This is a genomic window from Streptomyces sp. CB02923 (genome assembly GCF_001905005.1).
Classification (GTDB): domain Bacteria; phylum Actinomycetota; class Actinomycetes; order Streptomycetales; family Streptomycetaceae; genus Streptomyces.
The window spans coordinates 1-55,012 of sequence record NZ_LWKZ01000023.1 but is presented as its reverse complement, the minus strand read 5'-3'; the positions used below and the strand labels follow the sequence as shown (position 1 = coordinate 55,012).

Sequence of the window (55,012 nt, the reverse complement as noted above, 5' to 3'; positions counted from 1 at the left end):
CCGCTGCCCGTGGTGATCGACGTCAGCGGGCTGGGTACGTCCGGCTACCGGGCCGCCGACTGGCTGCGCGCGCACCGCTCCGTCGACGCCCACCTCGCCGACCACCGGCGGATCAGCGCCCAGCTGACCCACGCCGACGACGACACCACCGCCGGGGTGCTGCTCGACGCCCTGCGCGACCTGTCGCGGCACGCGGCGGACCTGCGCCCGGCCCCCGCGGCCGAGGTGCCGACGCCCGGCGAACTGCGGCTGGAGCAGGTGTGCCTGCCGCGCGACGCGTACTTCGGGCAGGTCGAGGACGTACCGGCGAGCGCCGCGGCGGGCCGGATCGTGGCGGAGATGCTGACGCCCTACCCGCCGGGCATCCCGGCCGCGCTGCCCGGCGAACGGCTCGAAGAGCCCGTGGTGCGCTACCTGACGAGCGGGGTGCGGGCCGGGATGAACGTGCCCGACGCGGCCGATCCGGAGCTGACGACCATCCGGGTGCTCGTCGAAGGGGACGGCTGACATGCGTACGGCGCTCATCGTGATCGACATGATCAACTCGTACGACCACGCGGACGCCGAGCAGTTGCTGCCGTCGGTGCGCGACGCGCTGCCCGGCATGCTGCGTGCCCTGGAGCGGGCCCGCGCGGCGGGCTCGGACGTCGAAGTCATCTACGTCAACGACAACTTCGGCCGGTGGCGCTCGCACCACGACGAGCTCCTGCGTACGGCGCTGGACGGGCCGTACGCCGGCCTGGTGGAGCCCGTCCGGCCCGACGACGCCTCGCTGTTCGTGGTCAAGGCCCGGCACTCGATCTTCTACGAGACGCCGCTGGAGTACCTGCTCGGCCAGCACGGCATCCAGCGCATCGTGCTCGTCGGCCAGGTGACCGAGCAGTGCGTCCTGTACTCGGCCCTCGACGCGCACATCCGCCACCTGGACGTCACGGTCCCGCGCGACGCGGTGGCCCACATCCACCCCGACCTCGCCGACGCCGCTCTGCGGATGATGGAGCGGAACATGGGCGCGGACGTGACGGATTCGACGGCGGAGAAGCTCTTCGGGTGAAGAGGGCGTCCGGAGCCTGCCCGTGGACCGTCCGCGGGAGCGGCCCACTGATGCCGGGCACGGAGCAGCGGGCCGGGCGCCGGGCGCGCGGCATCAGTGCCCCCGGCCGGGGACGCTGTCCACGGGCCCCGGCGCGTGCCAGGTGGTCCCGGATTCCGCCGGTGCGGGCGGGGCCGTGCCGTCCCGGGGCGCGGTGTGTTGCAGCTCCAGGTAGCGGGCCGCGGCCTTGGCCGTCGGGGTGAGCGGTCCTCCCGCCGCCGTGAGCCGTCCGAGCAGCGCCGTGAGCACGTCGAGCCGGTAGTCCTTGACGGCCAGTGCGAGCGCGGCGTCCGCGGCCACGTCGTCGGGCGCGGCGTGGGCGTGCGGCCGGGGAGGCCGGCCGAGCGCGTCGTAGAGCACCGCGCAGAGGATCCCGGCGACGAACATCGTGTGGTAGGTGTGCTGGAAGGAGTAGGCGGGGCGGGCCGCGGGCGCCAGTTCCCCGTACTCGGACGTCGAGAACCGCGGGCTCGGCAGATAGCCGAGCCGCTCCCACACGCCGGTCAGCAGGTCCCAGCCCGCGCGGGTGTACGCGCAGGTGGTGCCGGGGCGCAGCATCGCGGCGGAGAAGAGCAGTTCGCCGGTCAGGTCGAGGTTCTCGCTGCCGAGCTGGAGGGCCAGGCAGGAGTCGAGGGTGGCCAGCACGGCGTCGGTCCCGACCCGCGGATCGGCCGCGCGCCGCCCGAGGTCGGTGCCGAACATGATCGCGTGGGTGAGGGCGTAGACGTCGTTGGGGTGCATCTCGACCGCCGTCGTCTGCGCGTACAGGACGGATCCGGGCGGCGCCTCGATCGCGTACCGGCTGCGGCCCCCCGGGGCGAGCGAGGCGAGCCATTGCTGTTCCATGTAGCGGTAGGGCAGCCGTTCGGGCACGCGGGGGTTCGCCGCGGCGACGGCCGCCGCGTGGAGCGCTTCGTAGCGCGCGTCGGGGAGTCCCATGCGGTCGAGGAGCAGGTGCGAGGTGCCGATCGAGGCGGCGGACTGCGGGATGCGCGCCAGCAGGTCCGCGTTCCGCGCGCTCCTGGCGTACGGCAGCAGGACGTCCGCGAGTTCCCGGACGGCGGCCGCGATCCGCGGCTCCGCGTGGCTCACCCGGTGGCAGGCGAAGGCGAGCAGGGCCGCTTCGACCACGATCTTCTCGTTCATCGAGACGACGGGGTCCTGCTTTCCCTTCCAGTGCTTCTCGTAGGAAAGGAGCCGCGGTATGTGGCGCGCGGCGAATTCGAGGACCTCGCACATCCGGCCGCCGAGATACGTTCCGTCCGCGGCGGTGCCCGCCGGCGAACCGGCGGGCACCTGATCCTGGCTAGGCAAGGTCACTCCGCACGCTCTCCGCGACCGCACCGGACTCCTCGGTGGGCTGCGGCATCCCCTGGGTGACGAGGAAGTACTCGTTGCAGCACAGGATGTGGAGGTCCGGGTCCGCGGGCCCGTCGTCCGACGTCGTCGCCTGCGACTCCACCAGCTTCCCGAGGGTCAGGCCCCCGTCGACCACGCCCGCCCTGATGAGTCCCGAGACCATCTTGGTGACCTCGCTGTGCGTCAGGCTCTCTTTCATGTTTCTCCTCTTTCTTCGGTGTTCTCCTTCCTTCTTCGGCGGCCCTGGCGCCGGTGGATTGCACGGGTACTTGAATGCCGTGCGTTGTGACAAACTCCGCAAGCGGAGCCGCGTTCTCGGCGTAACTCCTGTTTCCCGGAGGGAATCCCGGTACGCGGGGTGCCGCTTCCGTACCCGATCGTTCCGCTCCGGGCCGCTCGCGCGTAGCCGGACCGGTCAGCGGCGACGACCCCCGAATGGTCCGTACCAGGGCCGGCTGCGCATACGGGCGACTACGGGGCGGGCGACGGGCGGACGGGCCCGCCCCTACGCGACACCCCGTCAACTCGGCATCAAGCGGCGGGTGTTCCGGCACCGCAACAGCGTGCCGACGCGATGCCGGAACGCCCGCCGCCGACAGAGGCAGCCGCCTGCTCTCGACAGCGCGGCACCCACCCCACCCCCGGACACCCCCCACCTCCCGGCACCTCCCTCTCCCCCCCCAATGGTCGATATGTCGATTAAGGAGTACTTTGGGAGGTGGCATCGGGGGCATCACCGGACCTTGGTGATGACGTCTCTTCGAGGGAGCGAATGATGCTTGCCCAGACTCTCCAGCCCACTGGCCTCACACTCGACAAGGAAGCACTGGGGTGGGTCGCGGCCCAGCCCGAAGCCCCGCTGAGCGACGCGCCGGTCCCCGCACCGCACGGAGCCGCGTGGGGCGTTCTGCTCCTGGGCCTCCTGATCTCGCCCAAGGAGCCGAAGGAAACGAAGCGCCGGTGATCTCCGAGCGCTCACGGACCGCGCACAGCGAATCGGCCGACCAGTTGGCCCGTCGCGCCCTCGATGCCCTCCAAGGCACCGGGGGCGCCGCCGTGGCCGCGGCCCACGTGGAGGCAGCGGCGGAGTCCGGCGGCGACCCGGCGGTGGCACTGGGCGCCGTCCGCATCCTGGGGGCGGACGTCCTCGCCCCGTATGTACTGACCGGTCAGACCCCTACCGCCGGTGAGACCGCCGCGATCGGCCTGGCACTGAGTGCGCTGCCGCCCGCCGGGACGCCCCCTCCGGTGCCGCCCGCCGGTCCCGAGGAGGCCTGGATCATGGCCTGGATCGACTGGGGCCTGGCCACCGTGCTGGCCCGCCTCGACCCCGCCAATTCCCCGGTACGGGCAGCGCCCCTCCCCCAGGGCCCTCCACTGTGCGACGACTCCGCCCCCCGCGGTCTGCCGCCGACGGCCGGCCCGGACGGCGGCGACCGCACGGGCGGCCCCGGCGCCCCCGTGGAGGAAGGCTGGGTGTCCTGGTCCGTACGGATGGGAAAGCTGGCCTCACTGGCCCTGCCGGGACTGGACGGCCCGGTGCACACCGCCGCCCGGTCCGGCGCCCTGGGCCTGGCCCGCGGCGCCACCCGCGCCACGCTGCGGCGGGACCACCCCACCGCCGCCCGGATCACCCGCTGGCTGGCCTGGCTCCGCGCGGACGGAACCGGACTGCCGCTGGATCCCGCACCACTGACCGAACACATCGGGCTGCTCGGCGGCGGCGACCGCCCCGCTCTGGACACCGCCGTCGCCCGCCGCCTGCTCGGCCTGGAGGACGTATGAGCCCGGCCCCGGCGCAGACCGCGCACACCATCGGTTCCCGGGCCCTGGCCTGGCTGCACGCCAACCGCGAGTACGGCAAGCTCTCCGACTGCCCGCGGGCCGACCTCGTCGACGACGCCGACACGTACAAGGGCCTGGGCGAAGCGGCCCTCGCGGCCTCCCTGGTCCTGCGCAGCGGCGTCGCCGGGACGGCCGAACTGGCCCTGGCGCGCGAGCTGCTGGAGTTCTGCTGGCAGCAGGTGGAGAGCGGTGCGCTGCTGTACGAACGGCTGCTGCGCCACCCCCTCAAGACCGACCCGCTGGAGACCTACGCCCACTTCGTCCGCGGCGGCTACCGGCACCCGCAGCTGGACCGGCTGCTCGCCCACACGGTCACGCTGCGTTCGACGCACGCCGTGGAACACGTACCGAACCGGCGGCTCGCGGTCGCCAACTCCGCGCGGGTCCTCGACCTCGACCAGGGCCCGGCGGCCTACGACTGGCCCTCGCTGACCCGGGCCACCTGGCTCGGCGCCACGCCCGAGCCCTGGCACATCGACTGGCTGACCGGGTACGGCGTCACCCACGCCGCCTTCCACCTCACCGACTGGGGCCGCCTGCCCGCCGGGCTCCCCGACGGCCTCGTCGACTACCTCGACCGGTGGCTGCCGGTGTGGACCGACATCTGGGCGGAGTGCGGCCAGTGGGACCTGATGGCCGAGCTGATGATCGTCGGCGCCTGTCTGCCCGTGCCGTGGGCGGAGACCGGCGACTGGCAGCGGCTGGCGGACATCCAGCACGAGAACGGGCTCGTGCCCCGCGACGACGAGCCCGTCGAAGGCGACCCGGCCGAACTCTTCGACGCCCACCAGCACCCCACCGTCGTGGCCGTCGTCGCGGGCACCATCGCCCTCACCCGGGCGCTGGGCGACACGGGGCAGCCCGGCCCATGACGCCCGGAGCGCCGGCCGCGGCAGCGCGCGACCTGTCCGAAGACCTGCCGCCGCGGGACCTGCCGGAGGCGCTGCTGTCCGCCGCCCCGGGCGCGAGTGCCGTCGCCGTCGGCCTGTATCGGCATGGGCAGCGCTCCTTCTTCGTCCGGGGCAGCACCGCGTTCGAGGGCGGCGTACCGGTGGAGCCGTCCACCCGTTTCGAAGTCGGCTCGCTCACCAAGACGTTCACCGCGCTGCTGTTCGCCGAGCACGCCGCCCGGGGCGAGGTGGGCCACCACGATCCCGTCGCCCGCCATCTGCCTCCGGGCACCTGCGTCCCCGTACGCGGTACGGACATCACCCTCACCCATCTGGCCACCCACACGTCGGGCCTGCCCCGCCTGCCTCCGGGGCTGCTGCGCTCCGCAGGCCGCCGTCTGCCGGTCAACCCCTACGCGGGCTTCACGCGCGCGGACGTCCTGCGTGCCCTGGCCCGTACCCGGTTGCGGTCCCGGCCGGGCACCCGGGTGCGGTACTCCAACTTCGGTGCCGGCCTCCTCGGTCACGCCCTGTGCGGCGCGTCCGGCGGACTCCCGTACGACGAACTGCTCGCGGCCCACGTCCTGCGGCCCCTCGGCCTGCACGACACGAGCGCCACAGCGGCCCCGCCTCCCGGCACCACCCAGGTCACCGGGTACCGGCACCGCCGCCCCCGGCCGCCGTTCAGCATCCCGGGTCTGCCCGCCGCCGGGGCCGTACGCTCCAGCGCGCGCGACCTGCTGACGCTCGCCGAGGCGCTGGTCGGCCCGGGGACCGCGGACGTCACCGGCGTACCGTCGGCGCCCCTGCGGACCGCCCTGGAGGACGTCACCCGCCCACGGCTCGTCCACTCCCGCGGCGCCTCCCGGCTCGCCCTGATCTGGAACATCCGGCCCCGGCCCGACGGCGCGGGGCTCTACCACCACTCGGGCGGCACCCCCGGCTGCACGGCCTTCGCCGGTTTCAGCCCGCGGCACGGCACCGCGCTGGTCGCCCTGGCCAACTGCGCGCCGGGCCTCGGCGCCCCGTTCGTCCAGCAGGCGTACGACACCCTGTCGGACCTGCTCCGCACTCCCGCCTGACCCCGGGCATCGTCCCCGTAACTGTCCCCGTGGCCGTCCCGATGACCGTCCGTGGCCCTCCCGGAGCGGCCTCCTACCCGTACGCCTCGCCGCCCAGCTCCAGGGCCGCCGTGCCCGCCGTCGCGTCGGCCAGCCAGGCGCGGAAGCCGTCCAGGTCGGATTCCGGCAGCCCGATCTCGAAACGTACGTCGGCCCCGTACGTCACCTCGCGCACGGCCCGGCCCGTGGTCCGCAGATCGTTCTCCACGCGTCCCGCGCGCTGGTGGTCGACGGTGACGGTGACCAGGCGGAAGCGCTGCCGGGTGACCGTGCCGAGCGCGTCCAGGGCCTCGCCCACGACGCCCCCGTACGCGCGGATCAGGCCACCGGCCCCCAGCTTGACGCCACCGAAGTAGCGGGTGACCACCGCGACGGCGTACCTGACCTCGCGGCGCACCAGCATCTGGAGCATCGGCACCCCCGCGGTCCCGCCCGGCTCGCCGTCGTCGCTGGCCTTCTGCACTCCGCCGTCGGCCCCGAGGACGTACGCGAAGCAGTGGTGCCGCGCGGCGGGGTGCTCCTTGCGGATACGCGCGATGAAGTCCTGGGCCTCGGTCTCGGTCGCCACGGGGGCGAGCGCGCAGATGAAGCGGGACTTGTTGATCTCGATCTCGTGAACACCCTCGCGCGCGAGAGTCCGGTACTGCTCCTGCATCAGGCCACTCTATGTTCCACCGGGAGTGCCCGGCGCCCACGGGAATCTTCGCCCCCTCCCGCACGTTGGCCGGTGCAGACGGCCGCCGATGTGCGGCCACGGCCGACGGGCCCCGGCCCGACCCACGGGAGGCAGCTGTGTACGGCGATCCGGCGACGATCCGCAGGATCCTTCGGGAGACCGGCGACACCTGGGCCGTCGTGGGCCTGTCCGCGAACGAGAACCGCGCGGCGTACGGCGTCGCCGGCGTGCTCCAGCGCTACGGCAAGCGCATCGTCCCGGTCCATCCCAAGGCCGAGACCGTCCACGGCGAGCAGGGCTACCCGACCCTGGCCGCGATCCCGTTCCCGGTCGACGTGGTGGACGTCTTCGTCAACAGCGGCCTGGCGGGCGGCGTCGCCGACGAGGCCGTGGGGATCGGCGCCAAGGCGCTCTGGTTCCAGCTCGGCGTGATCGACGAAGCGGCGTACGACGCGGTACGGGCCGCGGGCCTGGACATGGTGATGGACCGCTGCCCGGCCATCGAGATACCCCGCCTGGGCTGAGGCGGATCAGCGTGCGGACGCGGGGTCGATGAGGAAGGTCTGGTTCTCGCGGCCGGTGCACCGTTGCAGTGTCAGCTCGACGCCGCTGTCCGTACGGGCGTCCCGCACTCCGAGGCACTGCCCGCCGTCCGCGCGGAAGACGTACCGGCCGGACGCCTCGCCGTTCGCCGTCGCCTTGCCGCTCGTCCGGGAGGATTCGGGGTCGGGTTTGGATCCGGGGTCGGGTTTGGATCCGAGGTCGGCTTCGGGTTCAGGGTCGGCTTCGGGTTCGATGCGGAAGCTGCTGGCACGGGCGCAGGCTTCCCACGGCTCCAGCAGACCGTCCGCCGCACCGCCCGACAGGGCCTTCAGGCAGCCCTTTCCGAGGTCGGGGTGCACCCACGCGATGCGATAGCTGTCCGTACCCACCGGTTCGAGTGCGGTGCGCTGCGGCGCCACGCCTCCGCACGGCCGCTGCACGGCCACGAGGGAGGGGTAGCGCTGGTCCTGGACGCGTCCGTCGGTCACGCACAGGGCGGGTGCCGCGGCCGGGCGGATCCGTATCCAGCCCGCGGGGACTCCGGCGCCCCGGCCCCGCGCGCCGGACCGCGCGCCTTCCGGTGTGCCTTCCGATGCGCTGTGTCCGGTCTGCCGGTCGGTCCGCGCACTGCTTCCGGGACCCGCCGTGGAGGAGGAAGCGTCGGAGGCCAGCATCCATGCGGTGGTGGCGGCGAGGACGACGGCGACGGCCGACGCGATCAGCACCGGTGTCCGGCGGGCCCAGACCGGGAGCGGCAGACGCCGGGAGCGGTTCCCGGCCATGTCCGGTGTGACCGACACATCCGGTGTGACCGATGTATCCGGTATGTCTGGTGCATCCGGTGTGGTCCGGGCCGCCGCCCGTTCCGCCGCGGCCGCTTCCGCCGTCGCCGTACGGGCCCGGGTGGCGACGTCCTCGCGGGCGTCGAGCCAGGCCGTGACCCGTTCATCGCCCTCGCCGCAGGCGCGCAGGAAGACGGCCAGGACTTCCGGGCGGGGCAGGCGTCTGCCACTGAGAACGTCCGCGAGCGTACTGCGCGCCAGCACCTCCCCCTGCTCGGCGGCGCGCTGTTCGAGCTGCCGGTAGGTCAGCCCGCGGCGCTCCTTGAGCTCCCGCAGCATCGCGAGGAATGCGGTCACGTCACGGGCCTCGGCCGGGTCCGTGCTCCCCCTGGTGTCCATGGCGCGAATGATCGGGGCACGCACCCCCGTACGGCTATTGGAGAATCCGCCAAGGCTGCGCGCGGGAGGACGCCGACCGGACAGCGGACGGACACGCCCGGAATGCTCCGGACAGGGGCGCTCATCAGCCCGGACACCCGGCGTCATGCTCCGGACATCCGGCATCACGCTCCGGACGCGCCGGACGGAGCGCGGGCGCGGCTGTTCCGGAGGGTGGTTTTCGGACAGCGGGACGGGCGGCGCGCCCTACTCCCCCGGCACCGTCGCCAGTCCGTCGAGGACCGTCGCGCCCGGCAGTTCGGCCAGCGCCTTGCCCGGCACGATGAGCTTGCCGCGGCGGCTGCCGCTGCCGATCAGCACGTACGGGGTGTCCGCCACGGCGGCGTCCACGAACAGCGGCCAGGCCGCGGGCAGTCCGATCGGGGTGATGCCGCCGTACTCCATGCCGCTCTCGCTGACGGCGGTGTCCATGGAGGCGAAGGACGCCTTGCGGGCACCGAGCCGGCGCCGTACGGCTCCGTTCACGTCGGCTCGGGTGTGCGAGAGGACCACGCAGGCGGCGAGGGTGACGGCGCCGCCGCGCTTGCCCGCCACGACGACGCAGTTCGCCGACTGTTCCAGGAGCCACGCGCCGTGGTGCTCGACGAGGACGGCGGTGTCCGCGATGGCCGGGTCGGTGTCCACGAAGCGGAACTGTTCGACGGGCACGGTGCCCCGCCAGCCGCGGATGGCGGTGGCGACCGGCCCGGTCAGCAGGTCCAGGCAGTCGGTGGCGGCGTGTACCTCGTCGAAGGCGTCCATGGGCTCGGGCATGGCGCCCAAACTAACAGTTCGGCCGGTCCGTGCCCCGTGCCGTCTCAGCGGGCGGGCGGAATGAGCACGGCCATCGTCATCACCAGCGGCCGGTCGCCGTCGTTGCGGTAGCCGTGCGCCGCCTTGGCTTCGAACGTCGCCGAGCCGCCCTCCGGCACGGTGTGCTCCGCGCCGTCCACGACGAGGGTCAGCCGCCCCTCGGAGACGTGCAGCAGTTCCACCGTGCCGGGCGGGTGCGGGTCGGACGTGCTCTGTTCGCCGGGCATCAGCCGCCACTGCCACAGTTCGAAGGGGCCGGGCGCCTCTCCGCCCACCAGGAGGGAGGTGTAGCTGCCTGCCTCGGTGGACCACAGGCGCACCGCGTCCCCCGGCGCCACGACCCGCACGTCGGGGCCCTGCTCGTAGTCGAGCAGGGTGGTGATGCTGACGCCCAGCGCATCGGCGATCTTGACGGTGGTCCCCACGCTCGGGTTGGTCCGGGCCTGCTCGATCTGGATGATCATGCCGCGGCTGACTCCGGCGCGGGTGGCCAGCGCGTCGAGCGTGTAGCCGCGCTCGGCCCGCCAGTGCTTGAGGTTGCGGGCCAGCGACTGGGTGAGCTGGTCGAGATCGGTCACGGTCCGGTCCGTCCAAGGGCGAGGGCGCGGCCCGCGCGGGCGTTCTCCGGGCGCGGGGCTACGGTGGTGCACTTCAGCGTTCAGCACACTGTACTGCGCCGGGGCGGTCGGGCGGCGCTGCCTCAAGGGGCCTCGGCGGTGCCTCAGCGGTGCCGCTCGATGAGCATGCGGGCCATGTCCTGCGCCCGCCGGGCGGCCTCGGTGTCGCCCTCGGCCGCCGAGATGATCGACCCCTTCATGAGGATGTGCCAGGAGCGGGCGAAGTCGTCGGTGTCCCGGAGCCCGGCCTCCTCGGCCAGGGAACGCACGATGGCGCGGATGTTCTCCAGGTAGCCGATGCTCGCCTGCCCCAGCGGGTGGTCCCGGCCCATCTCCAGCAGCACGTTGACGAAGGCGCAGGCGTCGAAGTCGGGGTGGCGGAACCACTCGTCGAACACGTCGAAGACGGCGAGGAGCCGCTCCTCCGGGTCGGCGCCCCGCTGCCGCGCGCCGGCCTCCACGAAACCCAGGGTCCAGCGCTGCTCGCGGCGCTGGAGGAACGCCAGAACCAACGCGTCCTTCGAAGGGAAGTTGCGGTAGAGCGTGGCCTTGGCCACCTGGGAGCGGGCGATCACCTCGTCGACGCCGACCGCGCGGATACCGCGCCGGGAGAACAGCTCGTAGGCCGTCTCCAGGATGCGCTCGCGCGCCTGGGCGGGCGGACGGACCGCCGGCACCGCGGCATCGGTGGCCGTCGCGTCCCGTGGAGCCATCGTGTCCCCCTGACAACGTGGTGGTGATTGTGGACAGGCTCGTCCGACCCTGACACGGTAAGGGCATGGCCCCTGAGACAGAACTGTCTGGCCCGGACCGCGTGAACATTTTGACGGTCCGCACCCACCTGCACGGCGACCGGGCCGTGCTCAGCCCCAGAGGAGAGATCGACTGCGCTTCCGTACCCCTTCTCGACCAGGCCCTGAACGGGCTGCCCACCGTGACGAGCAGCGTGACCCTGGACATCGCGGAGGTCACCTTCATGGACTCGGCGGGCCTGCACTTCGTGGAACGCCTGCACGCCTTCGGCCACCGGCGCCGCATCCTGGCCCGTACCCGTAACTGGGGCAGCCAGCCGAGCCGGCTTCGGGAAGTCGCCCGCCGTCCCTGACGTCCCGCGGCAGCCGCGGTGCGCATCCGCCGGGCAAGCACAGCACGCGACGGCCCTCCTTCTCCTGGTCGGCCTGCCCCGAGCAGCCCGCCCCTCCGCCGCCGATCCGTACGGCGCCGGGGTGGTCGCACCGGGGCATCGGCGGCTAGCTTCCGTACATGGAAGGAGCCGAGGCAGTCTTCGATCCCTGGTCGCCGGATTTCGTCGACGACCCGTACCCCGCCTACGCCGAGCTGCGCGCCCGCGGCCGTGTGCACCACTTCGGGCCCTCGGACCAGTGGCTCGTCCCGCACCACGCGGACGTCTCGGCGCTGCTCCGGGACCGCCGGCTGGGCCGCACCTACCGGCACCGCTTCACCCACGAGGAGTTCCGGCGCACCGCGCCGCCGCCGGAGCACGAGCCGTTCCACGTCCTCAACGACAACGGGATGCTCGACCTGGAGGCGCCCGACCACACCCGTATCCGCCGCCTGGTCGCGAAGGCGTTCACTCCCCGCACGGTCGAGCGGCTGCGGCCGTACGTCGAGGACCTGGCGGACCGGCTGGTACGGGATCTGGTCGCGGACGGCGGCGGGGACCTCGCGGCGCGGGTCGCGGAACCGCTGCCGGTCGCGGTGATCGCCGAGATGCTCGGCGTCCCGGAGGGCGACCGGCACCTGCTCCGGCCGTGGTCGGCCGCGATCTGCGGCATGTACGAGCTGAATCCGTCCGCCGGTACGGCACGGCGGGCGGTCGCCGCTTCCCGTGAGTTCTCCGGCTACCTGCGGGAGTTGATCGCCGCTCGGCGGGCGGCGCCCGGTGACGACCTGGTCTCCGGGCTCATCGCCGCGTACGACGAGGGCGAGTCGCTGAGCGAGCAGGAGATGGTCTCCACCTGTGCCCTGCTGCTGAACGCGGGGCACGAGGCGACGGTGAACGCCACGGTCAACGGCTGGTACGCGCTCTTCCGCCACCCGGCGCAGCTGGCGGCCCTGCGCGCGGACCCGGCCGGGCTGCTGCCCACGGCGGTGGAGGAACTGCTGCGCCACGACACACCGCTCCAGCTCTTCGAACGCTGGGTGCTGGACGACATCGAGATCGACGGCACGGTCGTGCCGCGCGGCAGCGAGGTGGCGCTGCTCTTCGGCTCGGCCAACCACGACCCCGCGGTCTTCGACCGCCCGGAAGAGCTGGACCTCGCCCGCGCGGACCATCCGCACCTCTCCTTCAGCGCCGGTACCCACTACTGCATCGGCGCTCCGCTGGCCCGCCTCGAACTGGCCGCCTCGCTGGGGGCGTTGCTGCGCAGGGCTCCGTCGCTGCGCCTGGCCGCCGTCCCGGAACGCAAGCCGAACTTCGTGATCCGGGGGCTGCGCGGGCTGGTGGTCGAGGTGTGACGCAAGAACGCCGGTGGGTGCTGGTCAGTGGTCCGGATGGGGCGGCAGGGGCTTGTGCGGCCAGGGAGTCGGATCGTTCACCCAGCGGGCCAGCACTCCGTCGAGGGCGGCCAGGCTCAGCGGCTTGGCCAGGTGGGCGTCGAAGCCGGAGCGTGCCGACCCCGCGCGGTCGGCTTCCTGGCTGAAGCCGGAGACGGCGATCAGCCGGGTACGGCCGGGCGGCAGCGTCTCGCGCAGCCTGCGGGCCACCTGGTGTCCGTGCACGTCGGGCAGGGCCAGATCGCTCAGGACCAGGTCATAGGGTGCGGCGACGGCGGCGGCCAGGCCGTCGCGGCCGGTGCGGCAGACCGTCACCCGGTCGCCGTGTCGTTCCAGCAGGGTGCGGTAGGTGGTGGCGAGGTCGGTGTTGTCCTCGATCACCAGGATGCGCAGGGGCGGACGCGGCAGGTCCGGGTCCGGTTCGTCCGCCGTACGGCCGCGATCCTCGGCGCGCGGCGCGACCGGGAGCCGGACGCAGAAACGCGCGCCTCTGCCGGGGCCGTCGCTGTGCGCCCGTACCATACCGCCGTGCAGTTCGGCGATGCCGCGGACGATCGGCAGCCCCAGGCCGAGCCCGCCCGCCCCGGCGCCGACGGCCCCGGCAGCGCGCACGAAGGCTTCGAAGAGGGTGTCGGCGGTGGCCGGGTCGAACCCGATGCCGTCGTCGCTGACCGTCGTCACGGCGTGGCCGCCGCCGTCCGGCGCGGCCGCCGTGTCCAGCACGATGGTCACCGTCCCGCCGCACCGGGTGTACTTGCAGCCGTTGTTGAGCAGATTGGCGGTCATCTGGGCCAGCCGGACGCGGTCGCCCACGACGGGCACCGGCCGGGGCGGGAGGGAGACCCGCAGTACGCGGCCGGTGCGGGCGTATTCGGGCCGGATGTCGTGGACGGCGGTGGCGATGACGGCACGCAGGTCGAGCCGCTCCCGGACCAGTTGCAGACGGCCGGTCAGCGCCTTGGCCGCGTCCAGCAGGTCGTCGGTCATCCGGGTCATCTGGGTGAGCTGCCGTTGCAGTACGGCCAGGGCCGGGTGCCCGGCCGGGCTGTCGAGGGCGAGCAGTTCGCCGGCGGCCTGGAGTGCGGCCAAGGGGTTGCGCAGTTCGTGCGAGAGGGTGGCGATGAAGCGGTCCTTGGCCTGCTGCTGGGCGCGCAGCGCCGCGCCCGCGGCGGTCAGCGCCTCGTTGGCGCGCAGCAGCCGCTGGTTGGCCTCCTGGACCTCGCGGCTGCGGGCGAACAGTTCGCCCTCCATCCGTTCGGCCCGCTGCCGCCGGCCCGCGGCGTCCCGCTGCGGGCGCCGCCCGGGGCGGTGCATGAGGACGAAGGCGGTGACGTCCTCGACCCGGTGGATGATGTGGGTGACCGCGCCGTTCCCGTCCAGCACCGGGGCGTTGACCGGGCTCCAGTACCGCTCCTCGAACCTTCCGTCGGGGCCGGTCAGGATGTCGTACCGCTGGAGCGCCATGACGTCGGGACGGCCGGTGGCCAGGACGTTGCGCAGTGAACGGCCCAGGTTGCGCACGCCGTCCGCGGCGGCGTCGGACGGGTTGTCGGGGAAGGCGTCGAATATCGGGCGGCCGAGGAGGGTCCGGCGGTCGGTGCGGGTGGCGGCGAGATAGGCCCGGTTGACCTCGATGATCCGCAGCTCGGCATCGAGGACCAGGCAGGGCGAGGGGGTGGCGTCGAACAGTGCGCGGTAGTCGGGGCGGGCGGCGGCAGGGCACTCGACGGCCGGTCCGGGGCCTGGGCTTGGTCCTGGTCCTGGTCCCGGGCCTGGGCCTGGTCCTGGTCCTGGTCCTGGGGTCATGCGCGTCCCGCCTCGTCCCGTCCGCCCGGCGCTCAGGGGGCCTGCGCGGCGTTGTCGAGCCGGTAGCCGAAGCCGCGTACGGTCGTGATCCGCGGCGTGCGGACACCGGCGGCCGACAGCTTGCGCCGTACCCGGTAGACGTGTTCGGCGACCGTGGCCGGTGTCTGCCAGCCGTCCCGGTCCCATACCCGGTCCAGCAGCTGGGCGGCGGAGAAGGCCTGCCCGGGGGCGGTCGAGAGGAACTCCACCAGGGCGTACTCGCGCGGTGTGAAGGCGATCGGCCCGCAGGGGGCCCGGACCTGCCGGGCGCCGGTGTCGACGGTCAGTTCCCCCAGCCTGCGCACCGGCCCCGGCCCGGCCGCCCGCCCCGCGCCGGGCCCGGCCGCCGTCCGGCGCAGCACCGCCCGGATGCGCGCGGCCAGCTCCCGCTGCGAGAACGGTTTGACCAGGTAGTCGTCGGCGCCCAGTTCCAGCCCGAGGACCCGGTCGGTCTCCTCGCCGCGCCCGGTGACGATGATCACCGGTGGTCCGTCGGCGTGCCGCACACCGCGCAGCAGGTCCAGACCGTTGCCGTCCGGCAGCCCCAGGTCCAGCACCACCAGGTCGACCGGCTCGGAACGCAGTACGGCCCGTCCCGCCCCGGCGTCGAGGGCCTCCCGTACGCTGAAGCCCTCACGTTCCAGGCAGGCTCGCGACATCGCGACCAGATCGCTCTCGTCGTCGATCAGCGCGATCACCGGGCGTGCCACCGGCCGCACGCCGGCCGGAGCGGCACCCGCCCGGTCGTCGCCATGCAGCGGTTCGAAGAATGACGGCAACGATGGTCCAACGGTGTTCGGCAACGTTGATGCAGCGTTGATCCGGCGTCGATGAAACGGCCAACGGGCCCCGCTTCACTGGGAGTCGGACCTGCGCTGCTCCGTGACGAAGCATCTCACGCCGCACGAGGGGGCACCATGAAAAGCTCCGACGCACACCCGTGCCGGTTCCAGCGCCGCTTCGCGGACCTGGCGGGCGGCGCCCGGCACACCCGGGCCGATGCCGCCGACTTCCTCGACACCCTCAGCTGCGTCTGCCAGGAGCTGCTGGAAGCGGCCGGGTGCGGCATGCTGCTGACCGACGACACCGGCAGCCTGAACCTGGTCTCGGCCTCCACCGAACCGGCGCGTCTTCTGCAACGGCTCCAGCTGAGCCGCTCCGAAGGCCCCTGCCTGGACGCGTTCCACACCGGCCGCAGCACCCAGTGCCCCGACCTGGCGCACGCGCACACCTGGTGGCCGTCCTTCGCGCCGGCGGCCCGGGACGCCGGGTTCGCGGCGGTGCACACCGCCGCGATGCGGCTGCGGGGCGAGACGATCGGCACCCTCGGTGTCTACCGCACCGAGCCCGGCGCCCCGGAGCCGGCCATCACCGTGCTGGCCCAGGCACTGGCCGACGTGGCCGCGGCCGCCGTCCGGCACCAGCGCCTGCTGAGCCGCGGGGCCGCCGCCGGACGCGCCCGCCCCCGTTCTGCCGGTACGGAAGCGGACGCGGCACCGGCCGGGCGCGGCACCGGTGAGCCGTCCGAAGCCACGCCCGGCGCTCCTGGGGCCCAGAACCCTACGACTGGCCCGGGGCGACCCATGAAAGAAGGTAGGGATGCCTGAGACCATCGGTTCCCCGTCCGGCGATCCTTCGTCCGGCGAGGAGGACATCGCCCTCGGCGCGGCTCTGTCGGACCTGACCGACGTCCGCACGGTGGACACCCCCGCCACGCTCACCCGGCGCCTGGTCACGCACTGCGTCGACCTGCTGCCCGTCGACGCCGCCGGTGTCATGCTGCTGAATTCGGCCGCCCCCGGCACCCGCACGGCGGGAGCCCCGGGCGCCCGCACGGCCGGAGCGGGCGCCCGGCCCGCCGCCCACCGCGTCGAAGTGTCCGCGAGCTCCGACGCGGCGCTGCACGAGGTGGAGCTGTACGAGGCCGGTACCGCGCGGGGCCCGTGCGTCGACGCCCTGTTCACCGGCCGCTCGTGCGGCGTCGCGGATTTCACCGCCGTCGGCACCCGCTGGCCCGAACTCACCCTGCGGGCGGTGGCCGCGGGTTACCTGGCGATGTGGGCCCAGCCGATGCGCCATCTCGACCACTCCGTCGGCGTCGTCAACCTCTACTGCCGCACGGCCGGGCTGCTGCCCCCGCAGCACCAGGAACGTGCCCGGAAGCTGGCGCACGCGGCCACCATCGGCCTGCTGCTGTTCTGGGCCCGGCAACTGCGGGCCGAGCGCCTGCAGAAGGGCCTCGCCGCGCGCATCCTCACCGAACGGGCCAAGGGCATCCTCGCCCACCGCCTCGGCATCTCCCCGGCCGCGGCCTTCGACGAACTGACCGCCCAGGCCCGCGCGCACCGCTCGCCCGTGCACGAACTCGCCCGCGCCCTCACCGAGGACCCCGACGGCCCGTGGCCTCCACCGCCCCCGGCGGGCGGGTCAGATGGCCCCGGACTTCCTGACGGCTGGGCCAGGTGACCCCGGACTTCCCGGCGGCCGGGCCAAGTGACCCCAATCTTCCCAGCGGCCGGGCCCGGTGATGTCCGGTCTCCGGAGCGCGCCCGCCGCGGGGCTACCCGGCCCCGCCGCCCACCGCGTCCTCCGGTACGTACACCACCCACACCTGGCCGGGAGCGAAGTTGAGCGGTGTGCCGGACGCGGTGGTGAAGTCCGTGCCGCCGTCGGGGGACGGCCGCGACCAGCGGGCCTCGTACGCCTTGCCGTCGCGCAGCACCCGCGCGGGCCCGGACCCGGTGGTCTCGGTGTACGGGGAGGAGGCGCCCCAGCGGTCGTGGTAGCGCGAAGGGCGGATCCGTACGCCCTGCACGACGACCGTGGGGACCGCGATCCGCTGCCCGGAAGCGGCCTTGACCGGGGTGCCGTCCATGGACACGAACCAGCCCCGCCGCTCCGCCGACCAGTCGAAGGTGAACCGGGCGGCCGGGTAACGGGCCGTGTACGAGGCCGTGTTGCGGCCGCCGGACGGCGCGGCGCCGAAGCGGAACCCGATGTCGCGGGCGGTGCTCGCGCCGGGGGCCGCCTTCAGGGCGCGTTCGGGCCGGAGGTAGAGGTTGTGCGGCGCCGCGCGGTTCCGGTCGCGGAAGTAGGCTCCGCCGGTCTTCCCGGGCGGCAGCGGATAGAGCGGCGCCGCCTCGACGACGGGCTCCAGCTTCGCCTGCGTACCGGAGTAGGCGAGAGCGGGGCGGCCGAACTGGCGCAGCAGTTCCAGGTCGGACTCACGGGCGCTGCGCACCGGCCCGACGGCCGACGGCAGCCGGGAGGAGTAGACGGCCAGCAGCCGCGACAGGCCCGACTCGACCCGTTCCACGTAGACGAGGTCGGCGGCGTCCAGGCCCGTCTGGGGGCGCGCGGCACGCACGTTGTCGATCTTCACGGCGAGCACCGGGGCGGCCCGCGCGGCCTTGCCCGTGAACGGCGAACTCCCTTCGGGCACACCGCCTTGCCGACAGCCGCCCGACACTCCGGCCAGCAGGACGCAGAGCAGCGCCGTCCCCGCCCGCACCGTACGCGTCCTCGACCGCACCGCACGCTCACCTGCCCGCACCGTACGCTTCCCCGCCCGCACCGGCGTCCTCTCGTCAGCGCCACCCCGTCCGTCGAGGACACCACACGAACGGCCGCGTGGCGAGAGGGCGCAGGCGGCGCGGGCGTCCGGCCCTGGTCACGGGCGGCCCGACAGGCGGCGCGCCGTGGCGCGATGGCATTCTGGCGGCGTGAACCGACCCGAGATCCACTTCACCGTCGCCCCCGCGCTGCGGCTCTTCGTCTCCGCCGACCGACGCCAGGGCCGTACCGCTCTGTTCACCGACGGGTCGTCCACCCTCGGACACGTCGTGGAATCGCTCGGCGTCCCCCTCACCGAGGCGGGCCGTCTGCTCGTGGACGGGCAGGAGGTGCCGGTGTCGCACATCCCGCGTGACGGCGAGTCGGTCGAGGTGTGCGCGGTCGACCGGCCGCAGCGGGTGCCGGGCGCCCCGCTGCGGTTCCTGCTCGACGTGCATCTGGGGACCCTCGCGCGCCGGCTGCGGCTGCTGGGCGTGGACGCGGCGTACGAGAGCGAGGACATCGGCGATCCCGCCCTGGCGGCGCGGTCGGCCGCCGAGCGGCGGGTCCTGCTGTCCCGGGACCGCGGCCTGCTGCGGCGGCGGGAGAACTGGGCGGGGGCGTACGTCTACAGCGACCGCCCCGACGAGCAACTACGCGACGTCCTGAGCCGGTTCGCGCCGGAGCTCACGCCCTGGACACGGTGCACCGCCTGCAACGGCCTGCTCAAGGAGGCCGAGAAGGGCACCGTCGAGGAGCGGCTGGAGGGCGGAACACGGCGTACGTACGACGTCTTCGCCCAGTGCACCGTCTGCGAGCGGGTGTACTGGCACGGCGCGCACCACGCGCGGCTGGAGGCTGTCGTCGACGACGCGGTGCGCGAGTTCGGCGGCGGCGCGGCGGCGACCGGGGACGACTCTGCCGTACACGGGTGAGACGGGGGCACGCTCCACTCCGGACACCGAGCGCCCACTCCGGACACCGAGCGCCCCGGACACCAAGCACCCACCCCGGCTCCGGCGCTCAGGAAGCCTCGGCGGCCGCCCCCGGAACCGGTGTGCCGTGTCCCGGCTCCCCCGGGTGCGGCACGCCGCCCGCCCCGGATTCCAGCGCGGCCAGGGCCATGAGTTCCCTGGACGTCACGCCCTCGGGCACCGGCACCGGTGCCGGTGTGCGCAACGGCGGCTGCCAGCCCGCTTCCGGGTCCCAGGAGCGGACGACCTTGGCGGGTGCCCCGGCCACCACCGCGTGGTCGGGGACCTCGCCCCGTACGACCGCGCCGGCCGCGACCACCACGTTGCGGCCCAGCCGGGCGCCCGGCAGGATCACCGCTCCGGTCCCCACCCAGCTGCCCGGCCCGATCGCGACGGGCTCGCTGCGCGGCCACTGCTTGCCGACCGGCAGTTCGGGGTCGTCGTAGCTGTGGTTGGTGGTCGTGACGTACACGCCGGGGCCGAAGAAGCAGTCGTCGCCGATGGTCAGCCGGACGTCGGCGATCACATGGCTGCCGCGGCCCAGGACGACGCCGTTGCCGAGGGTGAGGATCGGGTCGGCGCCGAGGTCGAGGTCGGGCATCATCCCGGCGGTCAGCGTCACGTCCTGGGCGATGATGCAGTACTCGCCGATCTCGATCCACGGGTCGCCGAAGACGGTGCCCTGCGGGAAGGCCAGCCGGGCGCCCGCCCCCAGCCGGCGGAAGCGGTACGGCCCCGGGCGCTCGGCGGTGACGGCGCCCGCCTCCCGTACCCAGCGCGCCCCGCGGTGCACCGCGCGGGACACCGCCCGGCGGCGCCACGCCGCCACGGATGAGAACACGTTCTTCTTCGGCACCCGCTCACCGTACTCAGGCCGGTGCGCCGCCCGCCCCGCCGCCCCCTGTGATCTTCACCCCACCGGCGGGCCGCGGCTCCGCGCGGCGGCGGACCGGCGCCGACGGGACAGTGCCCGGCGGCCCGCCTATCGTTGGGACATGGAACCCGCCGCGCAGGCTGCCGACGGCCGTCACGAGTCGGCCGAGGAGCGGGCCGACCGGCGGTGGAACGAGCTGCTGCAAGAGGTCAGGGTGGCCCAGACCGGCGTGCAGATCCTCTTCGGCTTCCTGCTCACCGTCGTCTTCACCCCCCGTTTCGTCACCCTGCTGCCCATCGACAGGGCGATCTACGTGGTGACGCTGTGCCTGGGCGCGGCCGCCAACGGCGCCCTCATCGGGCCGGTGGCCTTCCACCGGCTCGTCACCGGGCGGCACCTGAAGGCCCAGACGGTCACCTGGGCGTCCCGGCTGACCATCGTCGGCATCGTCCTGCTGCTCGCCACCATCATCTCGGCGTTCCTGCTGATCCTGCGCGTCGCGCTGCACGACAGCGCCGTCCCGTGGATCGTCTCCGCCCTGGTCGCGTGGTTCCTGCTGTGCTGGTTCGCGCTGCCCGCCTGGGCCCGGCGCCGGTACGCGGGCGGCAAGTGAGCGCTGCCGCACCGCGGCGTCCGGCCCCCCTCCGGCCCCCCGTGTCGAACGGCGGCACGCGGGCACCCGGGATACCGTCCACACCACGGTGACCGGGGCACCGCGGCGTCTCACGCCCTGCCGATTCCTGAGGAGCTGCCATGATCCGGGCCCTGGCGCTGGTCTGCACCCTGCACCCTTCCCCCACCCGCTCCAGCAGCCAGCTGCTGGCGGACCAGGTACTGGCCGAACTCGGCGGCCTCGGCGCGCAGTGCGAGTCCGTACGCGTCGCCGACCACGACGTCCGTCCCGGCGTCGCCGTGGACCTGGGTGACGGGGACGCCTGGCCGGGGCTGCGCGAGAAGATCCTGGCGGCCGACATCGTGCTCCTGGCCACCCCGATCTGGCTCGGCCACCCGTCCAGCCTGTGCCAGCGGGTGCTGGAGCGGATGAACGCCGACATCTCCGAAACCGACGCGCAGGGGCGGCAGCTGATGTACGGCAAGGCCGGTGCCGTCGCCGTCGTCGGCAACGAGGACGGCGCCCACAAGGTCAGCGCCGACCTCTTCCAGGGCCTGAACGACCTCGGCTTCTCCCTCGCGCCCAACGCCGTCACGTACTGGGTGGGCGAAGCACAGCACGGCACGGACTACCAGGACCTGGACGAGCCCCCGGAAACCGTGGCCGCCACGACGCGCACCCTCGCGGTGAACGCCGTACACCTGGTACGGCTGCTGCGCCAGTACGCCTACCCGCCGTCGTCCTCCTGACGGCGGCGGGTCGGGTACGGGCGGCTGCCGGGCGCCGCGCGAGGCCACCTTCCCGGCACGGGCACGTGACGCCCGGCGGCTCTCAGCGCGAGAGGTCGGGATCGTCGACGATGTGTACCGCGGCCTCCTCCGCGGACGCCGCCCCGCCGTCGATGCCGACGTCGCGGCCGATCTCGTCGTTGCGCAGCCGCAGCGCGTCGCCCTCGTCGGTGCCGGTCATCCGTCCGGCGCGCTCGTCGCCCACCTGGCCGTCGACGGGTTCGCCCGCGGCGTCCTGCTGGTCGCCGATGCCGTCGCCGTCCGGCGGTTCGACGTCCGGCTCCTCCTCGGCGAGCCGCTCGTCGAGGCTCTCGCCCTCGCGCTGCTCGTTCGCGGTGGTGCCCTTCCGGTTCACCGCAAGGGGCTTCTCGGGCGGCGAGTAGCCCTGGTCCAGCATGTCGTCGTAGTCCGGCTCGTCGAGAGCGTCTTCCATGTCGGGTTCGCCGGACGGTGTCTCGGTGTCGGACGCGGACGGCTGGTAGACCTCGTCCCCCATCGCTTCATCGGACATGACAGCTCTCTTTCCAGCGCGGTGCCGGCTCCTCGCCCGCGGCGGGCCGCTCGTCGGGCCCGCCGTGCCGGGCGTTCTCCGGCGACGTCGGTGACGGTCGTTCGGGTGCTCCGCGGTCGCGGTGCGCCGCTACCGGGTGAGCCCCAGTGACTCCACGATGCGCTGCGCGTTCTCGTACCGCTCGTTCTCCGGAAGGCGCTGGGCCAGTGCGACCAGCCGGTCCGGGGCGTTGTTCTGCCGGAGTGTGCTGATGATGGTGTCGCGATCTGCCGGGTACAGACTGCGGCTCAGGTGCTGGGCCATTTCGGTACGGACTTCCACGGCCTGCGGTGTCATACCGTCCGGAACGCTGCCCGGCGTGGGGGTACCGGCGGTGCGGCTCACCGCGGGCTGGTCCTCGCCCGACGGCTCCAGTTCGTGGTCCTCCGCGGCACGCAGGGCACGATCGGCCTTCAATTCGCCCTGAAGTTCCTTCTTCATCATGTCGTCCCGGGCCGGGCCTGCCTTGTTCGTACCGTGATCCATTGCTTTTCTGCCTCCAGAACTCACTGCTGTCGTTCCGTCCCCGCCCCGCACGTCCGGTCCCTCCCGTGCCATGCGGTACGGAGTGCCCGACGGCCCGGTCGCGAAACGGCCTGAAGCCGAGAGCGAACGGGGGAACACACGCCCCGGGCGGATCAACCGGTCCCCCGCCGTGCGAGCGGATCAGCCGGTCCCGGGCCGCGCGAACGGGCCGGAGCCGGCCGGTCCGGCGATGACCTGGCGGGCGACCTCGGTCAGCTTGCGCTGGTGCGCGCGGGCGTAGCCGCGCATCAGCACGAACGCGTCGTCGGGCGTACGGCCCAGGCGCTCGGCGAGCGCGCCCTTGGCCTGCTCGATGACGATCCTGCTGTCCAGGGCGCTCTGGAGCTGTCCGGCCCGGTCCCTGAGCCCGTTCAGGTCCTTCCGGTACGCCAGTCCGATGGCCACGGCGTCGGCCAGCGCCTGCCCCAGTGTCACTGCCCTACGAGTCAGTGCCCGGTGCTGGTGGAAGAGGTTGAGGGCACCCAGCCGCCGGGCCCGGTAGCGCACCGGCAGGGCGGTGGTCGCGCTGAAGCCCTCGTCCAGCGCGCGGGCGGTGAAGTGCGGCCAGCGGTCCCGGCAGCCCGGATGGCGCAGCGGTACGTCGGTCAGGCTCTCCCCCGTACGCCAGGCGTCCCGGCAGGGGCCCTCGTCGAGTTCGACCTGGACCCGCTCCAGCCGGGCGGCGGCGTCGCCGAAGCCCACCGCCAGCGCGGGCTGCTCCCGGTCGCGCCCCAGCAGCACGCCGCCCGCCTGCACGCCCGGGAGCCGCAGGCAGTGCTCGGCCAGGCGCTCCACGGGCCCGGACCCGTCCTGTTCACCGGCCGGGTCGGCGAGTTCCAGCAGGGCGGTGATCAGCAGTTCTTCCCGGTCTTCCCGGTCGGACGGTGACATGACGGGTGCTCCCTTCGGCAGGCCGTCCAGCGGCTGCCGGTCGTGGGGCGGGTATGCCGCCCCGGACATGCCTCCCCGGGTATCCCGGAACGGGCCCCGCAAGCTCCCGGCCGGGGCGCAGGCGTGCACCGGGGCGCGCGGCCGACGGACCGCGCCGGGGCGCTGCGCGGGCAGCGGCGGTCCCGGAGCCCGCCTGGCGTGCGGGGCGGCCTTCCGGTGCGCGGAAGGCCCGTCCGGTGTGCGGAAAGGCCGACCGGTACTGACCGGCCGGTGCGGGCCGTCCGGTGTGGACCGGCCACCCTGGGGCACAGGCGCTGAAACAGGCCGCAAGGGGTACCCGCACCGGCATGCGCTTAGCCGTCCTCGACGCCGGTTCGAACTCCGTACACCTGCTCATCAGCGAAGTGGTCGGCGGCGTACCGCTGCCCGCGCACTCCCTGAAGGGTCCGGTCCACCTGGCCGAGCACGTGACCACGGACGGGACGGTGCCTCCCGAAGCGGCGCGGCGCCTGGCCGCGGCGGTGGCGCAGGCCAGGGAGCAGGCGGGCCGGTGGCGCTGCGACCGGCTATTCGCCTACGCCACGGCGGTGGTCCGGGACGCCGCCAACCGCGACGAGGTGCTGGAGACGGTACGCGCCGGGAGCGGGATGCGGCTGGCGGTGCTGCCGGGCGAGGTGGAGGCGGAGCTGACGTTCCGCGCGGCGCGCCGCTGGGTCGGGCTGCAGGCCGGTCCGATGGCGCTGCTGGACATCGGCGGGGGCTCGCTGGAGGTCGCGTTCGGCCGGGGTGCCCTGCCGGACTTCGCCTTCTCCCTTCCCCTGGGTGCGGGGCGGCTGACCCGGGAGTTCCTGCCGGGCAAGGGTCGCCCTCGCCCCGAGGCGCTGCGCGAGTTGCGCGGGTACGTGCGCACCTCGCTCAAGGACGTGGCGGCCCGGGTGCGCTGGGAGGAGCCGCACACCGTGGTGGCCACGTCCCGGATGTTCCAGCAGCTGGCCCGGCTGTGCGGGGCGGCGCCCGGCCGCGACGGCCCGTTCGTGGCGCGCCGGCTGGCCCGTACCGACCTCAAGGAGGCGGTGCGGCAGCTGTCGGCGCTCACCGCGGCCGAGCGGGCGGAACTGCCGGGCATCTCGGCCGCCCGTTGCCGTCAGGCGCCGGCCGGCGCCGTCGTCGCCCACCAGGCGATGAAAAGCATGGGCATCGACCGGGTCGCCATCTGCCCGTGGGGGCTGCGCGAGGGCGTGCTGCTGCGCCATCTGGAGCAGGGCGGACACGACTGGTGGCCGGGCCCCGCGCTCCGGCTCGCGAACGCCGGGGCCGATCCCGCACCCGGCACCGGCACTTCACCGCGCGTGCCGCGCCGCCTGTCGCTCGGCCGGACGCCGGGCGACTCATCCCGGAACTGACCTTTCCCATCCATGCCGAAACCACACGGGGCGTGTCACGTCCCGTGCCGGAGTCATCATGTACCTGTCGAACTATCACATCGCCGACCGCCTCGTGATCGAGGTTCCCGAGATCATCGACATCGCCAACACCGGCCAGGTCGCCGCCGGTCTGGAGGACTTGCTGCGCGCGCCCGCCGCCAACGGGGTCGTCATCGACCTGCGCGCCCCCATCATCACCGTGGCCGGACTGCAAACCCTCCTGAGCTGCCAGCGGACCGCGCGGGAGCACGGCGTGACGCTCAGCGTGGCCGCGGACCGGCCCATGGTCCGCAAGGCGTTCCGGCTCACCGGGGTGCACCGCACCATCCCGGTGCACAGCTCGCTGGCAGACGCGCTCGCCGCGGCGTAGGCGCCCGGAACGACGCGAACCCGACGCGTCCTGACGGTGCGGAGCGCCTGATCCCAGCCGTCACACAAAAGGGGTGTTTACCGAACGGGGCGGTGAGTTACCCGTCTCCCAGCCTTCCGCAAGCGGCCGCCGGAAGGCAGGCGCCGGGCCGGTTGAGAACACAGCCGCCGGCGCCGCTCCCCGCTCCCGGCCACCCGCCGGGTCAGGAGGAAGGCCGGTGATCGTGGCGGTGCGGAAGCCGCCGGCGTACACCGGCTTTGAAGACCACCGGGTGGGCGGGGAGCCGGGTCAGGGGCGAGGAGTGCCGGAAGCGGTCGATGGAGGCGGCCCGGCCGTACGGGCCCGGCCTGCCGTACTGCCGCCCGTGGGCGGTCGTGGCCGGTGGCTCGGCCGGCGGTGGCTGACGAGGTCGGCGGGGGCGGAGCATGACGTCTTCGTACCGGCCCAGGGCAATCACGAGTCCGAGCATCGCCAGAGGCCAGAGGGCGGCGAGCAAGGGCATGGCCGCTCCCTTCCTTGCCGGTCGTACACGCTGGCTGGAGCTTTACGTCGTCTGACGGGTCACCCTGCGGCGGCACGGCAAACCACCGGGTGACGGCGACCACTCCACCGGTCCCGCGCGCGACGGTTTTTCAGCCCGGCCGCCCCGGCGCCTGCCGACCGCGGAACGCGCAGGTCAGCGCGGCGCATCCGGCCTCCGGTCCGCTCGCCACGCCCGCCGGGGCACAGCTCGGCGACTTGCGGCGGCACCCCGTCCGTGCCAGGCGCCAGGCGCCAGGCATCGGGCATCGGGCATCAGGCATCAGGCATCAGTCCAGGCGGGTGAGGTCGGGGCGCAGCCGGTGCCAGGTCGGCTGCCGGAGGCGGCCGGCCGTGGTCCAGCCGGAGAAGGTGACTTCGGCGACGAGCCGCGGCTCCGCCCAGTGCGCGCCCGGCACGTCGACCGGGTTCACGAAGGGTGTGGTGTCCCGCCGTACGACCTCCAGATATCCGGCGAGTTCCCGCCGTTCGCGGCCGGAGAGCCCCGACCCCACGGAGCCGACGTACCGCAGCCCGTCCGGCTCGTCCACTCCCGCCAGTACGGCACCGGGCAGCCCGGCGAGGCCGCCACGGCCCTCCGTCCAACCGCCGATGACCACGTCGAGGGTCACCAGGTGCTTCGTCTTGCGCCACTCGGACGACCGGACGCCGGGGGCGTAGCGCGACGTCAGCCGTTTGGCGACGACCCCCTCGAAGCCGGCGTCCAGGGTCACCTCCCAGGTCGCCCGCGCGTGGCCGGTGACGTACGCCGGGACCGACCAGTGCGGCCCGTCGCCGAGCCGCAGCCCGGACAGGGCGGCGCGGCGTTCCACGTACGGCAGTTCCAGCAGCGGCCGCCCGTCGAGGGAGAGCACGTCGAACAGGACGAGGTGGACCGGGTGGTCCCCGGCCAGGGCGGCCGCGCGGCGCCGGTTCGTGACGCCCATCCGGCGCTGCAGCAGCCCGAAGTCCGGCCGCCCTCCGGCGTCCAGGGCGACCACCTCGCCGTCGAGGACCGCGGGCCGGTCCCGCAGGTGTTCACCGAGCGGCGCCAGCTCGGGGTAGGTCGCCGTCGCGTCGTTGCCCGCCCGGGTGACCAGCCGCAGCGTCCCGTCACCCGGCGCGTCGGCCAGACACCGCGCCCCGTCCCACTTCGCCTCGAACGCCCACTCCCCCTCCTCCCCGGCGGCGGGCAGCGGACCGGGGGTGGCCAGCATGGGCCTGAGGTCGGGCGGTACGGCGGGCGGGACCATGCCCTCGATGATCGGCCGCTGTCCGGCACCCGGCCACCGGACAGCCCCTGAACGGTCCAGCGTCCGGCCACCGCACAGCCAGTGAACGGCCCGCTGCCCGGCCACCGGACAGCCCTTGAACGCCCCGGCACCACCGTGCACAACCTGGACACCGTCCACATTCCCGGACGCCGTCCACATTCCCGAACGTTCACGGCATCAACCACGTGTCCGGCTTCGGCTGGTACGCGATGGTCAACCACGGCTCCACGCAGCTACGTTGAGAGCTTCCCTCGGTCATGGCCCGCAATTGCCACGCCGCCGACGAGCGTGCGGGCCACTTGCTTCGGCGGCGCCGTGTCGTACAAGGCGAAGTTCGACGGCGCCAACCAGGCCCAGTGGCCCGACGACTTCGGCTGGGCGCGCACCACCGGCCGCTGCGCGGACATCAACGTGAAGGTGAACTACGACCGCAATGTCGCGGTCTGCTTCCAGAGGAGCCCGGCGCGCACACTCAGCGCTCCTCCGCCACCGCCCGGTGGCTCTTCGCCAGCTCGACGTACATCGTGGCGTTGAGCCGGATGGTGTCACGCTCCTCCTCGGTCAGCTCACGCTTGACCTTGGCGGGCACACCGGCGACCAGCGACCCCGGCGGCACCCGCATCCCCTGCGGTACGAGCGCCTGCGCCGCGACCAGCGACCCGGCGCCGATCTGCGCGCCGTTGAGGACGGTGGCGCCCATACCGATCAGTACGTCGTCCTCGACCGTGCAGCCGTGCAGGACGGCGTTGTGCCCCACCGAGACCCGCTCACCGACCGTCACGGGGAAACCGGGGTCGACGTGCACGGTGCAGTTGTCCTGGATGTTGCTGTCCGCGCCCAGCACGATCGGGCCGCAGTCGGCGCGCAGCACCGCGTGGTACCAGACACCGGCGCCCGGCCCGAGGGTGACGTCACCGACGACGACGGAGGTCGGCGCCGTGAAGGCCGCGGGGTCGACCGCCGGTTCCTTGCCGCCCACGCCCGCGATCAGTGCTCGCTGCTCCATTGCCGTACTCCTCGTTGCCGGACCGTTCGGGTTCGCGCCTGAGGGCACAGTAGGCGACCGGCCCCCGGGCGCCCCATTGCGGGGCCACCAAGAAGGTAATGGGAGAGAGAACTGCGGCCGGACCTGCAAGGGGTCAGGACTGCGACCGGACCTCCAGGGGGGTCAGGACTGCGGCCGGGCCTCCATCGGCACCGGGCCGAGCATCTGCTCGCTGATCCAGTGCAGCGACTCCGGCATCCGCTGGATGTACGTGTGGCCGCTGTGCTTGCCGTCGGGTATCTCGAACAGCGTGTGGTGGATCGGGCCGCCGGTGTGCTCCCGGATGAACTTCTTCACGTACGGCACCGCCTCCTCCTTCGAACCCAGCTCGAAGGCGAGGTAGACCTCCGGACCGCCCCTGGCCTTGAGCTGCTCGGCCAGCAGGCGCGGATCGTTGGCGCGCTTCGCCGCGAGGTGCCCCTTCCACATCGGCGAGTCCGGCACGGTGTCCGGCCCGTTGGCGATGACCGCCTTGAACTGCTTCGGATGCTTCAGTACGGCCTTCAGGCCCGCGAAACCGCCGGACGAGGAGCCCATGAACGCCCAGCCGTCGCGGCTGTCGTACGTGCGGTAGTTGGCGCGGGCGAAGGCCGGGACGTCCTCCGTCAGCCAGGTGCCCATCTTCGGCTGACCGGGAATGTCACTGCCGTCGTGGTACTTCTTCTTCGGGTTCAGGACCGGCATCACCAGGATGAACGGCAGCGTCTTGCCGGACTGCGACCATTCGGCGATCTTCTCCTCCAGCTTGAAGTCACCGCCGATCCAGTAGTTGTCCGGGTACCCGTACGCGCCGGGCAGCGCTATGAGGACCGGGAAACCGCTCTTGGCGTACTGGGGCTGGTTGTACTGCGGCGGCACCCAGGACCATATGTCGCCGGTGAACCCGGACTTCTTCCCGTGCCAGCGGGTCTTGACTATCTTGGTGCCGTCGTCGCCCGTGGTGCGCTGCGTCACGAAGTGCGAACGCGGCCCGGTGGGCTGGACGACCTTGGCGATACCGCTGCTCGCCTCGCGCGCCTGCGAGCGCAGCTGCGGCACATGGGAGGCGTCGACCTCGTCCCGGTCCTTGGTACCGCAGCCGGCCACGAGCCCCATCGCCATCAGACTCACCGCGGCGACGGCCGCGGTACTGGTACGCAGGCGCTTCATCGGGACGAACTCCTTGCAGACTCATGTCCGGCGGGGCGGCGGGCACCACCTCCGCCGCTTCAGGCGAAAGACACCAGAATAAGATCCGCCGGCCGGCCGCCCCCGGCTCCCCCAGGGACCCGGTCCGACCGCCCCCTTACGACGGCGTCACGGTCGCGCACGCCGTCGTGCGCCTCCAGGTTTATGGATGTCGAACAGGCGGGTTCAGGTTCCCTCGATCGGTATGCCGGGATGTGGTTGATTCGCGCACCGGCTCTGGGCATCGTGTTTTTCCGACGGGCGACAGCGCGGCACGAGGCGGCGTCACGGACGGGGTGATCGATGAGCGCAGGGGCCGAAGACCCGCCACCGCCCGGGATTACGGGGCGCGCCGCGGAACTCAGCGCACTGCGCGGGCTGCTCGCCCGGACGCCGCTGGTGACCGTGACCGGCCCCGCGAACGTGGGGAAGAGCACACTGGCCCGCGCCGCCCTGGAAGCGGCCGCGCGGGACGGCGGCCACCTCGGCGGCGGCTTCGTGCGGGTCGGCTGCCGGGAGGAAGTGGACGAAACGGGTGTGGCCGCGGCCCTGAACCGGGCGGCGGGCCTGCCACCCGGCACACCGCCGGAGGCGCTTGCCGCCCACTGTGCCCGGCAGGGCCTGACGGTCCTGCTGGACGACTGCGATCCGATGGCCGGTGCGTGTGCGTGGCTGGTGCGGCAGTTGCTGCGTACCGGGCCGGGGGGAGGCAGGGGCGCGACGACCCGGCCGGGGCCCTCCGCGCAAGCCGGGACGCAGGCCGGACCACGGGTCGGACCACGGGCCGGACCACGGGCCGGACTGCGGATCGTGGCCACCGCGCGGCGGCCACTGGGGCTCGGCGCGGAGCGTGTGTTCGCGGTGCGGCGGTTGCCCGTAGTGCCGTTGCTCGGGGCTCCGTTGCCCATGGCTCCGTGGCTCGTGGCTCCGTTGCCCGTGGCGCCGTTCCTTGAGGCGTCGGGCGGCGGGCCGCCGTGTGACGCCGTCGGCGAGCCGTGCGATCCGGCCGACCGGCTGGTGTGGGCGCGGCTGTCCGTTCTTCCCGGGGACTTCGACGGCTGGCTGGCCGGATGCGTCGGCAGCAGCAGTGACGTTCCTGCTCAAGAGGTCGAGGCTGCCCTCGAACGCCTGAGCAGGGCAGCCGTCCTCGCCCGGGTACGGCCGGAACCGGGCATCGGCCCAAGCCCCACGTCCGATTCCGGCCCAAGCCCCGCGCCCGGTTCCGGACCAAGCTCAGCGCCCGGTTCCGGACCAGGCTCAGCGCCCGGTGCCGCCGCCCCCTTCGCCTCCGCCGCCCCCTCCCCCTCCGCCTCCGCCCGGCCGCTGTCCACCCCCCGCTACCGCCTGTCCGCCGCGGCCCGTGCCGTCGGCCTCGCCCGGGTCCGGGCGGCGGGCGAGGAGGCCACGACGCTGCGCGCCTTCCGGATGGCCTGCGCGGCGCTCGCCGCCGAGGCGCAGGTCGCCTGGCAGGGCCCCGACCGCCGGGTGGCCGTCCGTCTGGTGGAGGCCGAGCGGCACAACCTGCACGCGGCGCTGACCCGGCCCCCGCAGGACGCGGACGACGCCCTCACCGCGCTGGACATCGCCGTCTCGCTGTGGTTCCGGTGGGCCGTCTGCGGTCGGCGGCGCGAGGGGCGCGCCCACCTGGCCCGGCTGCTGCGGCGCTCCCGGGACGACACCGCCGTACGGGCCCGCGCCCTGTGGCTGGCGGGCTGGCTCGCCGCGCAGGACCACGCCCACCGCACCGCCGAGGCCCTGCTCGACCGTGCCGGGCGGGCGGCCGCCCGGCACGCCGATCCGGACACGCTGGCCCGCGTCGCGCACGCCCGCGGCGTACTCGCGCTCCGGCGCGCGGACACCCGTACCGCCGTCGCCTGCCTGCGGCGGGCGGCCGGGCACGCGTGGCAGGACGCCTGGTACGGCCCCGGGCCCGCGCACAGCCAGGTCCTGCTGGCCATCGCCCTGGCCGCGCCGGGACCGGCGAGCGGTCCCGCCCCCGGACCGGCAGCCGCCGCGGCCGGCGCCACCACCAGGGGGTGCGGCACCGTCGCGGCCTCCGCCGCACAAGCGACCTCCGCCGTACAAACGACCTCGGCCGCACAAACAGCCTCCGCCGTACAAAGCGAAACCCGCAGCGGTCCCCTCCCGGGGGCCCGCTGCGGGCACCATGTCACCTGACGGTACGCCCGACCGTCACTCCGCCATCGCGTCGGCCGGCTTGGCCGCGGACGCCGCACGCTTCGCCGCCGCCTTCGTCGCACGCCGCTTCATCACGACGAACGAACCGATGCCGAACAGTGCCGCGGCCACCAGCCCCAGCCAGGAGAACCGCTTGAGCCAGGACTCGGCGACGACACCGACGTAGTAGATCAGCGCGGTCGTGCCACCGGCCCAGACGACACCGCCGAGCACGTTGGCGATCAGGAACTTCCAGTACGGCATCTTCAGCACACCCGAGAGCGGACCGGCGAAGATGCGCAGCAGGGCGATGAAGCGGCCGAAGAAGACCGCCCACATGCCCCACTTGTCGAACTTCTCCTCGGCCATCGCCACCTGGTCGGGCCCGAAGTGCTTCGGGAACTTGCGCCCGGCCCAGTTGACCAGCGGCTGTCCGCCCTTGCGGCCGATCAGATAGCCGATGGAATCCCCGATGATCGCGCCGGCGGACGCGCAGGCGCCCAGGACCAGCGGATCGATGTGGTCCTGCGTCGCGGCGAGGAGCGCCGAGCTCACCAGGACGATCTCACCGGGCAGCGGAATGCCGAGGCTCTCCAGGCCGATGACCACCCCCACCAGGAGGTACACGCTCACGGCCGGTACCGTCTCCAGCCACTCCATCTGCAACGCCGCATCCTCCACTAGGTGTAGGGCCCCCGTGGGCCGCCGCCCGGCGTCCGGCGACGCCGTCGATGATCGCGATTCCCCCGCGCTCGCGCGCCCGGGAAGCCTACTCGATCTCCGCGGGCCGCCCCGCTGTCCGGCGTCACGGCCCCGGCCCGCCGCGACGTGCGCGACGGGCCGGTGTGACACACGGGTCGGCGGGCCGGCGACCGGGCCGATTCTCCGTACGCGAGTGCTCCATACGAACTCTCTGTACGAGACGCGCCCCGGCGGCGTGGAGTTGCCTCGGCCCGGATGATTTTGCGTGCGCTCCGCGGTCGAGGGCGCTCAGCGCCCTACGCGGCGGGGTTGTTCGGACGCAGCGTCCACACGATGGTCATCTCGCCGGTGACCGCGCCGTCCTCCCGGGTGATGGAGACGTTCACCGGGAACTCCGGCCGCTCCCCCGCGTCCAGCTCGGCGACGATCTCGGCGACCGGGCGGCCGATCTCGGCGGTGGCGGTGACCGGGCCCATGGCCAGCTTCTTGTAGCCGATCTCGGCCCGTACGGCGAGCGGCACGGCCCGCGAGAGCTGGTCGCCGAAGGCCGCGAGCACGATTGCGCCGCTGGCCGACTCGGCGAGTGTGAACATCGCGCCGGCGTGCGGTCCGCCGACGTGGTTGTGGTAATCCGCCTGGTCGGGCAGCCGGACCACGGCCCGCGCGGGGGTGGTCTCGGTGAATTCGAGGTTGAGCGTACGGGCCATCGGCACGGTGGCCGCCATCATTTCGCCGATCGACGGCTTGGTCTCGGAGGACATGGCGGCATGTTACCTATGAGTAGCTTCCCGGGGGAAGACCCGCCCGGCCTTCCGGCCCGTACACCCGGACGCTTATCGTGGTGGCTCATGTGGCCAGGTCAGCAGCCGCCCGGAGGCGAGCAGAACCCGTATCCCGCGCGGCACGCGGTCCCGTGGCGCACCCCGGTGCGGCCGTGCTGACCGGCCGCGCGGACGACCGCGACGGCATACGCGGCCCCCGCCGCCCGGCCTGGGCCGGGCGCAACTACACCCTGCTGACCTCCGCCGCCGTGGTCGCCAACCTCGGCAGCGCCGGCTCACTGATCGCGGCGGCGTTCGCGGTGCTCGGCGCGGGCGGGTCGGCCACCGACGTCGGCCTGGTCGCCACGGCCCGCACGGTCCCGCTCGTCGTCTTCCTGCTGATCGGCGGCGCGGTCGCCGACCGGCTGCCGCGCCACCGCGTCATGGTCGCCGCGAACGCGCTCAGCTGCGTCTCGCAGGGCGCCTTCGCCGTCCTCGTGCTGACCGGGGAGGCACGGCTGTGGCAGATGGCGGTGCTGGCCGCCCTCGGCGGCACCGGCCAGGCGTTCTTCGCGCCGGCCTCCGAGGGGATGGTGCTGTCCAGCGTCTCCGGTGAGCACTCGAACCGGGCCTTCGCCTTCTTCCGGATGAGCATGAACGGCGCGAACATCGGCGGCGCCGCGCTCGGCGGCGCCCTGGTCGCCGCCGTCGGACCCGGCTGGGTCCTGGCCGTCGACGCCGCCGCCTTCGCCGTCGCGGGCGCGCTGCGCGCCTTCCTCGACGTCAGCCACATCCCCGGGCGCGTGCCCACGGCCGGCCTCCTCAAGGACCTGCGCGACGGCTGGCACGAGGTGGTCTCCCGGCCCTGGCTGTGGGCCGTGGTCGGACAGTTCGCGGTCGTCAACGCCGTGGTGGTGGCGGCCGAGGCGGTGTACGGGCCGATGGTCGCCGAGGAGCACCTGGGCGGCCCCCGGCCGTGGGGCCTGGCGCTGGCCGCCTTCGGCGCGGGCACGGTCGGCGGCGCGCTGCTCATGATGCGGATCAAGCCGCGCCGGATCCTGCTCACCGGCATCCTGTGCGTCTTCCCGCTCGCCCTGCCCTCGGCGGCACTCGCCGTGCCGGTGCCGGTCACCGTCCTGGTGCTGGTCATGTTCGGTACGGGCATCGCCATCGAGGTGTTCGGCGTCCTGTGGATGACGGCGCTGCACCAGGAGATACCGGAGGAGAAGTTCTCCCGGGTCTCGTCGTACGACTGGTTCGGCTCGCTGGCGATCACTCCGATGGCCACCGCGCTGGCCGGGCCCGTCCAGGACCTCATCGGACGGCCCGCCGCGCTGTGGGGCTGCTCCGCGCTGATCGCGCTGCTGACGGCCGCCGTCCTGTGCGTACGGGACGTACGGCGGCTGGCGCGCAGGCCCTCCCCCGTCCCCGCGTCCTCCGGCGCACCGGCTCCGGGCCCGAAAGGTTCGGTCACGGAAGGCCCGCCCTCGGAAGGCCCGGTCCTGCAAGGCTCGGAGTAGCCACCCGCCGGTTCAGCCGATGCTGAAGGCCCCGTCCGGCGGGCGGGGTGACGGTACGGCCTGCGCATCGCGCACGGGCACGGCGTCGCCGATCAGCCGCCGGAGCGCGGCCCCGTGCTCGACCCGCGCGGGGAACACGTCGGCGGCGGCGCGCCGGGCCAGCTGGGTGAGGGGCAGTTCCGCGCGGGACGCGACCAGCACGATGTTGCCGAAACGGCGGCCGCGCAGTACCGCGGGTTCGGCGATCACACAGAGGTGGCCGAACACGGTGGCGAGGTTCGCGAGCTGGGCCCGCAGGAAGCCGAAGGGCGCGCTGTCGGCGAGGTTCGCCGCGTAGATGCCGTGCGGGCGCAGGACGCGGGCGGCGGCCCGCGCGTACTCGACCGAGGCCAGGTGCGCGGGCACCCGCGAGCCGCCGAAGACGTCCGCCACGATCACGTCCGCGCTGTGCTCCGGCGCCGCTTCCAGAGCCGCACGGGCGTCCTCGGCCCGCACCGCTATGCCGCAGTCCGCGGGCAGCGGCAGCTGCTCGGCGACCAACGCGAGCAGCCCCCGGTCGGCCTCGACGACGTCCTGGCGGGAACCGGGGCGGGTCACGGCGAGGTAGCGCGGCAGGGTCAGCGCCCCGCCGCCGAGGTGCAGCACGTCGAGCGGCTCGGCGGGGTCGGCGGCCGTGTCCAGAACGGCCGCGAGCCGTCGGGCGTACTCGAATTCCAGGTCGGTCGGCGCGTCGAGATCGACGTACGACTGCGGGGCGCCGTCCACGGTCAGCAGCCAGGCGCGCGGACGGTCCACGTCGGGCATCAGCTTGGCGATACCGCAGTCGACGGTGCGGGTGATGGGGACGGGGTCGGGCGCCGGATCGGGTACGGCCTCCGGTACAGGTACGGACTGCCGTACGGGTACGGGCTCCGATACAGGTACGGGCTCCGGCACGGGCACGGACTGCGGCACGGGTACGGGTACGGGCTGCGCCGGTGCTGCCGCCGGGGCCGGGGCGCGTGGGGCGATCACGCCGGGGGCCGGCTCGGCCGCCCCGCCCTCGACCGGCGTACCCGGTATCTGCTCGGCTGCTTCGTCCACCGTCCTATTGTGCCGGTCCGCAGCCGCCCGGCGCCCCTCCCGGACCGGCCGCACACCGGCCCGCGCCCGCCCCTCCCTCTCCTCCTACTTCCTCCCGCTTCCTCCCCACCCGTCTCTCCCGTCTCTCCCGTCTCACTCCCCCCACACCGACGCGACCTCCTTCAGGTGCGCCGCTGCCTGACGGCGTCCGGCGCGGGCCGCGTCGGCGCGTTTCGCCGGGTCCAGGACGTTGCGGCCGAAGGCGGCGCGGGCCGCGCGGTCCGGGACCAGGACGCACACCCGGGCGCCGCGCCGCGCCAGGGCCGCCCCCTGCGACCGTGCGGTGGCGACGGGCCCGCCGCCGGACGCTATCGGCGCCAGGACGACGACCCGGCCGTACCCGGCGGCGAGGTCCGCGTTGGCGCTGGAGTGCACGCCCCCGTCGATCCACCACCTCCCGCCGATGCGCACCGGCGGCCACACGCCGGGGACCGCACAGCTCGCGCTCACCGCGTCGACCAGCTCCACCCCGCTCGTGTCGTCGAAGGCCGTCCGCTGCCCGGTCGCCGCGTTCACCGCGGTGATCATCAGCCGTCGCGCCGGCCAGTCGTGGCTGACCAGGCGCCGCGCGATGGCGTCGCGGCGGCCGGGGCCCGTGGCCGCGCGGGCGCCCAGCGCGAGGCGCCCCATCCGGACGCCGAAGTCCACGGCGTCACGCGAACGCAGCGCCAGGTACGCGAACCGGGCCAGCTCCCGCGCCCCCATACGCGCCGCGGTCTCCCCCGTCACCGGGGCCAGCTGACGCGCGAACAGGTCGTCCGGCGTCAGCCGCCCGGACGTGAGCTGGGCACCCACGAGCGAACCGGCCGAGGTCCCGATGACCACATCGGCCGTCGCCAGGCCGACACCGGCCTCGACGAGTCCGGCGAGCATCCCGATCTCCCAGCCGACACCCGTGTAGCCCCCGCCGCCCAGTACCAGCGCCGTCCCCGTCATCGCGGTCCCCGTCATCGCGGTCCCCTCTCCGGTTTCCCGTCCAGAAACACGCGTGCGCACCGACGCCGCGCACGGCAGCCACGTACGGCAGTGTGGCAGCCCGTACCGCCCCGTACCCGATACGCCGGACACCGGACGGTACGGAACGGTGCGGGCCGACGGGCCGGAGCGGCACGGGCCGGAGCGGACTCGGTACACCCGTCACCCGACCCCACCCCGACCCGCCCGCCCCGCCCGCCCAGCCTCGTCCCCGTCTCCCCCCGGGCCCCCGGCCTACACCTCGACCACCGTGCGGACCATGCCGGCCCCCACCGTCCTGCCGCCCTCGCGGATGGCGAAGCCGAGCCCGGCCTCCAGCGGGACGTCACGTCCCAGCTCGACGGTCATCGTCACCGTCTCGCCGGGCCGGGCGATGCCGCGCTCGCCGAGGTCGACGTCGCCGACCACGTCCGCCGTACGGATGTAGAACTGCGGGCGGTAGCCGGTGGAGAGCGGGGTGCGGCGACCGCCCTCCTCCGTGGACAGGACGTACACCTCGGCGGTGAAGCGGCGCCGCGGCGTCACGCTGCCGGGCGCCGCGACCACGTGCCCCCGGCGCACCTCGTCACGGTGCAGGCCGCGCAGGAGCAGCGCGACGCTGTCCCCGGCCTCGGCCGACTCCATCGGCTTGCCGAACGTCTCGACCCCGGTCACGGTCGTCTCCGTGTCGGCACCCAGCACCGCCACCCGGTCGCCGACGCGCACCGTGCCGCGCTCGACGGCGCCGGTGACGACCGTGCCGCGCCCGGTGATGGTCAGGACGTTCTCCACCGGCAGCAGGAACGGCGCGTCGCGATACCGCTCCGGCGTCGGTACGTAGGTGTCCACCGCGTCGAGCAGCGCCTCGATGGCCTGGCTCCAGCGCGGGTCGCCCTCCAGGGCGCGCAGCCCCGAAACCCGTACGACGGGTACGTGGTCCCCGTCGTAACCGTGCGCCGTCAGCAGTTCGCGGACCTCCAGCTCCACCAGGTCGGTCAGCTCGGGGTCGCCCGCGTCCGCCTTGTTCAGCGCGACGACGATGTACCGGACGCCGACCTGCTTGGCGAGCAGGACGTGCTCGGAGGTCTGCGGCATGATCCCGTCGAGCGCGGACACGACGAGGATCGCGCCGTCGAGCTGCGCCGCGCCGGTGACCATGTTCTTGATGAAGTCGGCGTGGCCCGGCATGTCGACGTGGGCGTAGTGCCGGGTGCCGGTCTCGTACTCGACGTGCGAGATGTTGATGGTGATGCCGCGCGCGGCCTCCTCCGGGGCCCGGTCGATGCGGTCGAAGGGCACGAAGGTGCCGCTGCCCCGCTCGCTGAGCACCTTGGTGATCGCGGCGGTCAGGGTGGTCTTGCCGTGGTCGACGTGGCCCATGGTGCCGATGTTCAGGTGCGGCTTGGTCCGCACGTATGCCGTCTTGGGCATGGCTGTTCTTCCTCGCGACAAAGCGGTGAGTACGGCGGCGAGACGTGCCGCCGTGGGAACCCCTGAGCCCCACCGACCCTCCCCCTGCGGGGTTCGCCGGTCGATCCGGAGAGGGTCAGCTTCGCGCGCCGTCGGTCGCGGGGACGGCGGTGCCTGCCGCGGCTGCGGCTGCGGGGGCGGTGCCTGCTGCGACGGTGTCGGTGGCGGCGCCGGGGAACGGCACCGCGTCGGCCTCGGCCCCGATCGCGGCGATCAGGGCCGCGAGGGAGTCGACGACAGCCTTCGGCGCGTCCGCGACTGCGGACGTGAGCGCGAGGTGCGGCTGCCGGAACATGTGCCAAGGATCTCGCGCGGTACGCAGCACGTCGAACGATTTATCAGCGGGGCCGAGTTGCCCCGCGAACCGCCCTACCCCGCCGCCCCACCTGCATCTCTGCCCTCATTTCTCCCCCCAGCCCACTTCACCCCCCGGCGATCACGCATACACCTGCTCGCCACGCTGGTCGGTTACGCTCCCGAGATGCTCGAACCCGCCGCAACGCCCGACGGCCTCGCCGCGCGCTGCACGCGTGTCCTCTTCTCCCCCTGGGCCCGCTTCGCCGTCCTCCTCGTCCTGCTCGCCGCCGCCGCGACCGCGATGCTCGTCTGGCAGCCACAGCGGCTGCTGGCCCATGGCTGGCCGCCCGAGTGGGCCGGCGGCGGCGCCGTGGTGATCTTCGGACTGGCGTACGGGCTGTGCACCACCGCCTTCGTCCCCCGACCGGTCCTGAACCTCGCCGCCGGCGCCGTCTTCGGCAGTCTGGCCGGCTTTCTGTCCTCCCTGGCGGGCACCGTCCTCGGCGCGGGCCTGGCCTTCGGGCTCGGCCGGCTGCTGGGGCAGGACGCCCTGCGGCCCTTCCTGCGCGCCCGCTGGCTGACCGCCGCCGACCGGCAGCTCAGCGAGCACGGCTTCCGCTCCATGATGGCGATCCGCCTCTTCCCCGGTCTGCCGTTCTGCGCCACCAACTACTGCGCCGCGGTCTCCCGCATGGGCTGGGGGGCGTATCTGCTGGCCACCACCCTGGGCAGCGTGCCCAACACCGCCGCATACGTCATCGCCGGCGCCCGCGCCTCGACGCCCGCCTCGCCCGCCTTCCTCATCTCCACGGCCTTCATCGTGATCTCCGGTCTGGCCGCGGTGATCGTTGCCTGGTGCAAGCGTGCGTCACTTCGGGGGCGTTGACCGGCAGGCGTCCGGAAAGAGCCGTTTGACCACTCGGCCACCTCCGGGCGCTACGCTGCCCTCGACCGGTCTCTGATTCCTCCGACTGCCCGTACGCACTGCCGCCCCTTCCGCCTTCGTGTCGCCTGACCCGCGTCTCTGCTGGGTAAGCGCTTGATCACCCTCTGGATAGCGTAGCTACGATGCACTGGTTTGAATCCTTCATCCTCGGCCTGGTCCAAGGGTTGACCGAGTTCCTGCCCATCTCCTCCAGCGCCCATCTGCGCCTGACCGCGGCGTTCGCGGGCTGGCAGGACCCCGGCGCCGCCTTCACCGCGATCACGCAGATCGGCACCGAGGCCGCCGTACTGATCTACTTCCGCAAGGACATCGCGCGGATCATCTCGACCTGGGCACGCTCCCTCGTCAACCGCGACCTGCGGCACGACCACGACGCCCAGATGGGGTGGCTGGTCATCGTCGGCTCCATCCCGATCGGCGTCCTGGGCATCACCCTCAAGGACGCCATCGAGGGCCCCTTCCGCGACCTCCGTCTGATCGCGACCACCCTCATCGTCATGGGTGTCGTCCTGGGCATCGCGGACCGCCTGGCCGCCCGCGACGAGTCCGGCGGCCGCCACCGCGCCGTCAAACAGCGCAAGACCCTCACCGACCTGAACGTCAAGGACGGCCTGATCTACGGCGTCTGCCAGGCCATGGCCCTGATCCCCGGCGTCTCCCGCTCCGGCGCCACCATCAGCGGCGGCCTCCTGATGGGCTACACCCGCGAGTCGGCGGCCCGCTACTCCTTCCTCCTCGCCATCCCCGCCGTACTGGCCTCCGGCGTCTACGAACTCAAGGACGCCTTCGGCAGCGACGCCACCGCGACCCACGTCTCCTGGGGACCGACCATCTTCGCCACGGTCATCGCCTTCGTCGTCGGCTACGCCGTCATCGCCTGGTTCATGAAGTTCATCACCACCAAGAGCTTCATGCCGTTCGTCATCTACCGGATTGTGCTGGGTGTCGCACTGTTCGCCCTGGTCAGCGCAGGCGTCCTGAGCCCGCACGCGGGGGAATCGGCGGGGTGAGGGGGCCATTCCGGGCCTCGTACGAGAGGCAGTGGCCAAGATTGGGGGCGAAATGGCCGTCGGACGCCGCGGCGGCGGAGTCCGACGGCCGGTTCACCACATCTTCCTGACACTCCTGGATACCTACAAGGTGAGACCGCGGGCCGCAGTGAGAATGCCGACCACGCGAGGGAAGTCCTTGAGCTGCTTGAGGAGCGAGTCCAGCGCGGGGATCAGGCATCGCGGCGGGACATCGCGGGCTGCCAGGATGCCCGCGGTCCACGTGATGAACGTGGTGAACAGGTCGACGTCGTCGACGTAGAGAGCGGTGGCGAGGAAGCTGACGATGAAGTCGATGTCCTCGATGGTGCGCTCCCGCTGGTACTGGCTGTACCGGTGCGTTGCGGGAAAGTCGTCCTCGACGTCGACGAAGGTTTGCTTGACCAACTGCAGACTGGTTCGGCGGAGCATGGTGTACTCCTGGTCGCTCAGGTGCGGCAGGTCCGTCTCCGCCAAACGGGCCGCGTGTTCACGGGGCCGCGGCAGGTCCCGGCCGAGCAGGGCGGCCGCGTCGGTCGCGTCCTCGGCCCACTCGGCCTGCATCAGCCGTGCGTAGCGGCCCTGTGGGCCGAACGCGGCGCCTCCGGCGAGTACCGGAACGCCGGCCCCCCTGCACGAGGTGATCGCGTTGTGGGCGCCGGGCAGAAGAAACGGGATGGACGAGGACAGCAGCACCGCCTGTGCACGCGTGCGGCACACGTGGTCGACCAGATGCCTGGTGGGGACCTGTGCCCCGAGATAGTCGACGCGCCAGCCCCGCAGCCGCAGCACTTCGCTGAGCAGCCGTGCGGGCAGGGCGTGCCACTCACCGGTCACACACGCCACCGTGACCCTGCCCGCATACGTACCGGAAGGGGCGGGAGCGGTGGCGTCGGCAACAGCCGCGATACACCGCTCGCTGATGGCCGTGGCAGCGTGTTCCTGCGCCACCGTGATGTCATTGGCCGCCCAGGCCAGGCCCACGCGCTCCTGAGTCGGTGCGATCAGTTCGAGCAGGACCCGTTCTCCCGCACCTCGTATCCGGTCAGCAGCCGTACGGCCCACGGTATGTGCCTGCGCGGGCTCCGCCGCGTCGAGCGCCCGACGCGCGACGGCGACAGCGCGCGTCTCGTCGCACTCGCCGAGCGCCTCCCACAGTTGATCACGTAGTTCGGCGAGGCTGCCAGCCTCGTCATCACCGGTCACGCGGTTCACCTTCTCCGAGCGGGATCGCTCACGGTTGTCGAACGGTTGTCATGGGGCGGAGCCGATCGCCAGAACGGCCATGTCGTCGTGCCGGCCTTCCCCCACCCACTGGGCGACGATCATCTGCACGCGTTCGGTGACTGCTTCGGTCGGCATCCCGGCGCACTGGGCCAGCACGGTGCGCAGCCTGTCTTCACTGAACATCGCATCGCCCAGTGGCCCACCACGCGCTTCGGTGATCCCGTCGGTGTACAGCAGACAGATCTCGCCGGGTCCCAGAGCGACCTCGGCGGTCTTGAACTCAAGGTCGACGAAGGCGCCGACCAGCGTGCCGATCGTCTGGGTCTCTTCGACCTGGCCGATGGTGCGCACGACGAGCGGCGCGGGATGGCCCGCGCTCGTGATGCGCAGCCGTACCTCTGCGTGGTGGCGCACCACGGTGACCAGGACCATGGTCACGAAGGGCGTCTGTTGGTAGGCGAGCAGCGCACGGTTGAGGAGAGTCAGTACCCGTGTGTGGTCGGCGGCGAACGGCACCAGCGCCCGCAGTATGGTGCGCACCTTGCCGGCCGTGACCGCGGCTTCCACTCCCTTGCCGCACACGTCACCGAGCACCGCGACCGTCTCGGCCTCCGGTGTGTCAGCGGGATACAGGTCATAGAAGTCGCCGCCGATGCGTTCGTCCATCGCCGCGGCGCGGTAGCGGCCGGAGAAGGAAACACCGTGCACCCGGCCGAGTTCGGGCGGCAACAGATCACGCATCAGCACGTCGGCGACCTGAGCCTGGTGGACCTGGCTGCGGGCGATGGACAGGGCGACACCCGCACGTGCGGCGAAGAGCTGGGCGAAGGACTCTTCAGCAGCGGTGAACGGAGCCTCCTGGCGGTGGCGCAGCAGAATGAGGCATCCGGCCGGCACACCATGTCCCGGCAACGGCACCACGGCAACCGAACCGATCTCGCAGACACCATCCGCGAAAGCCTCGGGCAGTGCCCAGGCCGGCACCTCGTGGGGATCTATCCAGCAGGAGGACACCGCAGGCAGCCCCTGCAGCGCCTCCGCCAGGCCCGGAAGCTGCCCGGGGTCCAGGGCGATCCGCTCCTGTGCCGTCGGCCCTTCGGTGGTGCACCGCGTCACGGGGAAGCAGTGTCCGTCGCCCTTGCCGACGAGGACCGCCGTGTGCGCCAGATGCCGGGCCGCCCACCGCACGATCACAGCCGCGCAGTCCTCGACATTCAGCGCAGTCGGCAACTCCGAGGCGAGCTCCTGCAGCAGAGCGGCTCGCGCCCGCTCCCACGGCACGCCCGCCGGGGCACCACCGTCACCGACCAACCACCACGTCACCGTGCCGTCCACCCCCGGCCCGGCAAGCGCCTTCACACGCTGTCCGCCGATCCGGCCACCGACCCACGCCGACGACTTCTGCCGCGTACCGCCGACATGCTTCCGGTGGGCCTCGACCAGCCAGGTGGGCGCGAAGTCCTCCAGCAGTGCGCCCACGCCTACCTGCGCCAACAGAGCTACGGCCGACTCGTTGTGCGACAGCACGATGCCGGCCGCGTCCACGGTCATCACCGGATACGGGTCACAGCGCTGCGCAACAGGTCCTACACCGCGAGAGCTCTTCTGCTCGGGTAAGGAGACCATGGACCGGGAATCCACTGACGCGGATCCCCACCCTCCATTCACTCGTAGGTAAGCAACCCCCCACGCTACCGACGGCATATAACTACCGCCTGTGCTTTGCCATACCTCCGACATCCTCCCCTCGACTGCTGAATAATCCGCCCAGCTCGGTAACACCACCCCCTCGCATCCAGCAAGCCATCGCCAAAGGACGTGCCGTCAGTTGCAGGTGCCCGGCAGCGGCCGGCAAGGACTACGAGGCGGGTACCGGCGTCGATGACGATCCGCGTCCTCCCAGCTCAGCGCACTCCCTCCAGAGGAACCGCGCCCAGCTCCCGTACCTGCCGGGAGGATCAGCGAGGCGAATCCACCAAGCCTCTTCCTTGGCAACCGCATTGGCGGGGGACAACCCGGGTGGCATGATCACACTCCAAGGGCGAATTACTGTTCGACGAATTGTTGTGTGACTTCGGCGGAGCCGTACACCTGTGGTATCCCACGCGATGAACGCGTTGAACCGGACGCGAGAATTGGCGTCGGCACACTGGCCAACGCGGCATTCGCCGGCGTGAGCACGGAGGGGTACACGCGGTAGGAGAAGGGCCACATCGGCGGCGTGTCCGCAGACGTCCTCGACGCGGTCGCTCGTGCCCTGCGAATGGACGACGAACGCACCTACCTGTTCGACCTGGCCCGGTCATCGCGGCACGCGAGTCGCACGCCGTCGCGTCGCAGGGACGTCGAAGTCCCGCCCCGGATCCAGTGGCTGCTCGACTCCATGACGATGTCCTCGGCATTCGTACGCAACGGCCGCGCGGACGTCGTCGTCGGCAACCCCCTGGCCCGAGCCCTGCTCGCGCCGATGTTCGCCAGCGCCACCATCGACAAGCGCGGCCGCCCCAACATCGCCCGCTACCTCTTCCTCGACCTCGGTGCGCATGACTTCTTCGTCGACTGGGGCGCCGTTGGCGTCGCCACCGCCGCCCTGCCGCGCGCCGAGGTCGGGCGCGAGCCCCGTGACCGGGCACTGCGCGAACTCGTCGGCGAGTTGTCCACCCGTAGCCCGGAGTTCCGCAGCCAATGGGCCGCGCACGACGTCCTGATGCGCCACGACGGCGTCAAACGGCTCCAGCACCCCGACGTCGGCCACCTGGAACTGACCGTCCAGTCCCTCGACCTGCCCCTGCCGGGCCGAGCCGTGCACGACCTGATCACCTACACCGCCGAACCCGGCACCGGATCCGAGGACCGGCTCGAACTCCTCGCCATCTGGGCAGCTACGCAGTCTCGGGCGGCACGGCCCACCCGCCTTTCTCCTCAGCCCGGACCGCTCTGATCCATCGCGGTTCGCCCGGCCTGGAAGCCGGAGTGCGAACTCGACCGGCCGCGCGAAACTCCCGTACCCGTTGATCATTGACTATCTTCTCGCACGGGACGCGCGGGGCCATGTCGGTAGATCTCGGTGCTTCTGGGGCAGTGGAGCCCTGGCATCCGAGGATGCGCACTTCAGCGCTCTCGGGGAGACCGATGAAAGGTTCCTCACAGCCCTTGGGGCGGATTGGGTGACCGCTTCTCCCATTCCTCTCCCATCCCCCCCATTCGATCTCGCGGAGTGGATGAAAGCGCAGGTCAGGGAGGCGAAGGGGGTACTCGTAGCTTTCATTTCATCACGACGAAGAGCTTCATGTCGTTCGTCATCTATCGGATCCTGCTGGGCGTGGCGCTGTTCGCGCTGGTCAGCGCGGGGGTACTGAGTCCGCATGCGAGGGAACGGATGCCGCAGGCCCGCGGAAAGCAGGAGGACGTCTTCCGTCGTAGGCTGAACCTCCATGGGTGAGGAACGGGAGGCTGAGGTGGCCGAGACCGCGTTGGCCGAGGTGATGGCCGAGCTGGCCGGGCTTGAGGACCCGAAGACACGCGCCGTGAACGCGAAACACGGTGACGATCATGCCGTGAATCTCAGCAAGCTGCGCGCGCTCGCGAAGCGGCTGAAGACGCAGCAGGAACTCGCGTATCAGCTGTGGGAGACGGGTGACTCCGCGGCCAGGCTGCTGGCCACCCTCATCTGCCGCCCGAAGGCGTTCGAGCGCGACGAGCTGGACGTCATGGTGCGCCAGGCGCACACGCCCAAGGTCCACGACTGGCTCGTGAACTACGTGGTGAAAAAGAACCCGCACGCGGAAGAGCTTCGCCTGGCCTGGTCCACCGACCCGGACCCAGTGGTCGCGAGTGCCGGCTGGGCGCTGACCACCGAACGTGTGGCCAAGAAATCCGAGGGCCTCGACCTCGCCGGGCTGCTCGACGTGATCGAGGCGGAGATGAAGGACGCCCCCGCTCGCCTGCAGTGGGCGATGAACCACTGCCTGGCGCAGATCGGGATCGCGCACGCCGAGCACCGCGCGCGTGCCATCGACATCGGCGAGCGCCTTGCGGTGCTCAAGGACTATCCGACGCCCCCGGGCTGCACGTCCCCGTTCGCGCCCGTCTGGATCACTGAGATGGTGCGTCGGCAGCACGGTAAGTAGGAAGGTTCGCGAGGCAGGAACGTTCGCGAAGTGGGGAGGGTCGCGCTCACGCTCGTGCCGTAATCCCCCAGAACGCGGCGTCTGAGCGGACGACAACTGCCCAGCCATGAACTGACTGTGGCGATGCGTCAGCCAAGCACCGGCCTCTGAAGTGACGAAGGTCGGATGTCCGGTGCGTTCACCTTTACGGGTGGAGTGCCGCCCTCGCGGCATTGGGGAAGGTTGTCGATGGGCAAAAGCCGGGCACTGGCGGCGAATTGGGTGGCCCGGGTGCCGGTCCTCCGGAAGGGCGCATGCGGTGGGCATGAAGGAAATGCGCCGGTTCCGGCGTGATCCGCTGGGGTACATCGAAGACTGCGCACGCCGGAGTCCGGCAGAGGTGTTCCGACTTCCGTGGGGCGCCTGGTGCGTGAGAGATACCGACCTGGCGCTCACGGTGCTGCGCGACCCGGTCTTCCACAGCGGCATGTCCACATTCTTCGGGGACATGCTGCCGTCGCGGTCCGCCCAGATCACCCTCGGCCGCGCCGTACGGAACCTGATGCGGGCGCACCTTCCCGCCTACCGTCAGTGTGTGGCCGAGGCAGCGGCGGAGCTGGGCCCGGTCAGCCGGTGGCCCGAAGCGGGGCCGCTGCTGGTGTACCGGTGTACGGAGGACGTACTGCTGCACCCCGGTGCCCCGCCGGCCCTGCGGCGGCAGACGGCACAGGCAGTGGCGGCCGGACTGACCGCCCGTCAGCCGTACGTGCGGCAGCGGGCGCGGGCGGAAATGCTGCGTCCCAAGCTGCTGGCCGCGATCACCGATCATGTGCGTAGCCGCCGGGCGGAGGGCCCCGGAAGGGGCGAGCCGCAGGATGTGCTGGACGCCGTGATCGGAGCCTGTCCCGAGGAGCTCACCGACCGGACCGTGGCAAACCTGTACGTGCTGCTGTTCCAGTCGATCGTGGGCAACATCGGCTATGCGGTGGCGTGGGCGCTCCTGCTGTCCTGTCTTCACCACCCGCCCGGCCCGCCATGGCCGTGGCCCGCCGAATGGCTGGTGCGCGAGGCCGCACGCCACCGTCCGTTCGTCTGGATGGTCGGCCGGCCTCTCCCCCACCCCGTCGAATTCGGCGGGCGGCCGTTCGCAGCGGGCACGATCCTGTCGGTCAGTCCCTACCTGCTGCACCACGACACACACCGCTGGGACCGTCCCGAGATGTTCCGGCCCGAACGCTGGGACGCGCCAGATGGGCAAGGCCCCTACATCCCCTTCAGCGCCGGTCCTTTCACCTGTGCCGGAGCGGCCGTCGCACACAGCCTGACCACCGAGGCGGTCACCGCTCTGGCGCAGGACGCCCACCTGACCGTCAGCGGCGGCGATGCCCGGCCCCTGGTGTCCGGTTCTGTCCTCCCTCGCCCCTTCACCCTGCGCCGCGTCACCCTGCGCCACGCACTCAAGGCCCCCCGCCAAGCCCGCGCTTACGAAGGGAGGTGAATGACGTGATCGCTGCTATCCGACGCATCATCTGGAACAAGCCCGCCAGCTACTGGGAGCCGGATGTGTGGCTCTAGGGTCCGCGTTCGAACGGACCTTGCCGCGAGAGCTGTAAGCGGCCTGGGCATGCTGCTGCACCTGCGCAGCAGCATGCCCGGAACACAGACCGTGCGAAGACGTCACGCAAGGCCCGTTTCACATCGGTGGAGTCGCTACCACCGCATGGACAGCTCGGAGAAGCCGGCCCCAAGACGTCCGCCCAGCACTTCGAGTTCCTCCACGCGCAGATCGAGTCTCAGCGCGGGCAGCCGGGTGAAGAGCAGCTGGTACATCGTCCGCAGTTCCAGCCGGGCCAGCGGGGCGCCGATGCAGTGCCACATGCCGTGGCCGAAGGTCATGTGCGTGTTGGGCGAGCGGCTGATGTCGAAGCGCTCCGGCTCGTCGAAGGCCCGCCCGTCGAAGTTGGGAAGGGTGAAGTCGAGCAGGACGAGCTCACCCGCCTTGATGGTCACGTCGCCGATCTCGACGTCGGCGTTGGCGTACCTGGGCAGCACCGAACCACCGGCCTTGGCCGACCGCAGGATCTCCTCGACGGCACTGATCATGACGCGTGGATCTCCCAGCGCGGCCTGTCGCGCCTCGGGGTTGGTCGCGAGCAGCACCACACCGAGGTCGATATGGCTCGCGACGGCGTCCAGCCCGGCGAACAGCAGCATCGCGGCCAGGGCGCCGACACGCTCGGAAGGGACCCCGCCCGCGGACAGCCGGGACATCACGTCGTCGCCGGGGGCGGCCTGCTTACGGGCCGCCAGGTCTTCCAGGTAGGCGTAGAAGTTCCGCGTGCGGCCCACGGCCTGCGGATCGTCCACCCCGGCCAGGCCGGAGAGCAGTTCCTCCAGGTGCTCCCGCTCGTCCGCCGGCACGCCGAGGAGTTCGCAGAGCACCGATCGGGAGAACGGGCGGGACAGTTGCTCGTGCAGGTCGGCAGGCTGTCCCTGGGCGATGAATCGTTCCAGCACCTGCTCTGCGATGGCCTCCACCTTGGGCTGCAGGTCGCGGACACGCTTGGCCGATAAGTTCGGCGTGAGGAGCCCGCGGGTCTCGATGTGCAGCTTGTGCGCGCTGGCGGGGTCGTCGTCGGTGATGAGGATGTCCAGGAACGGGTTCCGGACGTAACGGGGCGCGTTCGCCGGATCGGGGTGGGCCCGACCGAGCCGCTCGTCCAGCAGCAAGGCTTTGAGCTCGGCATAGCGGGTCACCAGCCATGCCTCGTCGCCGGCCGGAGTCTTGACCCGGCACAGCGGACTTCTTTCCTGCAGATCGCGTAGCAGCGGACTCATACGCAGTACCGCAGGCGGTTCGGTGGTGAGCTCGGGAAGCTCGTAGGACGTGGTCACGTCATTCCTTCCAACGGTGACGGATGAGGGGCACAGGCGCACGCGAGGGGACATGGCCCCTGCGGTCGGCAGGCTCCCCCTCACTCCCGATCGCCCGCGCCGTTCGTGCCGCGTGCTCCCCGGCGAGGGAACCGGTCGCCTGTCCCGACGGCGCGCGCTCACCCACCGGCGCCGGGAGGCCCACTGTGGTCAGGAAGTTGACGCCGGACGGCTGAAGTCCTGGTCACCGAAGGGTGCGTCCGGTGTGGCTTGTCTCAGCACACCGGCGCCCTCGGCCCGTACCAGGCCCACGAGAAGCCGCATCCGTCGTCCCTCCTGCCTCCTCCAAGCTCTTGAGCAGGTCGATCGCCCACGCCTTGAATGCCCCTGTGCGGCGGCCGGTCCTGACCGAACCGCACAAATACCGACGCTAACCGACCGGCCAGGCGACAAAAAACCTCATACATCAACCCTAGGGAGAACATTAGGGGTTGAGATTTCATGCATGAAATGAACGCCGGGGGTGGGGCCGACTCAAGAGGTTTTCTTTACGTTCCCCTGTCGAGCCGGACCTTCGTCACCTCTTGACAGGGGCACCCATTCGCCTTGGCAGAGACGTCCTGTGGCGTAGCGATTCGACTGTTCTGTACGGGAGTTGCCGAAATGGCGGTGACGAGGAAGCGCTCAGGCCGGCTTCCGTCCACATGGCCAGACCATCGCCTGTGCCGCGAATGCGCCTCGGTCCACTCAAACCACACGGATCACTCTGATTACCTGGATCGCTCTGATCACTCGATGAACGGGCGGAACGCGATTGTTACCGACAACCCATCCCTAGGCGGCATTTGACGTCACATACATCCCGAGGCCGCCACGAAAGTGACCGCGACCAGCACCGCACCGCTTCGGGTCGGGCTAGTGGAACTTGATCGACGTGATGGTGTCGTCCCAGCCCGTGGGGAACACCCGGGCGCGGTTGCCCGGGTCGAGGGTCATCTCGGCGCCCTTGTGCAACTGGCCCTTGTAGAGCGTGACCACGCGCCCGCTCCTGTTGACGTAGGAGCTGGCTTTGTTGTCGAACTCGTAGTTGCTCAGACTGTTGACGTTGCGATTCGTCAGCATGACGGCATGGGTGGCGCGGGAGTTGTGGTTCACGTCCTTGTAGAGGCACAGCTTTCCGGACTCGCAGGCATTGATCCCGTACCCCACCGTGACGTACGCGCCCGGGGCGGCGAGGGCCGGTCCTGCCCCCAACACGCTCACTGCCAGAGCGGCAACGGCACTGCCAAGGACCCACCACGCAGGCGGCTTTCTCATCTCTTCTCCCCATTTCCGACTGCTCCGCAGCCCCTTTGAGCGCGTTCTCGGGTCGGTTCTCGATCGAGTGGGTTCTTGAGACAGTTCTCGTCGAGAGCAAGTCCGCGAGTCAGTACGCCCGTTCTCCCCCCTCCTTCACCGTGGCAGCCTTACGGGTGAGGGGGAATGCACGGCAGGTAACTTCACTCGTTGGTGTACGCAAGGAAAGCGTCACGTTTCGCCTTGCCCGAAGGGCAATGGGTCCGAATTTCCGGCGCGGAGACGAACGCCGATCGTGCTGTGGTGGATCGGCTGCATCACCCGAGCAGGCGGGTGGGGCGTTCCGGCAGGCCCTCGGCGAGGGCGGTCGGCAGCAGGCCCAGCGGCGGGGAGCCCAGGGCGAGGACAGCGCTGTGGAAGCGCAAGGGAGAGTAGGCGTCGCCCCAGCGTCGCCGGGCTTCGTCCCGCAGGTCGCGCAGGGCCAGCTTGCCCCAGGTGTAGCGGCCGTAGGTGGGGTCGAAGGTGGCCCGCTCGGCCTCCGCGCGGGCGGCCCGGCCCGACAGGTAGGTGTCCGCCTCGAAGCGCCGGGCGGCCTCCGGTACGTCCATGGCTCCGGTGTGCACACCGATCGCGCAGGCGAGCCGGGTCACCCTGATCAGTGCTTCCATGCAGACGCCGATGGCGAAGCGGGGGTCGGCCGCCCGGAAACCCTCCTCCACCATCAGCTCTTCCCCGTAATGGGCCCAGCCCTCCATGAAGGTGAGGGACTGCAGGATCCGTCGGACAGGGCTGCCGGCCCTGCGCAGGCAGCGGGCGTGCGCGAAGTGTCCGGGCACCACCTCGTGTGCCGTGACGGCGGGAAGCATGGCCGGGCTGAAGACGGTCAGCCACTCCGCGGCGTCCTCGTCCTTCCAGCCGGGCCCCGGCAAGGTGATGTGGTACCAGGACGGGGCGTCGGGCTCCCCGGGCGCGGCGAAGCTCATCATGGCCCAGGTGTCCTGTCGCGACGGCGGCGTGGGGCCGACGAGCACCTCGCCGTCGAGGTGCGGGAGGAGCGCCCGGCCGCGGGTGAAGGCCATCAGTTCGTCGGTGACGGCTCGCGCCCGGTCCAGTACGGCGTCGGCCGGCGGGTGTTCTCGTACGAGATCGCGTACGAGGTCGTGCGGGCGACGGCCGGGAGCCAGCCGGTGGCACGCCTCACGCAGCAGTGCGCGCAGCCGTTCCGCCTCCTGGTCGGCACGGTCGGCCAGCCGGGGGACGCTGACTTTGAGCCCTTCGGGGGCGCCCATGAGCAGGGCGAGGTCCCGCTCGCCGAGGGCGGAGCGCGGGTCGCCGTGGTCGGCTGCGTGTTTCAGGCAGGCCATCAGACGCCCGTGTGCGCTGCGGGCGCGTACGGCGATGTCGGTGCCGGCCAGTTCGGGCGGGATGACGGCGGTGAGGCTGTCGGCCGTGTCGAGCACGGCGCGGGCCGTGGGGGCGTCGACCTGGTCGAGTGCGCGGACGGACGCGTCGATCGCGTCGGGCCAGTTGGCGAGGTGGGCGCGCTTGGCGCGGTCCCGGTCGGCGGCCGGTGCGTACTCCCGGTCGTAACAGCAGACGTCGAGGTTGAGCAGGTGGGGCAGCGGGTTGCGGCGGTGCATCTCCAGGTCGCCGTAGACCGTGCGCAGGGCCGCCTCGAAGATGTGGAGGTGCGCGGCGTCGTGAGAGTCGGGCGATCCGGGAGAGTTGAGTGATTCGGGAGAGTCGGGCGATCCCGGAAAGTCAGGTGATTCGGGAGAGTTGGGTGATCCCGGAGAGTCGGGCGGGGCGAGGGAGGGGGGCGGTTCGCGGGGGCCGGGGGCGGGGCCGCCGAGCCCCGCGAGTCCGGAGCGGATGCCGTCCGGGGAGAGGTCCTGTACGTGGCCGTCGTATTCGTGCAGACCGGCTTGTTCACGCACCAGCTCGACCATCAGATCACACACCGCGCGCAACCGAGCATCCATGGCCGCATATTCCTTTCGGATATCCCTTACGGGTGCCCCTTATGGATATTCCTTACGGGTGTTCCTTACCGGATGTCCCGCAGGACTCCGCTCCCGACTCCCGCGAACGCGAGATCGATCCAGCCGGACCGTCTCGGACCATCCCGGACCATCCCGGACCATCACCGACGCCCATCGGCGATCACGGACGTTCACGGGCGATCGGGGACGCTCAATGAATGGCCGTACCGGAGAGCAGTTCCCCCTCCTTGCGGGCCACTTCCAACAGAATTTCGATCATGGGTTCCGCTGCGGGCGCGTGCCGCCCCTCCGGAAGTGCAATGTACACACGACGTGGCGGAAATTTTCCCGCCAGGGAATGCAGGGCGATTTTTCCACTGCTGCGGACCGCGAGCAACCCCGGCACAAGTGTGACACCGGCCGACATTTCCACCAACCGGCTGACGGCGCTCCAGTCCCCGACCTGGAAATGGATATGCGGCGCGAACCCCAGCGCACTCTCGAATTCCGGCTGCGGGCCGAGGCAGTCCGGATGGGCGCCCTCGATCCACGTTTCCTCCGCCAGGTCGTGCAGCTCACCCCGGGAGAACCCGCCGCGGCCGGCCCGGCGGTCACGGGCGACGGCGATGAACAACTCGTCCTCCAGCAGCGGCAGGACGTCCAGCCCGCAGGCCTGTTCACCGGTGAGGTCCCAGCCGGTGACCAGCGCGATGTCGATCAGCCCGGACCGCAGATCCGCGGCGTGGTGGCGCGTGGTCCAGCCGGACAGCGAGAGCCCCACCTGCGGATAGCGTTCGGCGAAGTGGGCCAGCGACTGCGGCAGCAGATACGCGTTGACGCCGGCGAAGCCGCCCACCCGCAGCCGCCCGCCGCGCAGCCCGCTCATCGCCCGCAGCTCCTGTTGGACGGCGACGACCTGGGACAGGATGCCGCGGGCCCGGTCGGCCAGCAGCATGCCCGCGTCGGTCAGCCGGACACCACGGCCCAGCCGCTGTACGAGCTGCGCGCCCACCTCGTGCTCCAGCGCCTCGATCTGCCGCGAGACGGCCGGCTGACTGAAGGACAGCGCCCTGGCCGCGGCCGACATCGACCCCCGGTCGGCTATCTCGACGAGCACCCGCAGACGATGAAGGTCACGCATGCCCGGAAGGTATAGCAGCCATCCGGAACCCGCAATTATGGTCTTGCGCCGGATTCGGCAATCTCGACGAGTACACGTAAACGATGAAGGTCACGCATGCCGGGAAGGTATAGCAGCCATGCGAAACCTGCAATTGTGCTTTTTCGCCGGATCCGGAAATCTGAAGACGGCTGCCCTGCTGGGCAGTCAGCCGGAAGCAGAGGAAGGGGATATTCCATGAGTGTCACACCCCGAAAATCATCTGAGCGGGGTGCCGCAGATTTGGCGGCACCCTGCAGGCAGTACTCCTGGACTCCAGAAGTCCACGACTTGTACGGCGATCCGGAATCCATCCTGCGCAAGGTGGACGCGCTCAACATGGAGCTCGCCGAGCGTCGCATCTTCGTCCTCCTCACCGAAAGCGAAGGCAACGCCCAGCTCCGTTTCTTCGAGCAGGTGGAAGGCAAGAAGTACGCGGTTTCCGCGTGGACCGGTGAGTCTCTCGACGGGGCCGGCGGAGCGATCGGCGACACCATCCTGAAGAACAAGGGAATCAATTGCGTCGGCGAGCAGGTACGCGGCCTGCTGGCCAAGTTCCCCATGGTCTCGCCCACCACGGTGCCGGCGCCGGCCAACGCCCGGGCGGCGTTCGCCCACACCGTCCGCGCCCACGGTGAAGGCACCTTCATGCGTGCCACGTTCGCCCTTCTGTGCTGACACCAGCGGAACAGCACCGATCCGGCCGTCCCGACCAGCGCGGGGACGGCCGGGTCTTCGCGCGTCTGTGGGCCGCGACGGCATCGGCGAACCTCGGCGACGGTCTGGTGCTGGCCCTGATCCCGTTGCTCGCCGTACAGCTGACGGCATCCTCGGGCCTGGTCGCGGGGGCGAAGCTGGCGCACACACTGCCCTGGGCGGTTGCTCCGCTGGTGGTCGGTCTGCTCGTCGACAGCATGGACCGGCGCCATCTGATCATCTTCTTCGACCTGTTCCGCGCGGCGGTACTGGCCGCCCTCCTGGCCGCCCTCCTGCTCGACGCCACCGCCCTGTTCGTTCTCTACGCCCTCTATCTGGTCGCATGCTGTCTCGCGGTCGGCGAGGCCGTCGCCGACATCGCCACGACGGCACTCGTCCCGTCGGTGGTGCCACGCCACCGGCTGGAGTGGGCGAACTCCTGGATCCGGGGTACGGAGTCGGTACTGAACGAGTTCGTGGGGCTGCCGCTGGGCGGGCTGCTGGTCGCCATCGGCCCGGCATGGGCGGTCGGCGGCGCCGGCGGGCTCTATGCCGTCGCGGCCGGCGCCATGCTGATGCTGCACGGGAAGTACCGGCCGGTGGCCCAGGACGCGTCACCTGACGGGGACGCGGTCGAGCCCGGCGTACGAAGCGGCGAAGGTGCGGGGCAGCACGGCGACGACGGGCTCGACGGGCGCAGGCGGCACCTGCTCACCGCGGGCTTGAGAATCCTGTGGCGCAACCGGCCGTTGCGCACGCTGACGCTCATGAGCACGGTCATGGCGGGCTGCTGGAGCGCCTGGCTCGCCGTACTGGTCGTGTACACCGTCAAGGGCCCGGTCGGCCTGTCCCCGGTCGGCTACGGACTGCTGCTGACGACGCTGGGCGCCGGTGCCGTGATCGGCGCCGCGCTGGCCCCGCGCCTTGCCCGCACGGTGGGCGTCCGCTGGATCCTGGTCACGGACGTGGTGGCCGGCGTCGTCATGCTGGGCGCCCCTGCCGCGAGCGCCGACGTCACGGTGATCGCGTTCGCCACGTTCCTCGGAGGGGTGGGCAGCGGGCTGTGGAACGTGGTGGTCATCTCGCTGCGCCAACGCCTGATCCCCCAGGGCCGGCTGGGCCGGATCAGCGGCGCCATCCGGTGCCTCGGCTGGGGCGGTATGCCGCTGGGGGCCGCGCTGGCCGCCGGGCTCGCCGAACTGACCGGCCCGCGCCCGGTATTCACGCTGGCCGCCGTGCTCACCGCACTCACCCTGATCCCCCTGCTCCGCATCCTGAACGCACCGGCCCTGGACGCTCCGGCACAGGAGACGTCCACGGCCGCCGGGAAGCACTGAGGCGTCCCGGCCGGTGCTGTCGGGGCGGGGCGAGCGGTCCCACTGATGCCGGCGGGCCTGCGAATGGCCTCACTGGATGCCGGGCCTTCGGGGCGTTTCACTGGTGCTGGACCGGCGGGCAGTAGCCGGTCTTCTCACCGATCGTGTTGATTTCCGCGTTCGACCTCGGGTCCCCCGCGTAATTCACCCGGTTCGTGCAGCTCTTGCCGGAATCCTTGCCCGCATCCGCCGACGCACCGGCCTTCT

At 72.1% G+C, this 55,012-nt stretch carries 56 protein-coding genes (1 of these 56 cut by a window edge); 26 read left to right on the top strand and 30 right to left on the bottom strand.

The genetic code is table 11. From position 1 onward, the window contains the following. Together A6A06_RS18930 and A6A06_RS18925 are read left to right on the top strand one after the other, a co-directional pair. Positions 1-507 carry the 3' end of an aminotransferase class I/II-fold pyridoxal phosphate-dependent enzyme gene (locus tag A6A06_RS18930; RefSeq protein ID WP_073762485.1) on the top strand. The gene continues 972 nt to the left of window position 1, outside the view, so the window shows 507 of its 1,479 coding nt (coding positions 973-1,479); the start codon falls outside the window, past its left edge; its stop codon occupies positions 505-507. Between the two features lies 1 nt (position 508). Then, a complete protein-coding gene (locus tag A6A06_RS18925) occupies positions 509-1,054 on the top strand; it encodes a cysteine hydrolase family protein (RefSeq protein ID WP_073762484.1) in 546 nt (181 codons plus the stop codon). A gap of 93 nt (positions 1,055-1,147) precedes the next feature. Here A6A06_RS18925 and A6A06_RS18920 read toward each other — a convergent pair whose 3' ends face one another. Together A6A06_RS18920 and A6A06_RS18915 are read right to left on the bottom strand one after the other, a co-directional pair. Beyond that, positions 1,148-2,407, bottom strand: a complete 1,260-nt coding sequence (locus A6A06_RS18920; RefSeq protein ID WP_199930991.1) for a DUF6895 family protein — start codon at positions 2,405-2,407, stop codon at positions 1,148-1,150. Continuing rightward, positions 2,400-2,651, bottom strand: a complete 252-nt coding sequence (locus A6A06_RS18915) for a hypothetical protein (protein ID WP_073762482.1) — start codon at positions 2,649-2,651, stop codon at positions 2,400-2,402. Before A6A06_RS18915 ends, A6A06_RS18920 begins: the two co-directional genes overlap by 8 nt. A 576-nt stretch (positions 2,652-3,227) precedes the next feature. Here A6A06_RS18915 and A6A06_RS18910 point away from each other — a divergent pair. Genes A6A06_RS18910 through A6A06_RS18895 form a run of 4 tightly spaced genes read left to right on the top strand, consistent with a single transcriptional unit; the run spans position 3,228 to position 6,269 of the window. Then, on the top strand, positions 3,228-3,416 hold the full coding sequence (locus tag A6A06_RS18910) for a hypothetical protein (RefSeq protein WP_199930990.1): 189 nt from the start codon (positions 3,228-3,230) through the stop codon (positions 3,414-3,416). Next, entirely contained in the window at positions 3,413-4,237 is an 825-nt protein-coding gene (locus tag A6A06_RS18905; RefSeq protein ID WP_073762480.1) for a hypothetical protein, read from the top strand. Before A6A06_RS18910 ends, A6A06_RS18905 begins: the two co-directional genes overlap by 4 nt. Beyond that, positions 4,234-5,169, top strand: coding sequence for a DUF6895 family protein (locus tag A6A06_RS18900; RefSeq protein ID WP_073762479.1), 936 nt, complete (start codon positions 4,234-4,236; stop codon positions 5,167-5,169). Before A6A06_RS18905 ends, A6A06_RS18900 begins: the two co-directional genes overlap by 4 nt. Further along, positions 5,166-6,269, top strand: coding sequence for a serine hydrolase domain-containing protein (locus A6A06_RS18895; protein ID WP_079194130.1), 1,104 nt, complete (start codon positions 5,166-5,168; stop codon positions 6,267-6,269). The genes A6A06_RS18900 and A6A06_RS18895 overlap by 4 nt, the downstream gene beginning before the upstream one ends. 73 nt (positions 6,270-6,342) lie before the next feature. Here the strand turns inward: A6A06_RS18895 and A6A06_RS18890 are convergent, their stop codons facing one another. After that, entirely contained in the window at positions 6,343-6,963 is a 621-nt protein-coding gene (locus A6A06_RS18890; protein ID WP_073762478.1) for a YigZ family protein, read from the bottom strand. A 137-nt stretch (positions 6,964-7,100) separates the two neighbouring features. On the opposite strand from A6A06_RS18890, the gene A6A06_RS18885 reads away from it, so the two are divergent. After that, the gene (locus A6A06_RS18885; protein ID WP_073762477.1) at positions 7,101-7,508 is read left to right on the top strand and encodes a CoA-binding protein; all 408 of its coding nucleotides are present in this window, start codon (positions 7,101-7,103) and stop codon (positions 7,506-7,508) included. Positions 7,509-7,514: 6 nt separating this feature from the next. On the opposite strand, the gene A6A06_RS41805 is transcribed toward A6A06_RS18885, so the two are convergent. The 4 genes from A6A06_RS41805 to A6A06_RS18865 form a co-directional block, all read right to left on the bottom strand. Beyond that, complete coding sequence (locus A6A06_RS41805; protein ID WP_073762476.1) at positions 7,515-8,708, bottom strand: helix-turn-helix domain-containing protein; 1,194 nt, start codon at positions 8,706-8,708, stop codon at positions 7,515-7,517. A gap of 246 nt (positions 8,709-8,954) precedes the next feature. Continuing rightward, entirely contained in the window at positions 8,955-9,521 is a 567-nt protein-coding gene (locus A6A06_RS18875; protein WP_073762475.1) for a YbaK/EbsC family protein, read from the bottom strand. Between the two features lie 44 nt (positions 9,522-9,565). Beyond that, positions 9,566-10,138, bottom strand: a complete 573-nt coding sequence (locus A6A06_RS18870; protein WP_073762474.1) for a helix-turn-helix domain-containing protein — start codon at positions 10,136-10,138, stop codon at positions 9,566-9,568. A 143-nt stretch (positions 10,139-10,281) separates the two neighbouring features. Further along, complete coding sequence (locus A6A06_RS18865; RefSeq protein WP_073762473.1) at positions 10,282-10,890, bottom strand: TetR/AcrR family transcriptional regulator; 609 nt, start codon at positions 10,888-10,890, stop codon at positions 10,282-10,284. 65 nt (positions 10,891-10,955) lie between these two features. On the opposite strand from A6A06_RS18865, the gene A6A06_RS18860 reads away from it, so the two are divergent. Then, positions 10,956-11,282 carry an STAS domain-containing protein gene (locus A6A06_RS18860; RefSeq protein WP_199930989.1) on the top strand — a complete coding sequence of 109 codons (327 nt, stop codon included), beginning with the start codon at positions 10,956-10,958 and terminating at the stop codon, positions 11,280-11,282. A 158-nt stretch (positions 11,283-11,440) separates the two neighbouring features. Next, the gene (locus tag A6A06_RS18855; protein WP_073762471.1) at positions 11,441-12,658 is read left to right on the top strand and encodes a cytochrome P450; all 1,218 of its coding nucleotides are present in this window, start codon (positions 11,441-11,443) and stop codon (positions 12,656-12,658) included. Between the two features lie 24 nt (positions 12,659-12,682). On the opposite strand, the gene A6A06_RS18850 is transcribed toward A6A06_RS18855, so the two are convergent. Together A6A06_RS18850 and A6A06_RS18845 are read right to left on the bottom strand one after the other, a co-directional pair. Continuing rightward, the gene (locus A6A06_RS18850) at positions 12,683-14,503 is read right to left on the bottom strand and encodes an ATP-binding protein (RefSeq protein ID WP_079194129.1); all 1,821 of its coding nucleotides are present in this window, start codon (positions 14,501-14,503) and stop codon (positions 12,683-12,685) included. 32 nt (positions 14,504-14,535) lie between these two features. After that, positions 14,536-15,252 (bottom strand): response regulator transcription factor, encoded by a 717-nt coding sequence (locus A6A06_RS18845; RefSeq protein ID WP_242440820.1) that lies wholly within the window; start codon positions 15,250-15,252, stop codon positions 14,536-14,538. Positions 15,253-15,459: 207 nt separating this feature from the next. On the opposite strand from A6A06_RS18845, the gene A6A06_RS18840 reads away from it, so the two are divergent. After that, complete coding sequence (locus A6A06_RS18840; RefSeq protein ID WP_073762470.1) at positions 15,460-16,149, top strand: GAF domain-containing protein; 690 nt, start codon at positions 15,460-15,462, stop codon at positions 16,147-16,149. After that, positions 16,142-17,008, top strand: coding sequence for a GAF and ANTAR domain-containing protein (locus A6A06_RS18835; protein ID WP_073762469.1), 867 nt, complete (start codon positions 16,142-16,144; stop codon positions 17,006-17,008). The genes A6A06_RS18840 and A6A06_RS18835 overlap by 8 nt, the downstream gene beginning before the upstream one ends. Positions 17,009-17,102: 94 nt before the next feature. Here the strand turns inward: A6A06_RS18835 and A6A06_RS18830 are convergent, their stop codons facing one another. After that, positions 17,103-18,074, bottom strand: a complete 972-nt coding sequence (locus A6A06_RS18830; protein ID WP_073762468.1) for a DUF3048 domain-containing protein — start codon at positions 18,072-18,074, stop codon at positions 17,103-17,105. Between the two features lie 190 nt (positions 18,075-18,264). Between A6A06_RS18830 and A6A06_RS18825 the strand changes: the two genes are divergently transcribed. Beyond that, positions 18,265-19,029, top strand: a complete 765-nt coding sequence (locus tag A6A06_RS18825; protein WP_073762467.1) for a Mut7-C RNAse domain-containing protein — start codon at positions 18,265-18,267, stop codon at positions 19,027-19,029. Positions 19,030-19,117: 88 nt separating this feature from the next. Here the strand turns inward: A6A06_RS18825 and A6A06_RS18820 are convergent, their stop codons facing one another. Beyond that, a complete protein-coding gene (locus tag A6A06_RS18820; RefSeq protein ID WP_242440819.1) occupies positions 19,118-19,924 on the bottom strand; it encodes an acyltransferase in 807 nt (268 codons plus the stop codon). Between the two features lie 139 nt (positions 19,925-20,063). Between A6A06_RS18820 and A6A06_RS18815 the strand changes: the two genes are divergently transcribed. Both A6A06_RS18815 and A6A06_RS18810 read left to right on the top strand, forming a co-directional pair. Then, positions 20,064-20,555, top strand: coding sequence for a DUF6328 family protein (locus A6A06_RS18815; protein WP_073762466.1), 492 nt, complete (start codon positions 20,064-20,066; stop codon positions 20,553-20,555). Between the two features lie 140 nt (positions 20,556-20,695). Further along, positions 20,696-21,304 carry a flavodoxin family protein gene (locus A6A06_RS18810; protein ID WP_073762465.1) on the top strand — a complete coding sequence of 203 codons (609 nt, stop codon included), beginning with the start codon at positions 20,696-20,698 and terminating at the stop codon, positions 21,302-21,304. 82 nt (positions 21,305-21,386) lie between these two features. Here the strand turns inward: A6A06_RS18810 and A6A06_RS18805 are convergent, their stop codons facing one another. The 3 genes from A6A06_RS18805 to A6A06_RS18795 all read right to left on the bottom strand — a co-directional run bounded on the left by A6A06_RS18805 (position 21,387) and on the right by A6A06_RS18795 (position 23,378). Continuing rightward, a complete protein-coding gene (locus tag A6A06_RS18805) occupies positions 21,387-21,854 on the bottom strand; it encodes a DUF5709 domain-containing protein (protein ID WP_073762464.1) in 468 nt (155 codons plus the stop codon). A 129-nt stretch (positions 21,855-21,983) separates the two neighbouring features. Beyond that, the gene (locus A6A06_RS18800; protein ID WP_073762463.1) at positions 21,984-22,379 is read right to left on the bottom strand and encodes a DUF2795 domain-containing protein; all 396 of its coding nucleotides are present in this window, start codon (positions 22,377-22,379) and stop codon (positions 21,984-21,986) included. Between the two features lie 180 nt (positions 22,380-22,559). Further along, positions 22,560-23,378, bottom strand: a complete 819-nt coding sequence (locus A6A06_RS18795) for a GAF and ANTAR domain-containing protein (RefSeq protein WP_079194126.1) — start codon at positions 23,376-23,378, stop codon at positions 22,560-22,562. A gap of 278 nt (positions 23,379-23,656) precedes the next feature. Here A6A06_RS18795 and A6A06_RS18790 point away from each other — a divergent pair, with 278 nt between their 5' ends. Both A6A06_RS18790 and A6A06_RS18785 read left to right on the top strand, forming a co-directional pair. Beyond that, entirely contained in the window at positions 23,657-24,712 is a 1,056-nt protein-coding gene (locus A6A06_RS18790; RefSeq protein WP_073762462.1) for a Ppx/GppA phosphatase family protein, read from the top strand. Between the two features lie 58 nt (positions 24,713-24,770). Beyond that, on the top strand, positions 24,771-25,103 hold the full coding sequence (locus A6A06_RS18785; RefSeq protein WP_073762461.1) for an STAS domain-containing protein: 333 nt from the start codon (positions 24,771-24,773) through the stop codon (positions 25,101-25,103). A gap of 202 nt (positions 25,104-25,305) precedes the next feature. Here the strand turns inward: A6A06_RS18785 and A6A06_RS18780 are convergent, their stop codons facing one another. The 4 genes from A6A06_RS18780 to A6A06_RS18765 all read right to left on the bottom strand — a co-directional run bounded on the left by A6A06_RS18780 (position 25,306) and on the right by A6A06_RS18765 (position 29,090). Beyond that, positions 25,306-25,605, bottom strand: coding sequence for a hypothetical protein (locus A6A06_RS18780; RefSeq protein ID WP_073762460.1), 300 nt, complete (start codon positions 25,603-25,605; stop codon positions 25,306-25,308). Between the two features lie 307 nt (positions 25,606-25,912). Continuing rightward, entirely contained in the window at positions 25,913-26,875 is a 963-nt protein-coding gene (gene ligD / locus A6A06_RS18775) for a non-homologous end-joining DNA ligase (RefSeq protein ID WP_073763209.1), read from the bottom strand. A 493-nt stretch (positions 26,876-27,368) separates the two neighbouring features. Further along, entirely contained in the window at positions 27,369-27,902 is a 534-nt protein-coding gene (locus tag A6A06_RS18770) for a gamma carbonic anhydrase family protein (protein ID WP_073762459.1), read from the bottom strand. A gap of 162 nt (positions 27,903-28,064) precedes the next feature. Beyond that, positions 28,065-29,090, bottom strand: a complete 1,026-nt coding sequence (locus A6A06_RS18765) for an alpha/beta hydrolase (RefSeq protein WP_073762458.1) — start codon at positions 29,088-29,090, stop codon at positions 28,065-28,067. A 321-nt stretch (positions 29,091-29,411) separates the two neighbouring features. On the opposite strand from A6A06_RS18765, the gene A6A06_RS41800 reads away from it, so the two are divergent. Beyond that, positions 29,412-31,286 (top strand): AAA family ATPase, encoded by a 1,875-nt coding sequence (locus tag A6A06_RS41800; RefSeq protein WP_073762457.1) that lies wholly within the window; start codon positions 29,412-29,414, stop codon positions 31,284-31,286. Positions 31,287-31,301: 15 nt separating this feature from the next. Here A6A06_RS41800 and A6A06_RS18755 read toward each other — a convergent pair whose 3' ends face one another. Together A6A06_RS18755 and A6A06_RS18750 are read right to left on the bottom strand one after the other, a co-directional pair. Continuing rightward, the gene (locus tag A6A06_RS18755; protein ID WP_073762456.1) at positions 31,302-31,946 is read right to left on the bottom strand and encodes a DedA family protein; all 645 of its coding nucleotides are present in this window, start codon (positions 31,944-31,946) and stop codon (positions 31,302-31,304) included. A 338-nt stretch (positions 31,947-32,284) separates the two neighbouring features. Continuing rightward, on the bottom strand, positions 32,285-32,749 hold the full coding sequence (locus tag A6A06_RS18750) for a DUF4442 domain-containing protein (protein ID WP_073762455.1): 465 nt from the start codon (positions 32,747-32,749) through the stop codon (positions 32,285-32,287). 173 nt (positions 32,750-32,922) lie between these two features. Here A6A06_RS18750 and A6A06_RS18745 point away from each other — a divergent pair, with 173 nt between their 5' ends. Further along, positions 32,923-34,269, top strand: coding sequence for an MFS transporter (locus A6A06_RS18745; protein WP_073762454.1), 1,347 nt, complete (start codon positions 32,923-32,925; stop codon positions 34,267-34,269). A gap of 12 nt (positions 34,270-34,281) precedes the next feature. On the opposite strand, the gene A6A06_RS18740 is transcribed toward A6A06_RS18745, so the two are convergent. From A6A06_RS18740 to A6A06_RS18725, 4 genes are all read right to left on the bottom strand, one after another. Further along, entirely contained in the window at positions 34,282-35,073 is a 792-nt protein-coding gene (locus A6A06_RS18740; RefSeq protein WP_199931084.1) for a spermidine synthase, read from the bottom strand. A gap of 411 nt (positions 35,074-35,484) precedes the next feature. Further along, positions 35,485-36,327, bottom strand: a complete 843-nt coding sequence (locus A6A06_RS18735) for a patatin-like phospholipase family protein (RefSeq protein WP_079194256.1) — start codon at positions 36,325-36,327, stop codon at positions 35,485-35,487. A 273-nt stretch (positions 36,328-36,600) separates the two neighbouring features. Continuing rightward, positions 36,601-37,776 (bottom strand): elongation factor Tu, encoded by a 1,176-nt coding sequence (gene tuf / locus A6A06_RS18730; RefSeq protein ID WP_073762452.1) that lies wholly within the window; start codon positions 37,774-37,776, stop codon positions 36,601-36,603. A 115-nt stretch (positions 37,777-37,891) separates the two neighbouring features. Then, a complete protein-coding gene (locus tag A6A06_RS18725; RefSeq protein ID WP_073762451.1) occupies positions 37,892-38,110 on the bottom strand; it encodes a hypothetical protein in 219 nt (72 codons plus the stop codon). A 186-nt stretch (positions 38,111-38,296) separates the two neighbouring features. On the opposite strand from A6A06_RS18725, the gene A6A06_RS18720 reads away from it, so the two are divergent. Both A6A06_RS18720 and A6A06_RS18715 read left to right on the top strand, forming a co-directional pair. Beyond that, positions 38,297-38,998, top strand: coding sequence for a TVP38/TMEM64 family protein (locus A6A06_RS18720; RefSeq protein WP_073762450.1), 702 nt, complete (start codon positions 38,297-38,299; stop codon positions 38,996-38,998). A 182-nt stretch (positions 38,999-39,180) separates the two neighbouring features. After that, positions 39,181-40,068, top strand: a complete 888-nt coding sequence (locus A6A06_RS18715) for an undecaprenyl-diphosphate phosphatase (protein WP_073762449.1) — start codon at positions 39,181-39,183, stop codon at positions 40,066-40,068. Between the two features lie 123 nt (positions 40,069-40,191). On the opposite strand, the gene A6A06_RS18710 is transcribed toward A6A06_RS18715, so the two are convergent. Together A6A06_RS18710 and A6A06_RS18705 are read right to left on the bottom strand one after the other, a co-directional pair. After that, positions 40,192-41,301, bottom strand: coding sequence for a cobalamin B12-binding domain-containing protein (locus A6A06_RS18710; RefSeq protein WP_443333759.1), 1,110 nt, complete (start codon positions 41,299-41,301; stop codon positions 40,192-40,194). Between the two features lie 39 nt (positions 41,302-41,340). Next, entirely contained in the window at positions 41,341-42,864 is a 1,524-nt protein-coding gene (locus tag A6A06_RS18705; protein WP_242440818.1) for a PP2C family protein-serine/threonine phosphatase, read from the bottom strand. 670 nt (positions 42,865-43,534) lie between these two features. On the opposite strand from A6A06_RS18705, the gene A6A06_RS18700 reads away from it, so the two are divergent. The 4 genes from A6A06_RS18700 to A6A06_RS18690 all read left to right on the top strand — a co-directional run bounded on the left by A6A06_RS18700 (position 43,535) and on the right by A6A06_RS18690 (position 46,920). Then, positions 43,535-44,254 (top strand): MmyB family transcriptional regulator, encoded by a 720-nt coding sequence (locus A6A06_RS18700; protein ID WP_242440817.1) that lies wholly within the window; start codon positions 43,535-43,537, stop codon positions 44,252-44,254. A 348-nt stretch (positions 44,255-44,602) separates the two neighbouring features. Continuing rightward, positions 44,603-44,755 carry a hypothetical protein gene (locus A6A06_RS41795; RefSeq protein ID WP_199930987.1) on the top strand — a complete coding sequence of 51 codons (153 nt, stop codon included), beginning with the start codon at positions 44,603-44,605 and terminating at the stop codon, positions 44,753-44,755. Beyond that, positions 44,748-45,443: a DNA alkylation repair protein gene (locus tag A6A06_RS18695; protein WP_073762446.1), complete on the top strand. Its 696-nt coding sequence runs from the start codon at positions 44,748-44,750 to the stop codon at positions 45,441-45,443. Before A6A06_RS41795 ends, A6A06_RS18695 begins: the two co-directional genes overlap by 8 nt. Positions 45,444-45,852: 409 nt before the next feature. Then, positions 45,853-46,920, top strand: a complete 1,068-nt coding sequence (locus tag A6A06_RS18690; protein WP_242440816.1) for a cytochrome P450 — start codon at positions 45,853-45,855, stop codon at positions 46,918-46,920. 212 nt (positions 46,921-47,132) lie between these two features. Here A6A06_RS18690 and A6A06_RS18685 read toward each other — a convergent pair whose 3' ends face one another. From A6A06_RS18685 to A6A06_RS18670, 4 genes are all read right to left on the bottom strand, one after another. Continuing rightward, positions 47,133-48,317, bottom strand: coding sequence for a cytochrome P450 (locus A6A06_RS18685; protein WP_073762445.1), 1,185 nt, complete (start codon positions 48,315-48,317; stop codon positions 47,133-47,135). Between the two features lie 894 nt (positions 48,318-49,211). Then, entirely contained in the window at positions 49,212-49,559 is a 348-nt protein-coding gene (locus A6A06_RS18680) for a peptidase inhibitor family I36 protein (protein WP_199930986.1), read from the bottom strand. A 350-nt stretch (positions 49,560-49,909) separates the two neighbouring features. Then, positions 49,910-51,574, bottom strand: coding sequence for a DUF885 family protein (locus A6A06_RS18675; RefSeq protein WP_242440815.1), 1,665 nt, complete (start codon positions 51,572-51,574; stop codon positions 49,910-49,912). A 211-nt stretch (positions 51,575-51,785) separates the two neighbouring features. Beyond that, a complete protein-coding gene (locus A6A06_RS18670; RefSeq protein WP_073762442.1) occupies positions 51,786-52,715 on the bottom strand; it encodes a LysR family transcriptional regulator in 930 nt (309 codons plus the stop codon). Between the two features lie 309 nt (positions 52,716-53,024). Between A6A06_RS18670 and A6A06_RS18665 the strand changes: the two genes are divergently transcribed. Beyond that, positions 53,025-53,411 (top strand): hypothetical protein, encoded by a 387-nt coding sequence (locus tag A6A06_RS18665; RefSeq protein ID WP_073762441.1) that lies wholly within the window; start codon positions 53,025-53,027, stop codon positions 53,409-53,411. Next, the gene (locus A6A06_RS18660; protein ID WP_073762440.1) at positions 53,405-54,766 is read left to right on the top strand and encodes an MFS transporter; all 1,362 of its coding nucleotides are present in this window, start codon (positions 53,405-53,407) and stop codon (positions 54,764-54,766) included. The genes A6A06_RS18665 and A6A06_RS18660 overlap by 7 nt, the downstream gene beginning before the upstream one ends. Positions 54,767-55,012 lie beyond the last annotated feature (246 nt).

Excerpts from the sequence above, each read along its gene's own strand:
- A6A06_RS18895 (WP_079194130.1), top strand. The coding sequence starts at position 5,166 with ATGACGCCCGGAGCGCCGGCCGCGGCAGCGCGCGACCTGTCCGAAGAC.
- A6A06_RS18720 (WP_073762450.1), top strand. The coding sequence starts at position 38,297 with ATGCTCGAACCCGCCGCAACGCCCGACGGCCTCGCCGCGCGCTGCACG.
- A6A06_RS18705 (WP_242440818.1), bottom strand. The coding sequence starts at position 42,864 with ATGACCGTGGACGCGGCCGGCATCGTGCTGTCGCACAACGAGTCGGCC.
- A6A06_RS18795 (WP_079194126.1), bottom strand. The coding sequence starts at position 23,378 with ATGTCCGGGGCGGCATACCCGCCCCACGACCGGCAGCCGCTGGACGGC.
- A6A06_RS18670 (WP_073762442.1), bottom strand. The coding sequence starts at position 52,715 with ATGCGTGACCTTCATCGTCTGCGGGTGCTCGTCGAGATAGCCGACCGG.
- A6A06_RS18790 (WP_073762462.1), top strand. The coding sequence starts at position 23,657 with ATGCGCTTAGCCGTCCTCGACGCCGGTTCGAACTCCGTACACCTGCTC.
- A6A06_RS18860 (WP_199930989.1), top strand. The coding sequence starts at position 10,956 with ATGGCCCCTGAGACAGAACTGTCTGGCCCGGACCGCGTGAACATTTTG.
- A6A06_RS18800 (WP_073762463.1), bottom strand. The coding sequence starts at position 22,379 with ATGGATCACGGTACGAACAAGGCAGGCCCGGCCCGGGACGACATGATG.
- A6A06_RS18875 (WP_073762475.1), bottom strand. The coding sequence starts at position 9,521 with ATGCCCGAGCCCATGGACGCCTTCGACGAGGTACACGCCGCCACCGAC.
- A6A06_RS18780 (WP_073762460.1), bottom strand. The coding sequence starts at position 25,605 with ATGCCCTTGCTCGCCGCCCTCTGGCCTCTGGCGATGCTCGGACTCGTG.
- A6A06_RS18850 (WP_079194129.1), bottom strand. The coding sequence starts at position 14,503 with ATGACCCCAGGACCAGGACCAGGACCAGGCCCAGGCCCGGGACCAGGA.
- ligD (WP_073763209.1), bottom strand. The coding sequence starts at position 26,875 with ATGGTCCCGCCCGCCGTACCGCCCGACCTCAGGCCCATGCTGGCCACC.
- A6A06_RS18765 (WP_073762458.1), bottom strand. The coding sequence starts at position 29,090 with ATGAAGCGCCTGCGTACCAGTACCGCGGCCGTCGCCGCGGTGAGTCTG.
- A6A06_RS18785 (WP_073762461.1), top strand. The coding sequence starts at position 24,771 with ATGTACCTGTCGAACTATCACATCGCCGACCGCCTCGTGATCGAGGTT.
- A6A06_RS18915 (WP_073762482.1), bottom strand. The coding sequence starts at position 2,651 with ATGAAAGAGAGCCTGACGCACAGCGAGGTCACCAAGATGGTCTCGGGA.
- A6A06_RS18855 (WP_073762471.1), top strand. The coding sequence starts at position 11,441 with ATGGAAGGAGCCGAGGCAGTCTTCGATCCCTGGTCGCCGGATTTCGTC.
- A6A06_RS18815 (WP_073762466.1), top strand. The coding sequence starts at position 20,064 with ATGGAACCCGCCGCGCAGGCTGCCGACGGCCGTCACGAGTCGGCCGAG.
- A6A06_RS18910 (WP_199930990.1), top strand. The coding sequence starts at position 3,228 with ATGCTTGCCCAGACTCTCCAGCCCACTGGCCTCACACTCGACAAGGAA.
- A6A06_RS18890 (WP_073762478.1), bottom strand. The coding sequence starts at position 6,963 with ATGCAGGAGCAGTACCGGACTCTCGCGCGCGAGGGTGTTCACGAGATC.
- A6A06_RS18755 (WP_073762456.1), bottom strand. The coding sequence starts at position 31,946 with ATGGAGTGGCTGGAGACGGTACCGGCCGTGAGCGTGTACCTCCTGGTG.
- A6A06_RS41795 (WP_199930987.1), top strand. The coding sequence starts at position 44,603 with ATGTCGTTCGTCATCTATCGGATCCTGCTGGGCGTGGCGCTGTTCGCG.
- tuf (WP_073762452.1), bottom strand. The coding sequence starts at position 37,776 with ATGCCCAAGACGGCATACGTGCGGACCAAGCCGCACCTGAACATCGGC.
- A6A06_RS18865 (WP_073762473.1), bottom strand. The coding sequence starts at position 10,890 with ATGGCTCCACGGGACGCGACGGCCACCGATGCCGCGGTGCCGGCGGTC.
- A6A06_RS18840 (WP_073762470.1), top strand. The coding sequence starts at position 15,460 with ATGAAAAGCTCCGACGCACACCCGTGCCGGTTCCAGCGCCGCTTCGCG.
- A6A06_RS18740 (WP_199931084.1), bottom strand. The coding sequence starts at position 35,073 with ATGCCCGACGTGGACCGTCCGCGCGCCTGGCTGCTGACCGTGGACGGC.
- A6A06_RS18695 (WP_073762446.1), top strand. The coding sequence starts at position 44,748 with ATGGGTGAGGAACGGGAGGCTGAGGTGGCCGAGACCGCGTTGGCCGAG.
- A6A06_RS18805 (WP_073762464.1), bottom strand. The coding sequence starts at position 21,854 with ATGTCCGATGAAGCGATGGGGGACGAGGTCTACCAGCCGTCCGCGTCC.
- A6A06_RS41800 (WP_073762457.1), top strand. The coding sequence starts at position 29,412 with ATGAGCGCAGGGGCCGAAGACCCGCCACCGCCCGGGATTACGGGGCGC.
- A6A06_RS18675 (WP_242440815.1), bottom strand. The coding sequence starts at position 51,574 with ATGGATGCTCGGTTGCGCGCGGTGTGTGATCTGATGGTCGAGCTGGTG.
- A6A06_RS41805 (WP_073762476.1), bottom strand. The coding sequence starts at position 8,708 with ATGGACACCAGGGGGAGCACGGACCCGGCCGAGGCCCGTGACGTGACC.
- A6A06_RS18835 (WP_073762469.1), top strand. The coding sequence starts at position 16,142 with ATGCCTGAGACCATCGGTTCCCCGTCCGGCGATCCTTCGTCCGGCGAG.
- A6A06_RS18735 (WP_079194256.1), bottom strand. The coding sequence starts at position 36,327 with ATGACGGGGACGGCGCTGGTACTGGGCGGCGGGGGCTACACGGGTGTC.
- A6A06_RS18715 (WP_073762449.1), top strand. The coding sequence starts at position 39,181 with ATGCACTGGTTTGAATCCTTCATCCTCGGCCTGGTCCAAGGGTTGACC.
- A6A06_RS18925 (WP_073762484.1), top strand. The coding sequence starts at position 509 with ATGCGTACGGCGCTCATCGTGATCGACATGATCAACTCGTACGACCAC.
- A6A06_RS18770 (WP_073762459.1), bottom strand. The coding sequence starts at position 27,902 with ATGGAGCAGCGAGCACTGATCGCGGGCGTGGGCGGCAAGGAACCGGCG.
- A6A06_RS18810 (WP_073762465.1), top strand. The coding sequence starts at position 20,696 with ATGATCCGGGCCCTGGCGCTGGTCTGCACCCTGCACCCTTCCCCCACC.
- A6A06_RS18900 (WP_073762479.1), top strand. The coding sequence starts at position 4,234 with ATGAGCCCGGCCCCGGCGCAGACCGCGCACACCATCGGTTCCCGGGCC.
- A6A06_RS18750 (WP_073762455.1), bottom strand. The coding sequence starts at position 32,749 with ATGTCCTCCGAGACCAAGCCGTCGATCGGCGAAATGATGGCGGCCACC.
- A6A06_RS18725 (WP_073762451.1), bottom strand. The coding sequence starts at position 38,110 with ATGTTCCGGCAGCCGCACCTCGCGCTCACGTCCGCAGTCGCGGACGCG.